Origin of the sequence: Gluconacetobacter azotocaptans (assembly GCF_014174355.1) — a bacterium.
Lineage (GTDB): Bacteria > Pseudomonadota > Alphaproteobacteria > Acetobacterales > Acetobacteraceae > Gluconacetobacter > Gluconacetobacter azotocaptans.
Window position 1 is genome coordinate 283,053 of the sequence record NZ_JABEQF010000006.1, and the last position, 53,383, is coordinate 336,435.

53 protein-coding genes, 1 tRNA gene and 1 pseudogene (1 of these 55 running past the window's edge) are annotated in these 53,383 nt (G+C 68.2%); 22 read left to right on the forward strand and 33 right to left on the reverse strand.

Features of this window, described 5'->3' with window-relative positions:
- A protein-coding gene (locus HLH34_RS10710) for a DUF47 family protein (RefSeq protein WP_183119555.1) crosses the window boundary here: on the reverse strand, positions 1-1,222 show its 5' portion. The gene continues 710 nt to the left of window position 1, outside the view; only the first 1,222 of its 1,932 coding nucleotides appear in the window; it begins with the start codon at positions 1,220-1,222; the stop codon falls past the left edge of the window.
- 270 nt (positions 1,223-1,492) lie between these two features.
- Between HLH34_RS10710 and HLH34_RS10715 the strand changes: the two genes are divergently transcribed.
- Genes HLH34_RS10715 through HLH34_RS10730 form a run of 4 tightly spaced genes read left to right on the forward strand, consistent with a single transcriptional unit; the run spans position 1,493 to position 6,671 of the window.
- Positions 1,493-2,200: a CBS domain-containing protein gene (locus tag HLH34_RS10715; protein WP_183119556.1), complete on the forward strand. Its 708-nt coding sequence runs from the start codon at positions 1,493-1,495 to the stop codon at positions 2,198-2,200.
- 42 nt (positions 2,201-2,242) lie between these two features.
- Positions 2,243-4,648, forward strand: coding sequence for a phosphoenolpyruvate synthase (gene ppsA / locus HLH34_RS10720; RefSeq protein WP_183119557.1), 2,406 nt, complete (start codon positions 2,243-2,245; stop codon positions 4,646-4,648).
- Positions 4,649-4,684: 36 nt separating this feature from the next.
- Positions 4,685-5,677 carry a 1-phosphofructokinase family hexose kinase gene (locus tag HLH34_RS10725; RefSeq protein ID WP_183119558.1) on the forward strand — a complete coding sequence of 331 codons (993 nt, stop codon included), beginning with the start codon at positions 4,685-4,687 and terminating at the stop codon, positions 5,675-5,677.
- Entirely contained in the window at positions 5,640-6,671 is a 1,032-nt protein-coding gene (locus HLH34_RS10730) for a ribose-phosphate diphosphokinase (RefSeq protein WP_264784314.1), read from the forward strand. The genes HLH34_RS10725 and HLH34_RS10730 overlap by 38 nt, the downstream gene beginning before the upstream one ends.
- Before the next feature lie 2 nt (positions 6,672-6,673).
- Here the strand turns inward: HLH34_RS10730 and HLH34_RS10735 are convergent, their stop codons facing one another.
- Positions 6,674-7,720 (reverse strand): hypothetical protein, encoded by a 1,047-nt coding sequence (locus HLH34_RS10735; protein WP_183119560.1) that lies wholly within the window; start codon positions 7,718-7,720, stop codon positions 6,674-6,676.
- Here HLH34_RS10735 and HLH34_RS10740 point away from each other — a divergent pair.
- Together HLH34_RS10740 and HLH34_RS10745 are read left to right on the forward strand one after the other, a co-directional pair.
- Positions 7,719-7,937 carry a hypothetical protein gene (locus HLH34_RS10740; protein WP_183119561.1) on the forward strand — a complete coding sequence of 73 codons (219 nt, stop codon included), beginning with the start codon at positions 7,719-7,721 and terminating at the stop codon, positions 7,935-7,937. The two genes, HLH34_RS10735 and HLH34_RS10740, sit on opposite strands and share 2 nt — an antisense overlap.
- Before the next feature lie 131 nt (positions 7,938-8,068).
- Positions 8,069-8,389 (forward strand): hypothetical protein, encoded by a 321-nt coding sequence (locus HLH34_RS10745; protein ID WP_264784315.1) that lies wholly within the window; start codon positions 8,069-8,071, stop codon positions 8,387-8,389.
- A 37-nt stretch (positions 8,390-8,426) separates the two neighbouring features.
- Here HLH34_RS10745 and HLH34_RS10750 read toward each other — a convergent pair whose 3' ends face one another.
- On the reverse strand, positions 8,427-9,167 hold the full coding sequence (locus HLH34_RS10750; protein ID WP_183119562.1) for an SDR family oxidoreductase: 741 nt from the start codon (positions 9,165-9,167) through the stop codon (positions 8,427-8,429).
- Positions 9,168-9,281: 114 nt separating this feature from the next.
- Between HLH34_RS10750 and HLH34_RS10755 the strand changes: the two genes are divergently transcribed.
- Positions 9,282-10,190: a LysR family transcriptional regulator gene (locus HLH34_RS10755; RefSeq protein ID WP_183119563.1), complete on the forward strand. Its 909-nt coding sequence runs from the start codon at positions 9,282-9,284 to the stop codon at positions 10,188-10,190.
- Positions 10,191-10,205: 15 nt separating this feature from the next.
- On the opposite strand, the gene HLH34_RS10760 is transcribed toward HLH34_RS10755, so the two are convergent.
- From HLH34_RS10760 to HLH34_RS10790, 7 genes are all read right to left on the reverse strand, one after another.
- Entirely contained in the window at positions 10,206-11,018 is an 813-nt protein-coding gene (locus tag HLH34_RS10760) for an aspartate dehydrogenase (protein WP_183119630.1), read from the reverse strand.
- A gap of 124 nt (positions 11,019-11,142) precedes the next feature.
- The gene (locus tag HLH34_RS10765; protein ID WP_183119564.1) at positions 11,143-11,565 is read right to left on the reverse strand and encodes a VOC family protein; all 423 of its coding nucleotides are present in this window, start codon (positions 11,563-11,565) and stop codon (positions 11,143-11,145) included.
- Between the two features lie 69 nt (positions 11,566-11,634).
- The gene (locus tag HLH34_RS10770) at positions 11,635-13,839 is read right to left on the reverse strand and encodes a xanthine dehydrogenase family protein molybdopterin-binding subunit (protein WP_183119565.1); all 2,205 of its coding nucleotides are present in this window, start codon (positions 13,837-13,839) and stop codon (positions 11,635-11,637) included.
- Positions 13,836-14,294, reverse strand: a complete 459-nt coding sequence (locus HLH34_RS10775) for a (2Fe-2S)-binding protein (protein ID WP_183119566.1) — start codon at positions 14,292-14,294, stop codon at positions 13,836-13,838. The genes HLH34_RS10770 and HLH34_RS10775 overlap by 4 nt, the downstream gene beginning before the upstream one ends.
- A 54-nt stretch (positions 14,295-14,348) precedes the next feature.
- Complete coding sequence (locus HLH34_RS10780) at positions 14,349-15,032, reverse strand: GntR family transcriptional regulator (RefSeq protein ID WP_183119567.1); 684 nt, start codon at positions 15,030-15,032, stop codon at positions 14,349-14,351.
- A 17-nt stretch (positions 15,033-15,049) separates the two neighbouring features.
- A complete protein-coding gene (locus HLH34_RS10785; RefSeq protein ID WP_183119568.1) occupies positions 15,050-16,027 on the reverse strand; it encodes an NAD(P)-dependent oxidoreductase in 978 nt (325 codons plus the stop codon).
- Entirely contained in the window at positions 16,024-16,446 is a 423-nt protein-coding gene (locus tag HLH34_RS10790; protein ID WP_183119569.1) for a VOC family protein, read from the reverse strand. Before HLH34_RS10790 ends, HLH34_RS10785 begins: the two co-directional genes overlap by 4 nt.
- Positions 16,447-16,654: 208 nt before the next feature.
- Here HLH34_RS10790 and HLH34_RS10795 point away from each other — a divergent pair, with 208 nt between their 5' ends.
- The 3 genes from HLH34_RS10795 to HLH34_RS10805 are packed head-to-tail and all read left to right on the forward strand — an operon-like array spanning position 16,655 to position 20,224.
- Positions 16,655-17,650 (forward strand): alpha/beta hydrolase, encoded by a 996-nt coding sequence (locus HLH34_RS10795; RefSeq protein WP_183119570.1) that lies wholly within the window; start codon positions 16,655-16,657, stop codon positions 17,648-17,650.
- Positions 17,651-17,656: 6 nt separating this feature from the next.
- Positions 17,657-18,868 carry an FAD-dependent oxidoreductase gene (locus HLH34_RS10800; RefSeq protein ID WP_183119571.1) on the forward strand — a complete coding sequence of 404 codons (1,212 nt, stop codon included), beginning with the start codon at positions 17,657-17,659 and terminating at the stop codon, positions 18,866-18,868.
- Positions 18,869-18,892: 24 nt separating this feature from the next.
- The gene (locus tag HLH34_RS10805) at positions 18,893-20,224 is read left to right on the forward strand and encodes an MFS transporter (protein ID WP_183119572.1); all 1,332 of its coding nucleotides are present in this window, start codon (positions 18,893-18,895) and stop codon (positions 20,222-20,224) included.
- A gap of 274 nt (positions 20,225-20,498) precedes the next feature.
- On the opposite strand, the gene HLH34_RS19185 is transcribed toward HLH34_RS10805, so the two are convergent.
- A complete protein-coding gene (locus tag HLH34_RS19185) occupies positions 20,499-20,804 on the reverse strand; it encodes a hypothetical protein (RefSeq protein WP_220792127.1) in 306 nt (101 codons plus the stop codon).
- Here HLH34_RS19185 and HLH34_RS10810 point away from each other — a divergent pair.
- Positions 20,797-22,899 (forward strand): TonB-dependent receptor, encoded by a 2,103-nt coding sequence (locus HLH34_RS10810; RefSeq protein ID WP_220792128.1) that lies wholly within the window; start codon positions 20,797-20,799, stop codon positions 22,897-22,899. The two genes, HLH34_RS19185 and HLH34_RS10810, sit on opposite strands and share 8 nt — an antisense overlap.
- A gap of 175 nt (positions 22,900-23,074) precedes the next feature.
- Here HLH34_RS10810 and HLH34_RS19425 read toward each other — a convergent pair whose 3' ends face one another.
- The 4 genes from HLH34_RS19425 to HLH34_RS10830 form a co-directional block, all read right to left on the reverse strand.
- A complete protein-coding gene (locus HLH34_RS19425) occupies positions 23,075-23,905 on the reverse strand; it encodes a GNAT family N-acetyltransferase (protein ID WP_244959841.1) in 831 nt (276 codons plus the stop codon).
- 258 nt (positions 23,906-24,163) lie between these two features.
- The gene (locus HLH34_RS10820; protein WP_183119574.1) at positions 24,164-24,718 is read right to left on the reverse strand and encodes a hypothetical protein; all 555 of its coding nucleotides are present in this window, start codon (positions 24,716-24,718) and stop codon (positions 24,164-24,166) included.
- Positions 24,719-24,808: 90 nt separating this feature from the next.
- Complete coding sequence (locus HLH34_RS10825; RefSeq protein ID WP_240161368.1) at positions 24,809-25,180, reverse strand: hypothetical protein; 372 nt, start codon at positions 25,178-25,180, stop codon at positions 24,809-24,811.
- Positions 25,177-25,545, reverse strand: coding sequence for a hypothetical protein (locus tag HLH34_RS10830; protein WP_183119575.1), 369 nt, complete (start codon positions 25,543-25,545; stop codon positions 25,177-25,179). The genes HLH34_RS10825 and HLH34_RS10830 overlap by 4 nt, the downstream gene beginning before the upstream one ends.
- 98 nt (positions 25,546-25,643) lie before the next feature.
- Here HLH34_RS10830 and HLH34_RS10835 point away from each other — a divergent pair, with 98 nt between their 5' ends.
- Positions 25,644-26,096: a MerR family transcriptional regulator gene (locus HLH34_RS10835; RefSeq protein ID WP_183119576.1), complete on the forward strand. Its 453-nt coding sequence runs from the start codon at positions 25,644-25,646 to the stop codon at positions 26,094-26,096.
- 103 nt (positions 26,097-26,199) lie between these two features.
- Positions 26,200-27,540: a PQQ-dependent sugar dehydrogenase gene (locus tag HLH34_RS10840; protein ID WP_183119577.1), complete on the forward strand. Its 1,341-nt coding sequence runs from the start codon at positions 26,200-26,202 to the stop codon at positions 27,538-27,540.
- 63 nt (positions 27,541-27,603) lie between these two features.
- Here HLH34_RS10840 and HLH34_RS10845 read toward each other — a convergent pair whose 3' ends face one another.
- The gene (locus tag HLH34_RS10845; protein WP_244959843.1) at positions 27,604-30,009 is read right to left on the reverse strand and encodes a TonB-dependent receptor; all 2,406 of its coding nucleotides are present in this window, start codon (positions 30,007-30,009) and stop codon (positions 27,604-27,606) included.
- Positions 30,010-30,212: 203 nt separating this feature from the next.
- Here HLH34_RS10845 and HLH34_RS10850 point away from each other — a divergent pair, with 203 nt between their 5' ends.
- Together HLH34_RS10850 and HLH34_RS10855 are read left to right on the forward strand one after the other, a co-directional pair.
- On the forward strand, positions 30,213-30,680 hold the full coding sequence (locus HLH34_RS10850) for an Lrp/AsnC family transcriptional regulator (RefSeq protein ID WP_183119578.1): 468 nt from the start codon (positions 30,213-30,215) through the stop codon (positions 30,678-30,680).
- 153 nt (positions 30,681-30,833) lie between these two features.
- Positions 30,834-31,895 carry an acyltransferase family protein gene (locus tag HLH34_RS10855; RefSeq protein ID WP_183119579.1) on the forward strand — a complete coding sequence of 354 codons (1,062 nt, stop codon included), beginning with the start codon at positions 30,834-30,836 and terminating at the stop codon, positions 31,893-31,895.
- Between the two features lie 16 nt (positions 31,896-31,911).
- On the opposite strand, the gene HLH34_RS10860 is transcribed toward HLH34_RS10855, so the two are convergent.
- Both HLH34_RS10860 and putA read right to left on the reverse strand, forming a co-directional pair.
- Complete coding sequence (locus tag HLH34_RS10860; protein WP_183119580.1) at positions 31,912-32,784, reverse strand: oxygenase MpaB family protein; 873 nt, start codon at positions 32,782-32,784, stop codon at positions 31,912-31,914.
- 80 nt (positions 32,785-32,864) lie between these two features.
- A complete protein-coding gene (gene putA, locus HLH34_RS10865) occupies positions 32,865-36,563 on the reverse strand; it encodes a bifunctional proline dehydrogenase/L-glutamate gamma-semialdehyde dehydrogenase PutA (RefSeq protein ID WP_183119581.1) in 3,699 nt (1,232 codons plus the stop codon).
- A gap of 159 nt (positions 36,564-36,722) precedes the next feature.
- On the opposite strand from putA, the gene HLH34_RS10870 reads away from it, so the two are divergent.
- The gene (locus tag HLH34_RS10870; RefSeq protein ID WP_183119582.1) at positions 36,723-37,424 is read left to right on the forward strand and encodes a GntR family transcriptional regulator; all 702 of its coding nucleotides are present in this window, start codon (positions 36,723-36,725) and stop codon (positions 37,422-37,424) included.
- Between the two features lie 56 nt (positions 37,425-37,480).
- Here HLH34_RS10870 and HLH34_RS10875 read toward each other — a convergent pair whose 3' ends face one another.
- Positions 37,481-38,938, reverse strand: coding sequence for an amidohydrolase family protein (locus HLH34_RS10875; RefSeq protein WP_183119583.1), 1,458 nt, complete (start codon positions 38,936-38,938; stop codon positions 37,481-37,483).
- Between the two features lie 206 nt (positions 38,939-39,144).
- On the opposite strand from HLH34_RS10875, the gene HLH34_RS10880 reads away from it, so the two are divergent.
- A complete protein-coding gene (locus tag HLH34_RS10880) occupies positions 39,145-39,696 on the forward strand; it encodes a cytochrome b (protein WP_306417745.1) in 552 nt (183 codons plus the stop codon).
- Positions 39,697-39,765: 69 nt separating this feature from the next.
- Here HLH34_RS10880 and HLH34_RS10885 read toward each other — a convergent pair whose 3' ends face one another.
- Positions 39,766-40,734, reverse strand: coding sequence for a hypothetical protein (locus tag HLH34_RS10885; protein WP_183119585.1), 969 nt, complete (start codon positions 40,732-40,734; stop codon positions 39,766-39,768).
- Positions 40,735-41,065: 331 nt separating this feature from the next.
- Between HLH34_RS10885 and HLH34_RS10890 the strand changes: the two genes are divergently transcribed.
- Positions 41,066-41,611, forward strand: coding sequence for a Dps family protein (locus HLH34_RS10890; RefSeq protein WP_220792129.1), 546 nt, complete (start codon positions 41,066-41,068; stop codon positions 41,609-41,611).
- 169 nt (positions 41,612-41,780) lie between these two features.
- On the opposite strand, the gene HLH34_RS10895 is transcribed toward HLH34_RS10890, so the two are convergent.
- Positions 41,781-43,082, reverse strand: coding sequence for an MFS transporter (locus tag HLH34_RS10895; RefSeq protein ID WP_183119586.1), 1,302 nt, complete (start codon positions 43,080-43,082; stop codon positions 41,781-41,783).
- Between the two features lie 385 nt (positions 43,083-43,467).
- On the opposite strand from HLH34_RS10895, the gene HLH34_RS10900 reads away from it, so the two are divergent.
- From HLH34_RS10900 to HLH34_RS10910, 3 genes are all read left to right on the forward strand, one after another.
- Positions 43,468-44,145, forward strand: coding sequence for a hypothetical protein (locus HLH34_RS10900; RefSeq protein ID WP_183119587.1), 678 nt, complete (start codon positions 43,468-43,470; stop codon positions 44,143-44,145).
- A gap of 42 nt (positions 44,146-44,187) precedes the next feature.
- A complete protein-coding gene (locus HLH34_RS10905) occupies positions 44,188-44,355 on the forward strand; it encodes a hypothetical protein (RefSeq protein ID WP_183119588.1) in 168 nt (55 codons plus the stop codon).
- Positions 44,356-44,469: 114 nt separating this feature from the next.
- A complete protein-coding gene (locus HLH34_RS10910) occupies positions 44,470-44,682 on the forward strand; it encodes a hypothetical protein (protein ID WP_183119635.1) in 213 nt (70 codons plus the stop codon).
- A gap of 158 nt (positions 44,683-44,840) precedes the next feature.
- On the opposite strand, the gene HLH34_RS10915 is transcribed toward HLH34_RS10910, so the two are convergent.
- The 12 genes from HLH34_RS10915 to HLH34_RS10970 form a co-directional block, all read right to left on the reverse strand.
- A tRNA-Phe gene (locus HLH34_RS10915) sits at positions 44,841-44,916 on the reverse strand.
- 59 nt (positions 44,917-44,975) lie between these two features.
- A complete protein-coding gene (locus tag HLH34_RS10920) occupies positions 44,976-45,200 on the reverse strand; it encodes a DNA gyrase inhibitor YacG (protein WP_183119589.1) in 225 nt (74 codons plus the stop codon).
- Entirely contained in the window at positions 45,197-46,354 is a 1,158-nt protein-coding gene (locus tag HLH34_RS10925; protein ID WP_183119590.1) for a ribonuclease E/G, read from the reverse strand. Before HLH34_RS10925 ends, HLH34_RS10920 begins: the two co-directional genes overlap by 4 nt.
- The gene (locus tag HLH34_RS10930; protein WP_183119591.1) at positions 46,351-46,995 is read right to left on the reverse strand and encodes a Maf family protein; all 645 of its coding nucleotides are present in this window, start codon (positions 46,993-46,995) and stop codon (positions 46,351-46,353) included. Before HLH34_RS10930 ends, HLH34_RS10925 begins: the two co-directional genes overlap by 4 nt.
- A gap of 13 nt (positions 46,996-47,008) precedes the next feature.
- A complete protein-coding gene (infA, locus tag HLH34_RS10935; RefSeq protein ID WP_003622234.1) occupies positions 47,009-47,227 on the reverse strand; it encodes a translation initiation factor IF-1 in 219 nt (72 codons plus the stop codon).
- A 143-nt stretch (positions 47,228-47,370) separates the two neighbouring features.
- Positions 47,371-48,684, reverse strand: a complete 1,314-nt coding sequence (gene hisD, locus HLH34_RS10940; RefSeq protein ID WP_183119592.1) for a histidinol dehydrogenase — start codon at positions 48,682-48,684, stop codon at positions 47,371-47,373.
- Positions 48,681-49,376 carry an ATP phosphoribosyltransferase gene (gene hisG / locus HLH34_RS10945; RefSeq protein WP_183119593.1) on the reverse strand — a complete coding sequence of 232 codons (696 nt, stop codon included), beginning with the start codon at positions 49,374-49,376 and terminating at the stop codon, positions 48,681-48,683. Before hisG ends, hisD begins: the two co-directional genes overlap by 4 nt.
- 107 nt (positions 49,377-49,483) lie before the next feature.
- A complete protein-coding gene (murA, locus tag HLH34_RS10950) occupies positions 49,484-50,746 on the reverse strand; it encodes a UDP-N-acetylglucosamine 1-carboxyvinyltransferase (RefSeq protein WP_183119594.1) in 1,263 nt (420 codons plus the stop codon).
- Positions 50,747-50,756: 10 nt separating this feature from the next.
- Positions 50,757-51,311, reverse strand: a complete 555-nt coding sequence (dcd, locus tag HLH34_RS10955; protein WP_183119595.1) for a dCTP deaminase — start codon at positions 51,309-51,311, stop codon at positions 50,757-50,759.
- Positions 51,312-51,396: 85 nt separating this feature from the next.
- Positions 51,397-51,597, reverse strand: a complete 201-nt coding sequence (locus HLH34_RS10960; RefSeq protein WP_183119596.1) for a hypothetical protein — start codon at positions 51,595-51,597, stop codon at positions 51,397-51,399.
- 68 nt (positions 51,598-51,665) lie between these two features.
- Complete coding sequence (locus HLH34_RS10965) at positions 51,666-51,893, reverse strand: hypothetical protein (protein ID WP_183119597.1); 228 nt, start codon at positions 51,891-51,893, stop codon at positions 51,666-51,668.
- On the reverse strand, positions 51,883-53,109 hold the full coding sequence (locus tag HLH34_RS10970; protein WP_183119598.1) for a glycosyltransferase family 4 protein: 1,227 nt from the start codon (positions 53,107-53,109) through the stop codon (positions 51,883-51,885). Before HLH34_RS10970 ends, HLH34_RS10965 begins: the two co-directional genes overlap by 11 nt.
- A gap of 89 nt (positions 53,110-53,198) precedes the next feature.
- Between HLH34_RS10970 and HLH34_RS10975 the strand changes: the two are divergent.
- A pseudogene (locus tag HLH34_RS10975) lies at positions 53,199-53,383 on the forward strand (hypothetical protein); the annotation flags it as partial.

Consider the following 53,383-nt stretch of genomic DNA (forward strand, 5'->3'; position numbering starts at 1 on the left):
TGGCGATGCGCAATGTCTCACGCAAAAACGTCGTCGTGTCGTCCTTGCCGAGGGCGCGCTGCAGAGAGGTATAGGAGACGCCGGTGATCCGCGACACGGTTTCCAGCAGATCGTCGATCATGACCTCGCCGCCGATTTCCAGATAGGCGCGATGGCCATATTCGTGATCGGCGGCCCAGTCCAGAATGGCGACAGCTTCCCGGCGTGGGACGAAGCGGCCGAGGCTTTTCCGCGCCTTGTTCCAGTCGATGAGAAATACGAGTGACGCGCCCAGCTCCTCCAGCGCGGCATCGAGCGTCGCCAGGTCGGGGGCGTCGAACGTTCCAACCGTGACAAGGAAAACATCGTCCTCCATGCCCTGCGCGTGCCGGTTGGAGACGGTCCACGAAAACCGGGGCAGGCGTCTTTGGAAAAAATCGAGACGTTGTTTATGAATATCGCTGTGGATGATGTTCAGGCGGAGGTTCTCGACCTGGGCGATCAGAACATGCGCGTCAGTCGTGCCCAGATCGTTCTGGATGATCATGCGGGCGCCGTCGCGCATTGCGTTGGTGGCCAGCCCCGGGTGGTTGAACTTCAGGGGCGCCGTTCGGTTCAGCCCATGCATGAATGCGACAAGGCGGTCCCTGTCCGCCTGGTCCAGGAGGTAGGCGCGGGCGCCCGCAACGTCCGTTTCCGCCAGGCCGGCGGCGATGTCGTTGATGGCTTTGTGCATCTCCATCACCAGGCCGTGGAACGACGCCTCGTCGCTGCCTGAAAGGCGCGACAGCCGCGACACCAGGCCAGGGGTCAGGACGTCGCCGTCGAGATGAAGGGATGCGCGAAGCGCCTGCTCACGTCCGCGGAACGTGGCTGCCGCCGCGCGGTCGAAGAGGCCTGCGGTCACGCCCGCCTCCACGGCCGCGCACATGTGCGACAGGTCGTCCAGCAGGCGCGACATCACCGCGCCGATCTGTGGCACCCGGACGCCGTCGCCGGTTCGCTCCAGCAGGGCGGGAGGATCGTAAAGCGGGTTATGGTCGAGCCCGGCCAGGGCCCGTTCGGCCCCCAGATCCGCAAAAGGCGTACGATCGTCCCGGCCGGACGATGCCTCGATGGCCTGCAGCCAGCTCAGGGCGAATTTTATGCGGGCATTCGCGGCCAGTCCGTCCGCAATCAGGTTGGGCAGAAGCAGCGCGCCCTGCGCGAGCTCGGCAACCACGGTCTCCTTCTGGATGGTCATTCTGTTTTCCCTCCCAGGGGGCCGGCCGGGCCATTGACCATGTCGGTCGCGGGATGACGGGGAACATGGTCCCTAAACGCCGTCGCGGTGTGCGGTTGCATCATCACGAATCCCGGAGTGCGATTGCAGGGGGGGCGGCGCGCGCGCATCTAGGGTCACCGGGTGTCCCGCAGGGTGGACGCTCGAAACATTCATTCGGTGGCCTGCCGATATCCGGCATTTACCCATCACGTCCGGGGGCGGGACGCTACGCATCGGAGACCGCGTGTCATGCAGGTCAAGGACGTCATGACCTCGCCGGCAATCTGTGTCGAGCCAACGCAATCGGTCGCGGACGCCATCCGGCTGATGGTGGCTCATAAAATCAGCGGGCTGCCGGTCATAACCGAGAAGGGGCATCTGGTCGGCATTCTGACCGAAGGCGACCTCATGCGCCGGAGCGAACTGGAAACCGCCGGGCATTCGTGGTTCGGGGACCTGTTCCGGTCGTCGGGGCGGCAGGCCGAGGACTATGTCCACAGTCATGGCCGCAAGGTTGCCGATATCATGTCGGAGCGGCTCGTGTCCGTCGGGCCCGAGACGCCGTTGCGCGACGCCGTCGCCACGCTGATGCTGCAGCATATCAGGCGATTGCCGGTCGTGAAGAACGGCCAGGTCGTGGGCATGCTGTCGCGCGCCGACGTGCTGCGCGCGTTGCTGCCGCTGATGTCGGGCGCGTCTGCGGTGTCCGACGACCAGAGCATCAGGCAGTCCATCCTGGAGGAATACCAGAGCGAATTGCACCTGGGCGCGCGGAGCGCCATCAGCGTGGATGTCAGGAACGGGGTGGTGGACCTTGGCGGTACCGTCACCGACGACCGGCTGCGCACCGCGGCCCGTGTGGCGGCGGAAAACGTGAAGGGGGTCGTTTCCGTCGTGGACCACATTACCTGCGTCGAACCGTTCGCGGGCGTCACCATCCCTCCGCCCCCGTTGTAAGGCGCCGCGGCGTTTCGCGGCCAGGAAGAGGGAGCGGGCGTGATGACGGACTCTTCGGAATCCCTGCGATGGTTCGAAGATGTCGGACTTGGGGATGTTCCCCTGGTGGGCGGCAAGAATGCCTCGCTGGGCGAGATGTACCGGGGGCTGGCGGCGCAGGGTATCCTGGTGCCCAACGGGTTCGTTCTGACGGCGCGCGCCTATCGCGACGCGCTGGACGCGGCAGACGCTTGGCCGGCCCTGCATGCCCTGCTGGACCCTCTGGACCCGACCGACATCGCCCTGCTGGCGCGGCAGGCGGCCCGGGCGCGCGACCTGGTTTATGCCGCCACCGGCACCGGGACGCTGCACCGGCTTGTCGGCGATGCCTATCGTCTTCTCGAAGCGCAATATGGTCCGGATGTCGCGGTCGCGGTCCGCAGTTCCGCGACGGCGGAGGATCTTCCCACGGCCAGCTTCGCGGGCCAGCACGAGTCCTACCTGAATGTCAGCGGGATCGAGGCGATCTTCGAGGCATGCCGCCACTGCTTTGCCTCGCTCTTCACAGACCGGGCCATCGTATATCGCGCCGATAACGGCTTCGACCATTTCAAGGTCAGCCTGTCCGTCGGGGTCATGAAGCTGGTTCATGCCGATCGCGCGTCCAGCGGCGTCATCTTTACCCTGGATACCGAATCCGGCTTCCGCGACGTCGTCCTGATTACCGGGGCCTACGGGCTGGGCGAAAACATCGTCCAGGGCACCATCGATCCGGACGAATTCTATGTCCACAAGCCGACCTTTCGCCAGGGACACCGTACCGTGCTGCGGCATGTCCTGGGACGGAAGCAGCTGACGATGGGCCTGGAGCCGGGTCCCGGCGGATCGCGCGTCCGCAACGCGCCGACCCCGCCGGACCGGCAGAAGCACTTCTGCATCAGCGATGCCGAAGCCCTGTGCCTGGCCGACCAGGCGCTGCTGATCGAGGATCATTATTCGCGACAGGCCGGCCACCCGGTGCCGATGGACATCGAGTGGGCCAAGGATGCCGATGACGGCCGGCTCTATATCGTTCAGGCGCGACCCGAGACCGTGGCCTCGCGCAGGGGCGCGGCCATGCTGGAAACCTATACCCTGACGGGGGACGGGGCCGTGCTGGCGCGCGGCCGGGCCGTGGGCGAGAAGATCGGGGGCGGTCCGGTCCGCGTGATTTCCACCCGGGACGAACTTGAATCCTTCCAGCCCGGCGACGTCCTGGTCGCGCCTTCGACCAATCCCGACTGGGAGGCGGTCATGAAGACCGCGGCCGCCATCGTGACCGATCACGGCGGCCGTACCTGCCATGCCGCCATCATCGCGCGCGAACTGGGGGTTCCGGCGGTCGTCGGGACCGGCGACGCGACGCGGGTCCTGCGGTCGGGACAGCGCGTCACAGTTTCGTGCGCGGGGGGCGAGAGCGGGGCGATTTACGAGGGCGAGATCCCCTTCACGCTCACCCGCACCGACGTCGGCAGCCTGCCGCGCCCGCGCACGCCCGTCATGGTCAATCTGGGCAATCCGGAACTGGCGTTCAGGACGGCGATGATGCCCTGCGCGGGAGTGGGGCTGGCGCGCATGGAGTTCATCATCAGCGAATCCATCGGCATCCATCCGATGGCGCTGGCGCACCCCGAACGCCTGGCGCCCGACGACCGGCGGCGGGTGGCCGAACGCACGGCGGAGAGCCCGTCGCCTGGAGACTATTTCATCCGCGCCCTGTCGGAGGGGATCGGCACGATTGCCGCCGCCTTCCATCCCAGGCCGGTCATCGTGCGGCTGTCGGATTTCAAGACCAACGAATATGCGGCCCTGATCGGCGGCGCGACGTTCGAGCCGCACGAGGAGAACCCCATGATCGGCTTTCGCGGCGCGTCGCGCTATGCCCACCCGGCCTATGCCGACGGCTTCGCGCTGGAATGCGCGGCGCTGTCGCGGGTGCGGGGGGAGATGGGGCTGACCAACCTGATCGTCATGGTGCCGTTCTGCCGCCGGGTGGTGGAAGCCGAACGCGTGCTGGCCGCGATGGGCCGGAACGGCCTGGCGCGCGGCAAGGACGGGCTGGAGATCTACATGATGTGCGAAATCCCCAACAACGTCATCCAGATCGATTCCTTTGCCGCGGAATTCGACGGATTTTCGATCGGATCGAATGATCTGACCCAGCTTACGCTGGGTGTGGACCGCGATTCCGAAATCGTCGCGTTCGATTTCGATGAAGGCGATCCGGGCATGCGCGAAATGCTGCGCCTGGCCGTGACCGGCGCCCGGCGCAACGAACGCAAGATCGGGATCTGTGGCGAGGCCCCGGCGAACGATCCGGATATCGCCCGCTTCCTGGTCGCGATCGGCATCGATTCGATCAGCGTCAATCCGTCCAGCCTGCTTCGCACCATGGATGTCGTCCGCCAGGCCGAGGACGCCATGGCCTGAAGGGCGCGCATCGCCCCCTGCGCGGGATCACCTGACATGTCCCAGATTATTGCGACATTGACGCTCAACCCCGCCGTGGACGTCGCCTGCGTCGCGGCGGAGGTGCGCCCGACGCAGAAGATCCGCACGGCGGACGAGCGGCTGGACCCCGGCGGCGGGGGGATCAACGTCGCCCGCGTCATCCATGAGCTGGGCGGCCAGACCCTGGCCGTGATCATGACCGGCGGCGTGACCGGGCGCCTGGTCGAGGAACTGCTCGACCAGGCCGGCGTGCCCTGGAAGAGCCTGCCGATCGGGGGGCGGACCCGCATCTGCCTGAACGTGCAGGAGCGCGCGAGCCATCTGGAATACCGTTTCGTGTCCGAGGGCCCCCTGATCGACGAGGCCGAATGGCGGAACAGCCTGGCGATCCTGGAGACCCTTGATGCCGGCTGGGTCGTTGCAAGCGGCAGCCTGCCGCGCGGGGTGCCCGACGATTTCTATGCGCGGGCGGCCGCCGTGGGGGCGCGGCGGGGCTGGCGCCTTGCCGTCGATACATCCGGCGCGGCCCTGCGCGCGGTCGTCGGCCAGGGGGTGGACCTGCTGAAACTCAGCCATGGGGAATTCGAGTCCCTGGTCGGCCATCCGGTCCAGGGACAGGATGCCCTGGCGACGGAGATCGGGCGGGTGCTGCGTGCCGGCGCGGCCCGGATGATCGCCGTCAGCCTCGGGCCGGACGGGGCATGGCTGGGATCCGCCGCCGGCCTGACGTACCTGGCCGCCCCGCCGGTGCAGGTGCGCGGCGCCGTCGGCGCGGGCGACAGTTTCATGGCGGGCCTGGTGCTGGGCCTGACACGCGGCATGCCCCCCGACGAGGCGCTGGCCCTGGCCGTCGCCGCCGGGTCCGCCAGCGTCGAATTCTATGGCACGGCCCAGGCCCGGCGCGATACGGTCGAGACCCTGTTCCGGCAGATCAGGGCGAGCGCTCCGCCCAATGCAAAGGGATCGAACGGTGGAACCACCGCAGGCACGACCCGGCCGGCAGGCTGACCCCCTGGCGGACGCCGCCATTCGCCTGTTCGCCCTAGCCGGCACCGACGCGCTGGGGCACGGGGTTGCCCGGCACCTGGGCCTGACGCTGAGCCGGCACGAGGAACGCGATTTCGAGGACGGCGAACACAAGACCCGCGCGCTGGACCCGGTGTGCGGCGCGGATGTCTATCTGCTGCACAGTCTGCATGGCGATGCGGCGGGCAGCGCCAATGACCGGCTGTGCCGGCTGCTGTTCTTTATCGGCGCCTGCAAGGATGCGGGGGCCGCGCGCGTGACCGCCATCGCGCCCTATCTGTGCTATGGGCGCAAGGACCGGCGGACGAAGCCGAACGACCCGGTGACGACGCGCTATGTCGCCACGTTGTTCGAAGCCGTCGGAACCGACCGTCTGGTCACGATGGACGTGCATGACGAGGCGGCGTTCGAAAACGCCTTCCGCCGGCGGACGGTGGCGCTGACGGCCGTCCCCCTGCTGGTGACGTCCATCCGCAGCCTGACCGCCGACGCCGGGCGTCTGTGCGTCGTTTCGCCGGACCTTGGCGGGGGCAAGCGGGCCGAACGCCTGCGCGGGGCGCTGGAGGAAGCGACCGGACGCCCTGTCGGCACGGCCTTCGCCGAGAAGCACCGCAGCGGCGGGCAGGTCTCCGGCGACCTGTTCGTGGGGGATGTGGCGGGCGCGACCTGCATCGTCATCGACGATATGGTCAGCACCGGCGGAACGCTTGCCCGCGCGGCCCGCGCCGCGCGCGGCGGCGGGGCGCGGCAGGTGGTGGCCTGCGTCACCCATGGTCTGTTCTCGGCCGGCGCGGAGACCGTCCTGGCCGAACCGGCCATCGACCGTATCCTGATGACAGACACGGTCCCGCCCGTCCGGTTGCCGGACGGGCCGGCCCGACGCAAGCTGGAGGTCGTGTCCGCCGCGCCGCTGTTTGCCGAAGCCATTCGCAGGCTGCACCGCGACCTGCCGCTGTCGGACCTGTTCGTATTCTGAGATCAGGGGGCGGGCAGGGCGGCATTTTCAAGCCGGTCTAGCTTCAGCGCGTCGAACAGGGCCAGACGCAGGTACGCGCGCGCCTGGCGCGGCCATTTTTCAGGCGTGCGCGGCCGGGTGTCGCACAGGTGCATGATCGCCAGCCGGGCCCGCAGCATGGCGCGATAGCTGCGATAGAACAGCGGCAACCCGCCGACATGTCGCCCATGCAGGGCGGACCGCAGATGCCGGCCGATCCTCTCGCCCGCCCAGGCCGCGCCCAGGCGCGTGCATTCGAGCTGCAGGAAGGCGATTTCGTCCAGCGGATCGAGCGCCCGCAGGGCCGGGTCGAATTCCAGGCGATCGATGATGCTCACGCGCCCGTCCAGCCAGATATGTTCCGGGCGCAGGTCCCCGTGCGCGTCGACGATGCGGCCGGCCCGCGCGCGCGCCAGGATCACCCCGAACCGCCGGTTCAGAAAGCGTGTCTGGATCCCATCCACACGCGCCACCATTCCGCGCGGCAGATGGAAGCGGAGGTCCTGCAACACACGCCGGTTGCGTGACAGCGCCTTCCGCCACGACATCCGCAAGGCGTCCGCGGATCCCCGGACCGAAAGCGGGGACGCATGCGCGTAGAAGGACGCCAGGACGGCGGCCAGCCGGTCGAGCTGCGACGGCTGCACCGCGTGCGCCGACAATGCCGACTGGAGAAAGCCGCCGTCGTCGAGGCGCCGCATGACGACCAGCCAGTCGACGACCCGCCCCGCCCCCCCGATGGCAAGGCCCGATGCCCCCTCGACCAGAGGGACGACGCCCAGATAGACATCCGGCGCCAGCCGGCGGTTCAGGCGGTCTTCGGCACGGCAGGCGTCGGCCCGACGATCGAGGGTGGAGAAATCCAGATAGGGAAAGCGCACCGGCTTCTTGAGCTTGTAGACGCGCGGCCCGGCCAGGAACACCCAGGACATATGCGTCTCGCGCGCGACGACCGTCTCCGAGGCGCCAGCATAGCTTTGCGGCCGGGACAGAAACCGGACCTTGCGCTCCAAGGAGACAGGCGCCCGCATGTCCAAGGCGTCGTGCGCCATGGCGGCCGAGCGTGCCGGGGTGTGCCGGCTATCGGCCGATGCCGCCTTGCCCGGGCGTCCGCGCGGACCCGGGCTGCTGTTCCGTCCCGTCCCCTTCAGCCGGTTGCTCGGCGCCGGCAGGCGGGCGATCGGGGCCGGCGGGGTGTTCCTGTCCCGCGGGGGCATGCCCGGCCCCGCGGTCGCGCGTCGCGCGTGATGTTCTGCTGCCACTTGGTGTCGGCGGAGTTTTAAACGACATTCCACCCTCCCTTTTCCTAGCACATGGGGCGGAAAGCCGGGTCCGAAAGAAGGGTGCGGAAAAGTTCATCGACGGCACGGATATATTTCGTGACTTTCTTGCTGTGGACTTGTTTTATGCAAAATCCGTCCCGCCATCACGTTCTCGCGCAGGCGATTGAAACGCCTGTCGGCATCCCCAGCTTCGACTGCCGTTCTGATGGGAGAGCGACGATGAAACCGTCTGTGAAACCGGTTCCGGAAGCGGCCATGGAATTGGTGGACCGTCATGGTGACGAGGCCGTGCACGTGGCCCGCATGCACCGGGACGAGGCGCAGGAGGCCGACGACGCGGCGGGGACGGCATATTGGAATGCCATATTGGAAACGCTGCAATATCTTCTTGAGGAAGATCCCAGGCGCGTATCGTGAGCCGCCTCCCGACACAGGGCAATCCCGTGATCGGGGCTCAGACGATGCCGCCGTTGGCGCGCAGCGTCTGGCCGTTGATCCATGCGCCGTCGGGGCCGGCCAGGAAGGCGACGGCGGCCGCGATGTCCTCGGGCTGGCCCAGGCGTTCCAGCGGGGCGAGTTTCGACAGGCGCTCGATGAGTTCGGGTGATTTTCCGTTCAGGAACAGGTCGGTCGCGGTCGGGCCGGGGGCGATGGCGTTGACGGTGATGGCGCGACCGCGCAGTTCCCTGGCCAGGATGGGGGTCATCGCCTCGACGGCGGCCTTGGTGGCGGCATAGACGCCGTACCCCGGTTGCAGCAGGCCGACGACGCTGGACGAGAAATTGATGATCCGTCCGCCGTCGCGCAGCCGCCCGGCGGCCTCGCGCAGCGTGTTGAACGTACCCTTCAGATTGACGGCGATCTGGCGGTCGAACGCGGCGTCGTCGGTGTCGGCGATGGGCGACAGCGTCATGATGCCGGCGTTGTTGACCAGCACGTCGACGCCGCCGAACGTGGCCTGCGCCGCATCGAACAGGCCGCGCACGGCCTGCGGGTCGCTGATATCGGCCCGGGCGGTGAGGGCGCGGCCGCCCTGGTCCTCGATGCCGCGCGTCAGGGCTTCCGCCGGGGCGGCATCGCCGGAATAGTTGATGACGACGGTCAAGCCGTCCCGCGCCAGACGCACGGCGATGGCCGCGCCGATGCCGCGCGACGCGCCGGTGACGAGGGCGACTTTCGGGGTGTGCTGGGTCATGGTCGGTCTCCTGTTTGGGGTCATCCGCCGGGGATGTAGGGACCATGAACCTTTTCCTGTTCCGGATAATCACTCATGATCCGGCATCACAATCCGGAAGATGCGAACAGACTGATGGACCGATTTGACGCCATGCGGGTGTTCACGCGGGTGGTGGAGCGCCGCAGCTTCACACAGGCAGCCGGCGACCTCGGCCTGCCGCGCTCGACGGTGACGGACGCGGTCAAGCAGCTCGAGGCCCGGCTGGGCGTCCGGCTGCTGCAACGCACGACGCGCCATGTCAGCCCGACGCTGGATGGCGAGGCGTATCACCGCCGCTGTCTCGCGCTCATTGCCGACCTGGAGGACGCCGAGGCGGCGTTCAGCGGTGCGAAGCCGCGCGGCATGCTGCGGGTCGATGTGCACGGCACGCTGGCGCGTCATTTCGTGCTGCCGCGCCTGCCGGACTTCCTGGCCGCCTATCCCGAGATCGAACTGACCATGAGCGAGGGCGACCGGCTGGTGGATCTGATCCGCGAGGGGATCGATTGCGTGCTGCGCGTGGGCGACCTTCAGAACAGCGACATGGTGGCGCGGCGGGTGGCGATGCTGGAGGAAGTGACCTGCGCGGCGCCATCCTATGTCGCGCGGTTCGGCATGCCGGGGGATATCGCGGCGCTGGACAGGCATTGCATGGTGGGGTTCCGGTCGTCGGCGACCGGCGGCCTGTTGCCGCTGGAATTCATGGTCGGGGGCATCCTGCGCCATGTCACCTTGCCCAGCCCCGTGACGGTGAACGGGGCCGAGAGTTTCGTCGCGTCGGCCAGACTGGGACTGGGGCTGATCCAGGTGCCGCGCTATCACGTCGCGCAGGATCTGGAGCAGGGGACGCTGGTGGTCGTCCTGCCCGATTGTCCGCCGTCGCCGACGCCGGTTTCGCTGCTTTACCCGCGCAACCGGCAGCTATCGCCCCGTGTGCGGGTATTTATCGACTGGCTTGCAAGGGTATTCGCGGCACAGTCCGGCGGACCTTGTTCTTTCTGAGAACGGGGATCGGCGTTACGTGCCGATCCGCACCGGCGAGACCATGTCGCGCAGGCAGGCGATGATGGATCGGGAGGTTAGCTGGCCGCTGCGGGGGTTTTCCGGATTGGGGACGATGTCGATATGACAGGTGAAGCGCGCGACGGCGGATTCGACCGTGATGGTATGGATGTTGCGGTCCACCGCCGGGTCGGCGATCACCCGGATTTCGGTCTTGCGCGGCCCCAGCCCCGCCAGGGCCAGCGCCGCCGCGACGTTGGTGTTGGCAGGGAAGGCCAGGGCGGCTTCCTCGGCGGTGCCGCTGAAGATGGTCGTGGGCGCGCGCAGGGCGTGCACGTCGATGCCCTGCTGCGCCAGGTACGGTGCGCCGGCCAGGCTGGCGGGGGATTTGCGGGTTTCGATGGTGATCGACGCCACCGGGGCCTCGCACGCCGCGCGGACGGCATCCAGCCCCAGGATCGCGCCGCTGGGGACGATGATCCGCCCGCCCGTGCGGCGCGCGACATCGACCAGATCCATATGCGACAGCAGCGCGCCCGCCGACGCCACCACCAGGGTTGCGCCACGTTCCAGCGTCGGCCGGGCGATGTCGGCGAAGGCGCGGGCCGGCAGCATCTCGACCACCACGTCGGTGTCCGACAAATCGGCCAGAGTGCCGATGCGCGGCAGGGCGCGGAAACCCGCCAGGTTCTGACGGGCCTTTTCCCGGTCCGAGGCCGCCACCGCGACCAGTTCCAGCCCGTCGATCCCGGCATCGAGCTGCCGTGCGACCTGCTGGCCGATCGATCCCAGGCCCGCCAGCCCGATCCGAAGGGGCCTTTGTCGCATCGTTGCCCCGAAATGCATCCGATCGTCCTTCCTGTGTCAGGCTTCTCGGGCTCCGCCCGAGTCCGGCAAGGGCCGAGGCCCTTGCATCCCGTTCGTTTTATAAAGCCCTTGTCTTCGCCCCGGCCTACTGCTTGGCGAACAACAGCCCCATGTCACGGAGCGCCTTGAATTCCAGCGCGTTGCCTGCGGGGTCGAGGAAGAACATCGTCGCCTGTTCGCCCGGCAGGCCCTTGAAGCGGATCTGCGGTTCCATCACGAACGCCACCCCATGGCTGCGCAGGCGGTCCGCCAGGCTGGTCCAGCTTTCCATGTCCAGCACGACGCCGAAATGCGGGATCGGCACGGCATGCCCGTCGACCGTGCCGGCGCAGTTCGAAGGGGGCTGGGGCGCGTGGGTCAGATGGGTGACGATCTGGTGGCCGAACAGGTCGAAATCGATCCAGCTTTCGGAACTGCGGCCTTCGGGGCACCCCATGACGGTGCCGTAGAACGTGCGGGCGGCATCGAGATCGTCGACCGGAAAGGCAAGATGGAAGGGCGAGGGCACGTCACGTCTCCTTTATATACAAATTTAGTTACAAATATACAATGACAGGATCTGGAAGTCCACTGCCCGTCACGCCGTCACCTTGAAGACATCGGGCCGGAAGGGCATGCGGTCGGGCCGCCGGCCGGTGGCCTGCAGCAGCGCCTGCGAAATGGCCGGCGCCAGCGGGGCGACCATGATTTCGCCCACGCCCTGCGGCGGCCGGTCGCTTTCGACGATGATCGGCACCACGTCGGGCATTTCCCCGATCGACAACAGCGGATAGTCGGTGAAATTCGATTGCTCGGCCCCGCCGCGATTGAAGGTGATCTCGCTTTTCAGGGCTGAAGTCAGGGAAAATCCGATCCCGCCCTGAATCTGCGCGACGAAAGTGTTGTGGTTGACGACCAGCCCGGCGTCGATCGCGCAGAACACCCGCGCCACCCGCCAGCTGTCACCCTTGCGGACCAGTTCGACGATTTCCGCGACGTGGGTGACGAACGACCCGCCGCGCCCGTGATAGGTGTCGAAGGAAATGCCGCGTGCCCTGCCGGGGGGCGGCGGCGTGTCCCACGACGCGGCGGCGGCCACGGCGTCCAGCACCTTCAGCGCGGCGGGGTTGTTGCGCAGCAGGTGGCGGCGGTAGTGGTACTGGTCGATCCCGGCCTTGTGCGCCAGGTCGGTGATGAAGCTCTCCCAGAACAGCACCCCGGCGCTGGAGCCGACCGACCGCATGAAATAGACCGGAATCGGCAGCGGCGTCTGGATCACGTCGACATGGAAATTCGGAATCTTGTAGCTCTGGTTATAGATTCCATCGACCATGCTCTCGTCGTAATCGCCCAGCGGTGTCCTGGTCAGCCAGTTCGGCCGCGTGGTGGCGAACAATGACTGCCCGCAGACGCGCGCGTGCACCGCGATGGGGTAGCCGTCCTTATCCACCACCGCGCGCAGCCGCCCCTTGTTGTTGGGGCGGAAATGATCGTGCTGGATGTCCATCTCGCGCGTGCGGATCAGCTTGACCGGGCGGCCGACCGCCATCGCCGCGCGGACGGCCTGGGCGACGAAATCGGGCGCGATCTTGCCGCCGAAGCTGCCGCCCAGAAAGCCGATATGCAGATGCACCTTGTCCTCGGGCACGCCCGAGATCTTGGAGATGACGGCGACCGAGGCGTCGGTGCTCTGGATCGACCCCCACACGTCCACCCGGTCGGGCTGGACATGCACCGTGGCGTTCATCGGCTCCATCGCCGCGTGGGCCAGGTGCGGGACGCTGAAGCGGCTTTCGATCACCTGGTCCGGGTTCTGGCCCAGGATGCGCGGCGCGTCGCCGCGCGCCAGCGCCGTCACGCCGATTTCCGCATCCAGCCCCGAGTCCGCCAACCGGTCGATCAGTTCGGTCGACAGCGCACCGTTCTCGCCGGGCGAGAAGGTGGCGTCGAGCATCTGCACCGCCCGCAGCGCCTGCCAGAAGCGGTCGGCCACCACGATGACCCCGTCGTCCAGCCGGACGATGGCCCGTACCCCCGGCTGCTGGCGGATTTCGGCCTCGTTGTTGATGCGCACCAGCCAGCCGCCGATGGTCGGCGACAGGGCGATGGCGGCGTTGAGCATGCCCGGCACCTCGGCATCCAGCCCGTATTTCGCCGACCCGTCGGTCTTGGCCGCCGTGTCGCGGCGCGGCAGCGCCTTGCCGATCAGGCGGAATTCGGCGGGCGTCTTCAGCCGGGGCGTGGGCGACAGCGGCAGGCGCGCGGCTTCGGCCGCCAGCGCGCCATAGGGCAGGGCGGCGCCGGTGCGGATGTTGCGCACCATGCCCGATTCCGTGGCGCAGTCGCTCACCGGCACCTGCCAGCGCGCGGCTGCGGCGCGCACCAGCACATCGCGCGCCGCGGCGCCTGCGACGCGCAGCCGGGCATAGAATTTGGTGGTCGAGGTCGAGGCCCCTTCCTTCTGCGACGGCTTTTCGTTGCGGAACTGGAGCTTGTAGGCGTCGCGGCCCATGACCCAGCGCACTTTCACCGCCGGCCAGTCGGCATCCAGCTCGTCCGCCAGGATCGCCGGCAGGGCGGTGTACGACCCCTGGCCGACCTCGGGCTGGCACAGGCCCAGGGTGACGCCGCCCTGCGCGTCGATGAAGATCCAGTCCGTCAGTTCGATGTCGGCGTCCGTGCCGCCTTCTGCCGCCACCGTCGGGTCCAGCGGTACGGCCAGCAGCGCACCGAACGCGGCCGCGACCTCGAGGAAACGGCGGCGCCCGATGGACGGCGCCCCGGACCGGGTCAGGCCCTTCATGATTTGAGCGACCGGGCGGCGGCGTGGATGGCCTGACGGATGCGCACATAGGTCGCGCAACGGCACAGGTTGGTCATCCAGCGGTCGATGTCCTGGTCGGTGGGGGCGGGGGTGTCGGCCAGCATCGCCGTCGCCGTCATGATCATCCCCGACTGGCAATAGCCGCATTGCGGCACGTCCAGATCGTTCCACGCCTTGCGCACGGCGTTGTCGGCGTCGGCGGCCACGCCCTCGATGGTGCGGATGGCGCGGCCGCGCACATTGCCCACCGCCAGCACGCAGGTGCGGCTGGCCGCGCCGTCGACATGCATGGTGCAGGCGCCGCACATGCCGATGCCGCAGCCGAACTTGCTGCCGGTCAGGCCGAAATGTTCGCGCACCACCCATAGCAGGGGGGTGTCCTCGGGCCCGTCGAAACTGACGGGCCGGCCGTTGAGCTGGAACGGAATCGACATGGGTCCGGACTCTCCTTTCGCGACGGACCGGCCCCTGCCGGGGGCCGGCGGTGGTCAGGGGGTGGGCATGAATTCGGGCTGCCGGGCCTGGCTGTCGTGGTGCGAGCGCAGCAGTTGCAGCACGCCGGCGGCCAGGCGCGCGTTATGGTCGCGCATGACGGTGTAGGCGGCCTCGGGGTCGCCGGCGACGATGGCGCGCACCACCGCGCCATGGTCGTCGCGCGACCGGTTCAGCCGTTCGCCGTGCGCCAGCGGCTGCGCCTGGCGGAACGGGGCCAGACGGGTGCGCAGGTCCTGCATCAGCCCGGCCAGCGTCTCGTTATGCGCGCCGCGGCCGATCAGTTCGTGGAAGCTGCGGTTGATCGCCCAGTACGCGGTCTGGTCGCCGCGCTGCGCCGCGTCCTTGCCCTGTTCGTACAGGCCCTGGAGCATGCTTTTTTCCAGCGCGTTCATCTTCTGCGACGCCAGGCGGGCGCACAGGGCCTCGATCTCGCATTCGGCGTCCAGCATGTCGGCCAACTGGTCCAGGCTGATCTGCGTGACGATCGCCCCACGCCGCGGCACGAAATCGATCAGCCCGCGCGTTGCCAGTTCCTTCAGCGCCTCGCGCACCGGGGTGCGGGACACGTTGAAGGTCGCGGCCAGGCTCTGCTCGTCCAGGCGTTGGCCGGGGCGCAGCTTGCCGTGCAGGATCTGTTCGGCGAGATTATTATATATATCTTCGGCGTAGGTCGACACGCATGGTCTCCTTGCATTCAGGTGGCCGCTTTTTGTTCCGCCAGATCCGGCAGAACGCCCCCCTGAATATACGTAGCGACATAATTTTCGAGCAACGCTTTCTGGGCCAGGCGCGCCTGTGGCGACCGCCCGGCCAGATGCGGGGTCAGGATCACGCGCCCCGTTTCCAGCAGCGCCGGGGGAACCGCGGGTTCACCTTCCACCACGTCCAGCGCCGCGCCCGCGATGTCGCCGCGCAGCAGGGCGGCGGCCAGGGCGTCGGTATCGACGACGCTGCCCCGCCCGACATTGACCAGGAACCCGCCCGGCCCCAGCGCGCACAGCACGGTCGCATTCACCAGGTGCCGCGTCCGCGGCCCGCCGGGGCAGGCGACGACCAGATAGTCGGCCTGGCGCGCCATATCGGCCAGGTCGGGCACATGCCGCGCGTCGGGGTCGGGGTAAGGCGTGCGGGTGTGATAGAGAATGGTCATGTCGAACGCCCTGGCCCGGGCCGCGATGGCTTGGCCGATCCGGCCATAGCCCAGCAGGCCCAGGGTCGCGCCGCTGGGCGTCGGGCGCGCCTGGCGCACCGAATCCCACATTCCGTCGCGCACCGCGCGGTCCAGGAACACAAGGTCCCGCGCGATGGCCAGCATCAGCGCCAGCGCATGGTCGGCCACCGTGCGGTCGTTGGTGCCGGGGGCGTTGGCGACGACAATGCCCCGGGCGCGGGCGGCGGCCAGATCCACCCCTTCGTACCCGGCCCCGGTGCACAGGATCAGGCCCAGCGCCGGCAGGGCCGCCATCGCCGCCGCATCCAGGCCGATCGACCCGTTGGTGACGACGATGCAAATGGCGCGGCAGGCGGCGGCATCCTGCGGGATCGCCCCGTTTCCCGGACCGGACAGGTCGTGCACGCGCGCCAGGCGCGCCAGCGCCGCCACGCTGTCGGCGGGCAGCGGCGCACGCAGCAGGATGCCGCCTGCCCGGCCGGGGACGGGGACGGGCGTCATGCGGGGGCGCCGTCGCCTGCCGGGGTGACGTTCTTGACCGCGCCGCGCCAGCCGCTTTCGGTCATGTCGAAGACGATGCCCTCGGGCGTGCTGTACTTCACTTCGTAGAAGACGTTGGGATCGGTCTCCTTGCGGCCCGTGACATAGGCCCCGCCGGCCTCGATCACCCGGGCGCCGGACTTCTCCAGGTCGTCCACCCAGACGCCGAAATGGATGATGCCGTAATAGTTCTTCTTGTCCTCGAAGCCCGGAACCGGCTCGTCGCCGAAATTCAGCAGGGCGACGTTCACCGTCCCGTCGGACATGTACACGCCGCGCATGGCGCGGCCGGCGCGCGTCATGCCGAACGCCTGTTCGAAGAAGGTCGCGGCCGCCTCGGGGTCCGGCACGGACAGGGCAATGTGTCGCAGTTTGCTCATGTGATGGCTCTCCGTTTGCACCGCGTGCGCTCCTGCCGCACGGCGTGCACACACTATGCACATGCATACAGAAGGATGCTACAAAATACTTTGACTTTGGATTGTATTTATGATGAGTTTCTGTGCACGGCAGGCGTAACCCCCATCGTCCCCGTCATGGATGACCGCATATGCATCATTGTGACTGCAAAATAGGCACGATTCGCCGATGACCGCGCGCCATCCGGCTGTCGTCGCCGCCGTGTCCTCCGCCGCCGATCCCTTGGGGGACGAGGTGCCGTTCAGCGGCCTGCCGCCGGCCGACCGCGCCCGGCTGCTGGCGCTGGGGCCGGTCTGGAACGACGATATCGTCGGCCACCGGGCCGAGACCGTGCGCTGCTACACCGATGTACTGGCGGGCAGGGACCAGGCCCCCGGCGGCGTGGTGCGTGACCTGCCTTATGGCGCCGCGCCGCGCCAGGTGCTGGACATCTTCACGCCCGCGCCCACTGCCTCGCCTGCCCCGGTGGTGGTGTTCGTCCATGGCGGGGCCTTCACCCGCGGCGGCAAGAGCGCCAACGGGCATGTGTATGACAATGTGCTGCACTGGTTCGCCCGGCACGGCTATGTCGGGGTGAATGTCGAATATCGCTTGGCGCCGGATATCCTCTATCCCGACGGCGCGCGCGACGTCGCCCTGGCGCTGGAATGGGTGGCGGCGCAAATCGCCGACTGGGGCGGGGATGCGGCGCGCGTGCACGTCATCGGCCATTCGGCCGGCGGCACCCATGTCGCGTCGCTGGCGGTCGATCCGGCGGTCGGGCGGGCGATGCCGCCGGGGGTGCGGACGCTGGCGCTGATCAGCGGCCGGTTGCGGATCGACGCCCTGCCCGACAACCCCAATGCCCGCCATGTCGCGGCCTATTGCGGGGACGATGCCGGGCTGTATGCCGAACGCTCGCCCGTTACCCATGCCGCGCGCTGCCCCCTGCCGGTGCTGGTGGCGGTGGCGGAATATGAAAACCGGCATCTGGACGCCTATGGCGCGGAATTCGCCGAAGGGGTGCGGGCGGCGGGGCAGGTGCCCGTCCGCTTCCTGCGTCTGGCGGGCCACAACCACACCTCGATCGTCGCCCACATCAATTCAGGCGAGGACCGTCTGGCGCGCGCGCTGGACGTCTTCTTTCGCGACCATGACGGGTCGCCCCAAGCAGGAGCAGAGTAGAATCCGATGTCACAGCACGTCATGATCGTCGGCGCGGGGCCCGTAGGCATGGTCTGCGCCCTGGCGCTGGGCCGGCAGGGCATTTCTGTCACGGTGGTCGAACGCGAACCCGGCCCGGTGATGGACCAGCGCGCGGCTTCGCTGCATCCGCCCACCATCGCCATGCTGGCCGACCTGGGCATCGCCGACACCATTATCTCCAAGGGGCTGATCGCGCCGAATTTCCAGTACCACGACCGGGTGGCGGGCGAGATCGTGGCCGAATTCGACCTGGGGCTGATGAAGGACGAATTCCGCTATCCCTTCGTGCTGCAATACGAACAGTACAAGCTGACCGACGATGTCAGCACCCGCTACGCGGACGAGATCGGCTTCGCCGTCCGGTTTTCGACCGAGGCCACGGACATCGTCCAGAAGGACGACCATGTGCTGGTGACCCTGCGCCATGGCGACGAGGTCGAGACGATGCGCGTCGATTACCTGATCGGCGCCGATGGCGGGCGCAGCACGGTGCGCAAATCGCAGGACATCGCCTTCGAGGGTTTCACCTACGACGAATGCTTCGTGAAGATCGCAACCCCGTTTGATTTCGGAGCCGAAAAGACCGACTATGCGTTCCGGAACTATTTCTCGGACCCCACGGAGTGGTGCAACCTGTTCAAGGTCCGCGGTGCGGACGGCAAGGGGTTATGGCGCGCCATCTTCCCGACCCGCCTGGGCGAGACCGAGGACGAGGCCCTGAGCCATGCCGGCCTGCAGGCCAGGCTGCAGAAATTCTTCCCGAAGGAAGGGGAGTACGACATCGCCTATTCCAACATGTACGCCGTCAACCAGCGCGTCGCCGCAACCTTCCGGCGTGGCCGCGTGCTGCTGGCCGGTGATTCGGCGCATGTGAACAACCCGATCGGCGGCATGGGCATGAACGGCGGCATCCACGATGCGGTCAATCTGTGCGGCAAGCTGGGCGCCGTCCTGCGCGGCGAGCAGTCCGACGACGTGCTGGACCTGTACAGCCGCCAGCGCCGCCACGCCGCGACCACCTTCGTCCAGGCCCAGAGCATCCAGAACAAGCGCCTGCTGGAAGAACGCGACCCCGCCGTGCGTGCGGCCCATCTGAGCCAGTTGCGCGCCACCGCCGCCGACCCCGAACGCGCCCGCGCCTTCATGCGCCGCGCCTCGTTGCAGGACAGCCTGACCGACGCGCAAAGCGTCACGTAAAACCCCCGCCAGAAGGACCGCGCGATGCCCCCCGCCGCAGATGTCGATTCCTCCCGCGCCGATCTGGCCGCCAACAGGGCCGCCGATGGGCCGGCCCGCGCCCCGCTGCGCGCGCCGGCCACGCCGTTCGCCTGGTTCCGCGCCCTGTCGCGGGTCGAGAAGATCACGTTCTGGAGCTGCTACGGCGGGGTCGCGCTGGACGCGATGGACCTGCGGATCTTCAGCTTCCTGATGCCGGCGCTGATGAAGGCGTGGCACGTTTCGCCCGCCCAGGTGGGCTTCCTGGGCAGTGCCGCGCTGTATGCCGCCGCCGCCGGGGGCTGGATCACCGGCCTGCTGGGCGACTGGTTCGGGCGGGTCAAGGCGATGCAGTTCACCATCGTCATCTATTCGCTGTTCACCTTCCTCAGCGGTTTCGCCACCTCGTACGACCAGTTGTTCGTCTGCCGGACCATCCAGGGGTTCGGTTTCGGCGGCGAGATCACCGCGGGGGTGGTGCTGATGGCGGAAATTGTCGGCGACCGCAGCCGGGGCAAGGCGGTCGGCTGCCTGCAAAGCGGCGTCGCCGCCGGCTGGGCGCTGGCCGCGATCATCGCCAGCCTGGCGCTGGCCTGCCTGCCGGAATGGGTCGCCTGGCGTGCGGTATTCTGGTCGGGGATCGCGCCCGGCCTGTTGCTGATCGCCATCCGCCGCTATGTCGACGAACCGGAAATCTACAAGGAACAGCGCGAACAGGCGATCACCCATGCCGCGCGGATGAAGATCCACGACATCTTCCGCCCGGGCGTTGCGCGGACCACCTTCCTGACCACCCTGCTTGCACTTGGGGTGCAAAGCAGCGGCCTGGGCATTTCCACCTGGCTGCCGGCGTACCTGACCATGTCGCGGCACCTGTCCCACGGGGCGGTAGGGCTGTATGTGATCGTGCTGACCGCCGGGGCCTTCGCGGGCTATATCGCCAGCGCGTACCTGGCCGACGCGCGCGGGCGGCGTCCGAACTTCCTGTTCTATGTGACCGGCAGCCTGCTGACCTTGCTGGCCTATCTGTGCCTGCCGATGCCGCCCTGGCTGCTGCTGGTCGCCGGCGTGCCGCTGGGGTTCTTCTCGCAGGGGTTGTACGGCGGGATGGGCACGTTCTTTTCCGAACTGTTCCCCACGGCGGTGCGCGCCAGCGGCACCAGCTTCGCCTACAGCGCCGGCCGGCTGGGTGCGGCGTCGGGCGTCGCCTTCGTGGGCGTGCTGGCCCATGGCTACGGCATCGGACCGGCCCTGCTGGCGGTCTGCCTGCTCAGCTACGTGCTGGTGCTGGTGGCGACCCTGCTGCTGCCGGAGACCCGTGGGCGCGGGCTGCGCTAGCGGCCCGGCCGGCCGGGTGAGGGGCGCGGTTCAGCGCCCATTCCAGTCCTGTATTTGGCGAACATCGTGATCCGATCGGTCGATTTCATCTGATCGGATGATGCGGCCCGTGGCGCACCACAGCGGCCTTACCCGGCTGCTGCCGGGCGCATTCGTATGCCAAATTCAATCTCTGTGCACAGAGAAAACCATATTCATACATTTTCGTTAAAAAAAACTCGTGACATAATCAAAATAATATCGGCAAACTGATTCAAGATTCGATGCCCCCCCATCACACTCGAAAGAGGATTTCAGGTATGCCTACCATCGGGAATGGCTCACGTGTTTTCGGATTGCGCATTGCCTTGTTGCTGACGGTGTCTCCGGTGTTCCTGATGTCCCCGGCGCTGGCGGCCGGGGCGGCGTCCCCCGCGGCGGACGCGTCCCCGGCCGCCGACGCCGGAACGGCCGGCACGAAGGCCGCCACAGACGTCGCTTCCAAAAAAACATCTGCCAAACAGGAAAGTGACGGGATCGAGCAGGTCACGGTGTCCGCCACGCGGCGCAGCACGGACGTCCAGCACACGCCGATGGCCATCAGCGCCATCAGCGCCAAGACGTTGCAGCAGACCCACGCCCAGACGATTGCCGATTACTTCATCCAGGTGCCGGGCCTGAGCATGCAGGACCAGGGGCCGGGGCAGAAACGCTATGCCATCCGCAATCTGACGGCGGCGGGCGAACCGCAGGTGGGGCTGTATCTGGACGAAATCCCGATCGCGGGCTTCACCGGAGAAAATACCGATTCCGGATCCGCGCAGCCCGACGTGAAATTGTGGGACATGCAGCGGGTCGAGGTCCTGAAGGGGCCGCAGGGCACGCTGTACGGATCGGGGTCGGAAGGGGGCACCATCCGCATCATCTCGGAACGGCCGGACATGACCAGGCTGGGCGGCACCGTGAACAGTTCGATATCGACCTATGCCACCGGCGGCTTCAACAATTCGCAGAGCGGCACCGTCAATGTGCCGATCGTCAAGGACAAGCTGTCGATCCGCCTCAGCGCCTATCGCGACAGCAATGCCGGATGGATCAAGCAATACTACCTGCAGCAGAACGGCACCAACAGCACCGACGATTACGGCGGCCGCCTGAACATCCGTTATCGCCCGATGGACAACTGGACGATCGATTTCATCGGCTATTACCAGAACGCGAACACCGACGATCTGTCGAACCTCAACCCCATCTTCGACAGCGTGGCGCACAGCAAATGGGCGGCGGCCAGCTTCGTGCGCCAGCCGATGCGCGACGAATTCCAGGCCTACAACCTGATTTCGGCCTACCACATGTCCTGGGCGACGCTGACGGCCATCGCGTCGTGGCAGCAGCGCAAGATGCATTATACCCATGACACGTCGTTCAATTACGGCGTCGATTGTACCAGTGGCGATTTCGCAAGCTGCTATCCGCTGGACGTGTTTCAGCAGCGCCTGGCCGCCGGCCAGATCAACGCGGTCGACGACCGCCAGCGGGTAAGCGCCTGGACGGCCGAGGTGCGCCTGTCCTCGCCGGCGCAGAGCAAAATCCAGTGGACGGTCGGCAGCTTCTATCAGATCCGGAAAAACACGTTCCAGCTCTATTACGGTGGGGTGGATTCGGCCGGGTTCTTCGACTTCGATTCAAACGGCAACGCGCCGACCACGATGTTCGCGCGCGCCAACTGGGACCGGACGGAACAGATCGCGGGCTTCGGCGAAGCCACGTACCCGATCCTGAAGAACCTGAAACTGACTGGCGGCGTGCGGGTGTTCACCGCCGACCGCAGCCTGACCTCTCTGGCGATCATGCCGTTCGGCGAGACGAACGCCATCCCGACCTTCTATCCGGGCTCGTCCTCGAACGAGACGTCGGCCACCGGCAAGGCGCTGCTGTCGTATGACATCACGCCGCATGCCATGGTCTATGTCCAGGCGGCGGAAGGCTACCGGATCGGCGGGCCGAACCTGCCCGTGGGCTTCACCGTCACCACCCCGGCGCCCTACGCCCCCGACACGGTGTGGGATTACGAATTCGGCTGGAAGACCGGGTGGCTGCATAACCGCCTGACCTTCAACGGCGCGGTCTACCGCATGAACTGGTCGAACATCCAGCAGCAGGGCACCGACCCCTCCGGCGCGTTCGATTTCATCACCAATGCGGGTTCGGCGACCGCCACCGGGGTCGAGGCCGAAGTGGCGGTACGGCCGATCCGCCCGCTGCAACTGGGAATGGGCGCCAATTACACCGACGCCCATCTGGTGGGCCGGCAGCCCTACCAGCCCCTGCCGGTCAACCAGACGCAATCCGGGGATGATCTGCCCTACGTGCCGCGCTGGACGCTGAACGCGAACGCGACCTACAGCTTCGACGTGCTGGGCCTGCCGAGCTGGGTGCGCGGCGACGTCGCCTATCAAAGCGGCCGCACCACGGCCTTCAACCGCGCCAGCCCGAACTATGCCTATATCGGCGGCTGGTTCCTGGCCAACATCAATGTCGGGACCAAGATCGGGCGTTACAGCGCGCAGATCTACGCCAACAACGTCCTGAACCGGCAGACCCGCGTTTCGGGCCGCCTGAACTCGGTCCAGCCGCTGGTCATCAACTCGGCCCCGCCGGCGACGATCGGCCTGAGCCTGACGGCGGAGTTCTGAGGGGAAAAGGAAAGGCCGGGCTTTGCCCGAACGCACCCGTTATCCATGATCGGGGCCTGAGGCTCTGGACCCCGATCATGAATGAAACGACCGGGTTTCCAAAGGGCGATGCCCTTTGGCGGGTTTCAGGGCAGCGCCCTGAGACTTGCTCGCGCGAAGCCCTGGCATTTGGCATTTACGGCGCCTCATGGAGGGGCTTGCTCATGTAGACGGTAAAGCCGTCCATGAATGGTTCCTCGCGGTCCACGCGATAGCCCAGCCGGGTATAGAGCGCGATGTTCTCGGCAAAAAGCCTGTTGGTGTAGAGGCGCACCTCGCCCAGGCCGCGCGTGGCGGCAACCGTTTCGGCGTGCGCCAGCAGCCGGCGTCCATATCCGCGCCCCTGGAACGCCGGCAGGACGGCCACATTCTCGATCAAGAGATGGTCGGTGTGGGGAACCATCTCGATCAATGCGGCCAGGCGGCCTTCGGTATGCAGCAGGTCGATGACATGGTCCCGCGCCCTGTCGTGATAGTCCACCGTCATCGGCGTCGGCGCGCGGCCGAGGACGGGAAGCCATTTGGCATAGGCCGCGTGCGTCAGGTCGCGGATGGCGGCGGCGTCGGAGGGAAGGGCGCGCCGCAGGATCACGTCCGCAAACAGCCGTGGCGGCCCGATCTTGAACCAGGCCCTGGCGATCACGCCGTTTTCCACCTCGTAGATGGCCACGACGTCGATTTCGCCGGCGCCGTCGGGGAAGGTGCGCGTGACCGTCTCGTGATCGACCACCATGTTGACGACCACCATGCGGTTGACCAGCCGCCCGTGCAGGTTGGGCTCCTGGAAGCGGACCAGGTGGCGTTCGCGGATTTCGGCCGCGCCCCGGGCCAGAAGGCGGTCGGGAAATTCGTAATACCGACAGTCCTCGGCCCAGTATTGCATGAAGGCGTCGATATCGCGCGCGTTGTACGCGTCGAGCTGTTTCTGCACCGGACGTGCGATGTCGGGGACGCTGCTGCTGGCCATGATATGTCTCTCCAAATGCAAAAAACCCCCGCGACGGGTGTCGCGGGGGGTGGAAGCGTGTCTCGAACGAGCCGTGGCTCAGATGACGGTTTTATCCTTCACCCGCCGGGCCGGAGTCCGGCAGACACGACGAACCCGCCGCGATTGCTGCGGCGTCGGCGTCGGTCAGCGCTGTTCCGGGTCTGGCACATTGCCCGATCAGACTGCCCTTTTCTGGTTCGTTGCGTCAAGCGTTCCAGGTCGGCGCGGGCTCGGCCCTCAATGCCCATGGGGCGCCAGGCCCCGGCCGACGATGCTGGAATCCATGTAGGCCTCGCCGAAGCGCGATACGTCGGCGCCGGTATTGGGGTCCACGCCATCGCGCGCCATCCCGCCGAGGCAGGCCCGCATACCGATCTTTCGCCCCAGGACGGAAAACCGGATATCCTTGCAGTTCGGCCCGTCCGCGTCCGCCACCGGGGCGACGGGGGCTGCGGTGTACCGGGTGCGCCTGCCCTGAACCGTGATGTCCTCGGGCCGGGGGGCCGGCCGGTCGAGCGACGACAGAGGAATCAGGGTGGAAATGGTGCCCCGGTGCGGCGGCAGGCGTTTCACCTCGCGGGGGCTGGGGGGCCGGTCGGGCCCGGCCGACAGGTCGTAGGTGCCCACCTGCGCGAACGCCGGGGCAGGGGCCGCGTGTTGTCCGGCTATGTCGCGCGGGGCCGCACCGGTCCCGCGGGCTCCGGCCAGCCCCAGCATCACGGCGCATGCGGCCGGCAGGACGATTGGCCGGGACCGGTGCCGGCGGGCGAGTAAACACGCGAACAGGGGCATCTCCCGGGTCCTAGTGCCGACGGGCTTATTCTCCTCCCATACTCTCCACCGGCATGACCGGATGTCAAAGACCCCGGCTCTTGCCTCCGCTCACGATCGGGGTGCACCGCGCAGCAGGCCGATCACGCGCGGCTCGATATGCGGCCACATCAGCGCGAGCACCATCATGAGTGTCGCGAACCCCATGAGCGCGAGCGTCAGACGGGCCGGAATACGTCGGGTGGCGTAGCTTTGGCGGGCGATCCACAGCCAGCCCGCCGTCACGGCCAGCACGGAGAGGGGCGTCAGCCACCTGTAGGCCTGGGCGAACCACGAGAGCATGCCCCCGACCGCGCCGAGCATCACGGCCGGCAGTGCGAACGGCAGCACGCAACACACGCCGCAGGCCAGCGCCGCGGTCGAAGCGGTAACGGCGACTGTGCCGGCGGCACGATTGCCGGAGGCATGCATCCCGGCCGTCATGCCCCGCATCCCGCCCGGCAACCGCACGCCGCGACCGCGGCATCGGCGCTCCGTCGCGCGAACGGTTCGAACAGGGCCTCGGCCGCCGCGCGCGCGTCCTCGGGCGCTGTAATCGTCACGGTCACGGCGTCGGTCCGCTCGGTCACGTCGAACAGCAGGAACGCGCAGCAGCTCTGCTCGCCCGCCACCATCCGGCGCACGTCATCGCCCGTGGACGGATCGTAGGTGAGAGTCAGCCGGAGGTCGTCCCGATGCGACGCCAGCAGCGCGCGGCGATTGAGATCGGCAATCCACGCCAGCCTTTCCTTGAGGCTTCCGGCATCCAGCGTGCAGGCGATGGGGGTGATATCGTCGGTATCGGGCATGCGTGTCTCCTGCCTCGCCGATCGCGATTGCCGGCGGCGGAGCGCATCCTTACAAGTTGAAGCCACTTGAGGTTCAAGCCCTTTTTCGCGAGGCCTGCATGTCCGGATACAAGATCGGGGAGCTTGCCGAGCGCACCCGCACGACTGCGTCGACCATTCGCTACTATGAGCAGATCGGACTGCTGCGGCGTCCCGATCGCCAGGAAGGCAACCAGAGGCGCTACGGCGAGGACGATGTCGCACGGCTGACCTTTATCCGCCGCGGTCGGGCGTTCGGGTTCTCGATCGAGCAGGTCCGCACGCTTGCCTCCCTGGTCCAGGACCGGTCGCGGTCCTGCATGGAAGCCCGCGACATTGCGCAGGCCCACCTTGCGGACGTGCGCGCCAAACTGCGTGAACTCAAGGCGCTGGAAAAAAGCATCGCCGTGTTCGTGGCCGCCTGCGATTCGGAGTGCGCGGGCGGCCCCGGCCCCGACTGCGTGATCCTTGACGACCTGTCCGTGAGCGGTCCCGCGGACAGGAGTGGCTGCTGCAAGGCCCCATCCGCGTGATGCCGCGCCCTGGCTTGCGCCTGGGGGGGAATTGGGGTGTGATCGGCGTCCTTTCTTCGGGGGCGCGCGGACCGGCGCGCCTCAACCGGCCAGGGATCACTGCATGAAATATTCTCGTCTCTGGCTGGTGGGCGGGGCGGCGGCCATCGTGGCGTTGACCGCCGGGTGCTATGGGCTGGTGCTGCAGCCGGAGAAGGCGACGCTGCCGGTCGCGGCCGGGACGGGGGCGCATCCCGTGCTGCCGCCGCCCAACAAGACGTTCATGCCGACGGTCAATATCGCGACCCCCATCGGCTGGAAGGGGGCCGAGGCCCCGCATGCCGCCGCCGGCCTGGCGGTCAGGGCGTATGCCACCGGCCTGGACCATCCGCGCTGGCTTTATAAACTGCCCAATGGCGACATCCTGGTCGCGGAATCGAATTCGCCGGGCACCGATATCCAGACCTTCAAGAACTGGGTGGCCGGACTGGTCATGGGGGCCGTGGGCGCGGGCGAGAAGAGCCCGAACCGCATCACCCTGCTGCGCGACACCGACGGCGACGGCGTCGCCGACCAGCGCACGGTCTTTCTCGATCATCTGTATTCGCCGTTCGGCATGGCGCTGATCGGCGATGCGCTGTATGTCGCGAACGCCAACGCGCTGATGCGCTTCCCCTACCATGAGGGGCAGACCCGCATCGACGATCCGGGAACCAGGCTGATCGACCTGCCGGCGGGCTACAACCATCACTGGACCAAGAACATCCTGGCCAGCCCCGACGGCGCCGCGCTGTACGTCACCATCGGGTCGAACAGCAACGTGGCTGACCTGGGCATGGCGGTCGAGGAAGGGCGCGCGCGGATCGACCGCTACGACATCGCCAGCGGGACGCTGCGCCCCTTCGCCACCGGCCTGCGCAACCCCAACGGCCTGGCATGGGAACCGCAGACCGGCGCGCTGTGGGCGGTGGTGAACGAACGCGACGAAATCGGCAGCGACCTGGTGCCCGACTACATCACGGCTGTGCGCGAGGGGGCGTTCTATGGCTGGCCCTACAGCTATTACGGGCAGCATGTCGATGTCCGCGTGCAACCGCCCCGCCCCGACCTGGTCGCGCAGGCGATCGCGCCCGATTACGCGCTGGGGCCGCACACGGCGTCGCTGGGCATTGCCTTTTCCCAGGCCAGCAGCCTGCCCGACGCCTGGCGGCACGGCCTGTTCGTCGCGCAGCACGGATCATGGAACCGCCGGCCCAAGAGCGGTTACCGCGTGATCTACGTGCCCTTCGCCGACGGCCGTCCCTCGGGTGTGCCGCAGGACGTGCTGACGGGCTTCCTGGCCGACGACCAGAACCATGTCCACGGCCGCCCCGTGGGGCTGGCCCTGGACGGCAAAGGCGCGCTGCTGGTCGCCGACGATGTGGGCGACGTCGTCTGGCGGGTGACCGGGGCGGCCGCGCCGTAGGCGGCCCCGGCGCCGCGCGCCGCGATAGCGGGAACGGATTTCTCCGTTCCCACCCCGGCGGTCTCAGAAGCGTGCGCGCAGCGTTCCGAAGAACTGGCGCGGCGCGCCCGCGAACATGGATTGACGGTCGCCTGCAATCGGGTTGGCGCCGATCGAGCTGATATATTCCTGATTGAACAGATTGTAGATGCCAAGCGAGAAATTCAGGTCCGCGACGTGCGGGACGTGCTTGAAATCGTACGATGCCGTCAGGTTCGCGTTCCAGTACGGATCGACCGACGTGTCGTTCATGTAGGACAGGTACCGCCGTCCCATGTAATATACGTTGAAGTTCAGCGTCGCGTTTCCATAGGTATAGGCCACGTTCGACTTGTACATGACAGATGGGTAATTGACCTCCATCTTGCCCTTCAGGTCGTAATAGGTGCCGGCGTTGTAGATTCCCTGGCCGTAGGTCGAATGGTTGTAGCTGATGCTGTTGAAGATCTCGAGGTGCGGCAGCGGCCGGACGGTGACCCCGGCATCGACGCCCCACATCGCCATCGACCCGACGTTGAGGAAGGTCTGGTTGGCATTGACCAGCGTGCCGCTGGTGATCGGCGCCAGGCGGTTCGAATAGTCCGAATGGTACAGGTTCAGCACGCCATCGACATATTTCGAGTTGTAGCGGTAGCCGATCAGGTAGTTCCAGGTGCTTTCGGGCTTCAGCGTCTTGCGCAGGTCCGAGAATATGGCCTGGTTGTCGACGCCCCAGGCGACGGGCGAATTCCATCCGCCATAGGAATAGGCGCGCATGTCGCGCGACACGTCGAAGAACAGTTCGTGATGCCGCAGGAACGTCCAGTTCAGGCTGACATGCGGCAGGAAGGCGCCGGCCGTCGTCAGGCTGCCGCTGGGCAGCGCGCTCTGGCCGGTATAGGTCTCGTTATTCTCGAATGCGCCGCCCGCCGTCGTGACCAGCAGCGACTTGAAGCCGGCATGCAGGCGCAGGTTGGGCAGGATGTGCCAGGCATCCTGCAGGTAATACTGGAAGGCGTTGGTGTTTATCTGCACGCCATAGCGCGTGGCGAACGAATTTTCGTAGGGGCCGGTGCCCTTGCGCGGCGTACCCTCGCCCAGCAGGGGCTGGCTGTACAGCCGTTGCGAATAGGTGAAGTCGTTGTTTTCGTACCAGACGCCGGATTCCAAGTCGTGATGGCCTAGCGTGTATTGCAGCGCCAGCGTGCCGCCGACGCGGCGGAACCACTGGTGATCGGCCTGCTGGATCATCGGCGCGCCGTTGGGTGACGACACGTACGGATTGGTGAATTCGTAATCTCCGCCCGAGACCTGCGCATACAGGACGCTTTTGACCCGCAGCCGCGACGTCAGCTCGTAATTGCCGTTCAGCCCCGTCAGGTAGTTCCTCTGGTCCTGCGCGGCGTCGTAGTACGCGATGTCCGTGGGGCTGGACACCTGGTCCCAGCCGGCGGGGAAAATCCCCTGCGCGGCCAGGTAGGCCCCCTTGTAGTCGGGGTAGAAATAGTCCGTCCTGGACCCCAGCTTCTGTTTGATCTCCAGGCTGATATTTCCATAATTATACTGATTGAATTCTGAATAATCGAAAAAACCGGTCAGCCGCCCGCGTTCGCCCAGGGGCTGGACGAACTTGAAATTGGCCTGCTGTTCGTACTGGTTGCCATGGCCCTTCCATTTCTGCGCATCGGTACGCGCGTAGGACGCCATGAATTTCGTGCCGGTCCGGTTCAGCACACCGCTGTGGAACCGCCCGAACGTGCGATAGGTGCTGTTGCTGCCGAAGGTCTGCGAGATATCGGCGCCCAGCGTGTCCCGTGGGTCCAGGGTGTAATATTGCAGGGCGCCGCCCAGGTTCGCGGTCGATGCGACATCCAGCGCGCCGCCGCCCTGCGACATGTCGATGCGCGCGATATTGTCGGGGGTGACGGCCTCGTTGATATCCAGGCCGTTGGTGTTGATGAACCCCTGGTCGCCCAGGGGAATACCGTCCAGCGTGACGCCCAGCTGGCTCTGATTATAGCCGCGGATATACAAGGAATTGGCATAGGTATCGAGGCCCAGCGCATCCGCCGTGGCGAAGCTGACACCCGGCGTCGTCGCCCCCAGCACCTGAAGCGGGCTGGTCCCGGCCACGAAGCGGTTGAGGGTCTTGCGTGTGATGGTCTGTTCCATGCCATGGGACGTCTCGTGCGATCCCACGACCGAAAACGCCTCGGCCGTGCGGGACTCGACGGCCGGCGCGCGATGGGCGGCGGGTTTGGCCGTGCGCCGCGCAGGCCCGTGGGTGCCATGGGCCGCTGACGGCTGGGCCTTGGGCGTGCCGCCGGCCTGAGCGGCCTGGGCCGCCTGCGCGCGGGCATCGTGGCTTGCCAGCGGCGCCAGCACGGTTGCCCCCAACGCGCCCAGGGCCGTTGCCAGCGTCAGCCGGCGACGGCGACCGACGGGACGCATATCCCCCCATGTCCGGACGGCCGGGGCGGTATTCGAACGACATTCATCACATTTTTGCATATCTGACCCTCAAAATCTGAGGGCGAAACATACCGAATGCGTTATGACCGGTGCGTTCGTTCTTCACCAAAAATGAAGGGGAACGGCATCAGCACGGAGACAGAAATGAACGATCCTTTCATTTTTCCCTGTATCACCGAAAAGTGACACAGTTTGACATAGATGCGGTCGACCGGCGAATCCTGCGGGTTCTCAGCGTCGACGGGCGCATATCGATCACCGACCTGGCGCGTCAGGCGGCCACCAGCACCGCCACCTGTTTCCGGCGCGTGCAGCGCCTGACCGAGGACGGCGTCATTACCGGATTCCGGGCCGATATCGCCCCGGCATCGGTCGGGCGCAGCGCGGTCATCGTCATGGGTGTCTGTCTGGACCGGCTGAACAAGCAGGCCTTCGCGGAATTCGAGGCCGCGATCCGCGACCATCCGCTGGTCGTGTCGTGCTATCTCGTCTCCGGCGAGTTCGATTACCTGGTCATGATCAGGGCGGCGTCGATCGACGAATTCAATGCGATCTATGGCGACTGGCTGGTGTCGCTGCCGGGAATTCGCCTGACCAGGACGTTCTTCTCGATGAAGGAGGTCGTCCAGCGGACGTATCTGCATTTCTGACAGGTTCGGCGTCCTGCCTTGCGGGCGCCGGCATAAGCGGCCCCGGGACGAGACCAGCGGGGGCATGGGAAACTTCGCCGTTACAAAGCCGTTACATGCCGCGCGTAACGGTGCGTGGTCGTTTCGTTCCATGGCCGAGGCAAGGATGCGACCATGGCGAAGCGCGTGTTTCATACCCTGGACGGATTGCGCGGCCTGGCCGCGGCGGGGGTCGTTCTGGGCCATATCAACATGATATTTCCCACGGCCTGGTACGTGACGGGCGGCTATCTGGCGGTCGACCTGTTCTTCGCCCTCAGCGGCTTCGTCCTGGCCGAGGCCTATTCGGCCCGGCTGGATGCCGGGTTGCCGTTTGCCGCGTTCATGCGCAAACGCATCGTGCGCCTGTGGCCGCTCTACGCGCTGGGGCTGTCGATCGGCACGGTGGCGACGGCGTTGCAGGTCGCCCTGCATCTGAAGCCGCTGTCCGTGCTGGCGTCGCTGCCCGCGGCGGTGTTCTACATTCCGTGGGTCGGCCCGCACGGCGAACTCTATGCCCTCAACTTCCCGGCCTGGTCGCTCTTCTATGAACTGGTGGCCAATATGGTCATGGCCGCCGCGTGGCCATGGCTGACGACCCGCAGGCTGATGGCGGTGGTGGGCCTCTTCGTGCCGGGCCTCATCGTTTCGGCCTTTAGCTGGGGGACGCTGAATGTCGGCATGTTCTGGTCCGGGGCGCCGGTCGCGGTGTGCCGGGTCGGTTTCTCGTTCTTTCTGGGGATCCTGTTGTGGCGCGTCCGGCGCGAAAGCCCGGTGCTCAACGCCTGGGTTCCGATGGGCCTGCTGGCGTTCGTCATGGTGTTCGACACCCCCGCGATCCCGCGCCCGGTGATCGACCTGGTGGCGGTGTTCGCGATCTTCCCGGTCATCGTCTGGCTGGGGGCATCGTCGCAGCCGAAGGGCCGCAGCCTGGTCGTCTTCCAGGCCGCGGGGGGTGCATCCTATGCGCTGTATGCCACCCACGCCCCGTTGGTCTGGTGCATCGGCGGGGTGCTGGGCAAGGGGTTGCACATTCCCCTCGCCACCGTTCCGGCCTGGATCGCGCCGGTGATGCTGGTCGGGCTGTACGCGCTCGCCTGGTTACTGGACGGTCTGGACATGGCCGCCCGCGCCCGCTTCGATCGCGCCATCGACTGGATGAGCCGGCGCGCGGTCAGGACGGCGCCGCTGGCCTGACCGCGCGCCGGGCCCCTCACGAGCGGAACGCCCAGCGGACGGTTTCGGCGAGCCCGAAGGTGGTGGCGTGCACAAGCGGCGTGGCGGGGCCGGGTGCCGCAAACCCATGCATTCGTCGCGCCCAGGGCGGAAGCAGGTCGATGCCGGCCTGCATCACCAGGCGATGGGCGTGCCTGCCGCCGGGGAACGCCGCCGGGCGCGTCAGCAGGATGTCGCATATCTCGCGGGTGCGTTCGCTGACGGCCAGCGCACCGCGCATCGTTTCCATCTGGCGGTATGCCGCATATTCGGTGTGTGGCACCGGCGCGGCCCCCAGCGCCTCCCCGATCCGCGCCATTTCGTCGAAATACTGGTTGCGCCGGTGTTCCGGCATCAGCGGTTCGGCGAAGCGTCTCCAGCCGGCAAGGAAGCTGGTCGTCTCGGTCAGATGAACCCAGGCCAGCAGCGACGGATCGTTCGCATGGTAGGGCGTGCCGTCGGGCAGCAGGCCGTTGACCCCGTCGTGGATCCGGCGGACCCGTGCGATGGCGGCCATGGCGTCGTCGCGGTGACCGTAGGTGGTCTGCGCGATGAAGCGCGCCGTGCGCCGTAGCCGCCCGTGCATGTCGTCGCGGAAGCGGGAATGGTCCCAGACGCCGGCCAGGACCGAAGGATGCAGCATCTGCAGCAGCAGGGCCGCGATCCCGCCGGCCAGCATGGCGACGACGTCGCCGTGCACCTGGCGGACCACGCTGTCCGGCGCGAACAGCCCGTCGGCCTGGCGGACGACCGGCGCCTCGCCCCGCGCCCGATCGTTGAAGACGTCTGTCACGCGCGCGGCGAGCCGGCGCTTCAGCCAGGCGCTGCCCGGCGGTGCCGGCAGGCGGGGAAAGAGATGGGGCAGAGCCATGGCGCCTCCCGTCAGCGGTCACGGATGGACCGGGACGAGCATAACACGGCCGAGGCGCGCGGGATCCCTCCGTTCGGCGATCAGCCGATCGCCATCAGCGATGCATTGCCCCCCGCGGCGGTGGTGTTGGTGCTGACCAGCCGTTCTTCCAGCAGCCATTCCGGCAGGGGGCCGGTCGCGGTCAGGACATGCACCGGCACCACCGGCCCGTCGCCTTCGCCCAGCGCCGCCAGCACGGCGTCCAGGTCGGGGGCGTCGCCTTCGGCCAGCAGCACTGCCGGGCGGGCCGCCGCGGCCTGGGCCAGGTCGGCCACGCGGCAGACCCGCGCGCGCAGGGCGGGGGGCAGGTCGGCGACCCAGCCCGCCGTCGCATCGTCGGCCAGCAACGCCACCTCGTTGCCCGCCGCCAGCGCCATGCCGGTGGCCCGCCGCGCCCCGGCCTCGGTTCGTGCCACGCACAGCACCGTGCCGCGCGGGGCCAGCGACCAGATATTGGTCTCGCCCACCGGCCCCGGCATTGCGACGGACAGCCCGTGCAGGGCCGGGCCGGTCACGCCGTCGGGCAGGCCGCTGCCCGCCGACCAGGCCTGCCATTCCCGCGCGGCATCGGGCAGCGCGGCACGCGCGCGCGCGCCGTCGGCCGGGGTAGGCGGCACGAAGGCGGGGCAGGCCGCCAGCAGCCGCCGCAGGGTCAGCGGACCGCCGGCCTTCGGCCCGGTGCCCGACAGGCCGCGCCCGCCAAAGGGCTGCACGCCCACCACCGCGCCGATGGTGTTGCGGTTGACGTACAGATTGCCCGCGTCGATCCGGCCGGTCACATGGTCCACCGTTTCGGCGATGCGGGTGTGCAGGCCGAAGGTCAGGCCGTATCCGGTGGCGTCGATCGCGTCGATCAGCGCGTCCAGATCCGGCCGCCGCCAGCGCAGCACATGCAGCACGGGGCCGAACACCTCGCGCCCGATTTCGGCGATGCTGTCGATCTCGATCAGGGTGGGCGGCAGGAAATGGCCGCCGGGCACCGCGTGCGGCGTGGCCGGCGCCCACATCCGGGCGCCGTTCGCGCGCATCCGCGCGATGTGGGCGGCGATGCCGTCGCGGGCTTCGGCGGTGATGACCGGGCCGATGTCGGTGCGGAGTTGCGCCGGGTCGCCGACCCGCAGTTCGGCCATCGCGCCGCGCAGCATCGCCAGCACATGGTCGGCGCAATCGTCCTGCACGCACAGGATGCGCAGCGCCGAACAGCGCTGCCCCGCGCTGTCGAAGGCCGAGGCGATGACATCGGCCACCACCTGTTCCGCCAGCGCCGAGGAATCGACGATCATCGCGTTCTGCCCGCCGGTTTCCGCAACCAGCGGCACCGGCTGCCCGCCCGCGCCGATGCGCCCGGCAAGCTGCCGCGCGATCAGGCGCGCTACCTCGGTCGATCCGGTGAACATGACCGCGCCGATGCGCCGGTCGGCCACCAGGGCCGCCCCCACATCGCCCGCGCCGGGCAGGAATTGCAGCGCGCCCAGCGGCACCCCGGCCTCGTGCAAAATGCGCACCGCGCAGGTGGCGATCAGCGGCGTTTCCTCGGCGGGCTTGGCCAGCACCACATTGCCGGCGGCCAGGGCCGCCGACACCTGGCCCAGGAAGATCGCCAGCGGGAAGTTCCAGGGGCTGATGCACACCACCGGCCCCAGGGGAACGTGCGTGGCATTGTCGAAATCGCGGCGGATGGTGGCGGCGTAATAGCGCAGGAAATCGACCGCCTCGCGGATTTCGGCCACCGCGTTGGGGTAGGATTTTCCGGCCTCGCGCACGATCAGCCCGATCAGTTCCGCCTGCCGCGCCTCCAGCAGCGCGGCCGCGCGGTCCAGGCAGGCGGCGCGGTCGGCGGGCGGGCGGGCGGACCAGGCGGGCAGGGCATCGGCCGCCAGGCCCACGGCGCGCGCGGCGTCGTCCGGGGTGGCGAAGCGCGCGATGCCGGGCCGGTCGTCGGGGCGCGCGGGGTTGGGCACGTCGCGCATCGGGGCGTCCGACGGCGTGCCGTCGGCCAGCATCGGCGCGGCCTGCCAGGTGCCGGGGCCGTCGTCCATGCCCTGGGCCAGGGCGTGCAGGCTGGGCTCGTCGGCCAGGTCCAGACCGGCGGAATTGCGCCGTTCGCTTCCGAACAGCGCGCCGGGCAGGGCGATGGCGGGATGCGGCGCGCCCAGCGTCACATCCTCGGCGGCGGCAAGGGCCCGCGCCGTCTGCACCGGGTCGGCGACTAGTGTCCCGACGGGCACGGACTCGTCGCCGATCTGGTTGACGAAGGATGAATTGGCGCCGTTTTCCAGCAGGCGCCGCACCAGATAGGCCAGCAGCGTCTCGTGCGAGCCCACGGGGGCATAGATCCGGCAGGGCCGGTCCATGTTGCGCGGGCCGACCACCGCGTCGTACAGCCCCTCGCCCATGCCGTGCAGGCACTGGAATTCATATTGCCCGTGGGTGAAGTCCGGGCCGGCCAGCGCGTGGATGCTGGCCAGGGTGCGGGCATTGTGGGTGGCGAACTGCGGGAACACCGCATCGGGCGCACCCAGCAGCAGGCGCGCGCAGGCGACGTAGCTGATGTCGGTGTGGCATTTGCGGGTGAAGACGGGGAAGTCTTCCATGCCGTCGACCTGCGCCTTCTTGATCTCGCTGTCCCAGTAGGCCCCCTTGACCAGCCGCACCATGATGCGATGGCCGCTGCGCCGGCCCAGGTCGATGATCCAGTCCAGCACGGCGGGCGCGCGTTTTCCGTACGCCTGCACGACGAAGCCGATGCCGTTCCACCCGGCCAGGTCGGGGCGCAGGCACAGCCCTTCCAGCAGGTCCAGCGACAGGTCCAGCCGCTCGCTTTCCTCGGCGTCGATGTTCAGGCCGATGTCGTACCGCCGCGCCAGCCGTGCCAGGCGCACCAGCAGCGGCAGCAGTTCCTCGATCACCCGTTCGCGCTGGGCGCGGGCGTAGCGCGGATGCAGGGCCGACAGCTTGATCGACAGGCCGTTGCGGTCATAGACGTCGCGCCCGTCCCGCGCGGCCTGGCCGATGGCGTGCAGCGCGGTCTCGTAATCGCGGAAATAGCGCACGGCGTCGGCCTCGGTCAGCGCGGCCTCGCCCAGCATGTCGAAGGAATAGCGGAAGCCCCTGTCGTGGCGGGCGCGGCTGGCCTGCAGCGCAGTTTCGATGGTCTCGCCGCAGACGAACTGCTCGCCCATCATGCGCATGGCGACGTCCACCGCCCGCCGGATCAGCGGTTCGCCCCCGCGCGCCACCAGCCGCAGCAGCGCCCCGCCCAGCCCGTGCTGGCGTTCCGGCCCGACCAGCCGGCCGGTGACGACCAGCCCCCAGGCGGCGGCGTTGACGAACAGGGGCCGCCCCCGGCCGACATGCGCCAGCCAGTCGCCGGTGCCGATGCGGTCGCGGATCAGCGCGTCGCGCGTCGCCATGTCGGGGATGCGCAGCAGCGCCTCGGCCAGGCACATCAGCGCCACGCCCTCGCGCGACGACAGGGAAAATTCCTGCACCAGCGCCTCGACCCCGCCCGGGCGCCGCCCGGTGCGCAGCGTCCGGGTCAGCCGGCGGGCGGTGGCGTCGGCCTGGGCCTCCTGCGCCGGCGACAGGGTGGCGTCGTCGATCAGGGCCGCGACGCAGGCGGGCTCGGCCCGGCGCAGGGCGGCGGCGATGCGCGCGCGCCAGCCGTCGCGCGCGGGCAGGGCGACGGCCAGGGCGGATGTGGGAATGGCGGCGGTCGGCGGGGTCGGGGAGGGGGTCATGGTCTTGGGTCCGCTGGCCATGGGTGGGACGGGGTCGCTTGGGGCGGGGCGCGGCCCCTTGCGGAGGGCGACGGCCTCTGGACCGATCCCCTATCATATCATATACGATTAACAAGAGCGTATATGATCCGGACCAACAGCGGATCGAGGGGGACAGCCATGCTGCCGGCGAGCATCTACACACACGCGGGCGCCGAACCGCGCGGCATCGCGTCCGAGGCCGTGGGCAACGCGCTGCGCGAGGCGATTCTGGACGGGCTGCTGGCCGAGGGGCAGGCGCTGCCGCAATCCGAACTGGCCAGCGGGTTCGGTGTCAGCACCATTCCGGTGCGCGAGGCGCTGAAGCAACTGGAGGCCGAGGGGCTGGTCGCGTTCCAGGCGAATCGCGGCGCGATGGTGACCGGCCTGTCCGAGGCCGACATCATCGAATTTTCCGAGATCCGCGCGATGCTGGAAGAACGTGCCGCCGCCCAGGCGGTCGCGCGCATGACGCGCCTGGATCTGGCCCGCATCGAGGACGCCTACGACGCCTTCGTCGCCGGCACCAGCGACGCCCCGGACGGCATGGCGCGCTCCGGTCCGCTGAACTGGGCCTTCCATGGCGCGATCTATGCGGCGGCGGGCCGCCCCCGCCTGCTGGAGATGATCGAGGCCCTGCATCGCCGCGTCGATCGCTATATTCGCGGCCATCTGGAAATCGCCGGCCGCAAGCATGTGACGGACGCCGAACATCTGGCCCTGCTGGACGCCTGCCGCCGCCGTGACGCCGACGCCGTCGCCCGCCTGACCCGCCAGCACATCCTGGATGCCGCCACGATTTCGGTGGACGTGCTGCACCGCCATCGCGCGGCGGTGGGCTAACACCTCCCGACCCTTTCGGAACGCGGGGCCGGGCCCCCCGCGCCCCTGTCCGGGGGCTACGGACGTGCCTGGGCCGCCGTGTCTTCCAGCGTGTCGCAGGGCGGTTCGTCCGGCGGCGTGCCGTCCGTGACCAGCGGGTAGATCCGCTTGCGGGCCATGTCCGCGCGCAGCATGGCGAAGGCGAAGGGCTGGTCGGTGCGGATGCACAGGGCCTTGCGTTCCCCGGTCACGTCCAGCGCCTCGCAGCCCGGCAGGTCCAGCCCCGCGACCAGCGCCGCGTCGCCATACAGGATCCGCCCGCCACGCATCACCAGGTCGACCGTCGCCGGACGGCTGCGCACCACGGCGTCGAACGGGTCGTTCCCCGCCGGCCCCGCCGGACGGAACAGCACCAGATCCGCGACACGTCCCGGTGCGATCGCGCCCAGCATCGTTTCGGCATGAACCGCCCGCGCGCCGTCGGTGGTGGCCATGCGCCACAGGTCGCGCGCGCTCAGCGCCCCGTCCAGGTGCTTTCGGTCGTACCGTGTGGCGCAGGCGAATTCGCGGCTCATGTTCATCGATCCGGACGGCAGCCAGTCGGTGCCCAGCGCCACCGGGATGCCCAGCCGCCGCGCCGTCACGACATCCAGGGTCCGGCCGTAGAGTGCGAGGTTGCTGCGCGGCGACCAGACGATGGCCCCGGCCTGCCGGCGTAACGTCTCCAGGTCCGCCGTCGTCAGCCCGACGCCGTGCAGGATCGTCATGTGCGGCTGCATCAGGTCCTGGCTGATCCCGCCGCCGCCGGGCTGCGGCACGCGGTCATAGGTCGTGGAACTCAGGCACCGGAACTCGTTGCGCGCGGCGTCGCCGGTTCCCTCGGCGACATGGGCCAGGAAGGCCGCGCCCGATGCCACCTCCGCCGGGTCGGCGGGGTGGGGGCCGTAATTGCAATCCCGGGTGCGCATGATCCCGGATGCGTCGTCCAGCGGGAAGATGCGGTAGGTCACCGGCCGCATCGACAGCCCGTCCAGGCCGGTACCGAAATCCATGTTGCGCACCAGCCCGGGCGCCATGTCGCCGCCGACCATGGCGGTGATTCCGCTGATCAGGAAACGCAGTTCCCCCCAGGCGATGACCTCCGGGTCGTGATCGGGCGGGGCGTCGCGCATCGCGTGTCCGTCCAGCCCCATGCGCCATTCGTGGCGGTGGACGAAGCGTTCCCCATTGTCCGGCCGGGGGGCGTCGCCGGTATAGGCGATATGGTCATGCGGGTTGATCAGCCCCGGCGACAGGCTGTCCGCCGGGCAGCGGATCACGCGCGGATGGGCCATCACAGGGCAGGTCGCGCCCACGCATGCGATCATGCCCCGTGCATCCACGACCACCCGCCCTGGGCGCGGATCGGCAGTGTCGGTCAGGATGACGGCCTCGATCACGGTTTCCGGGCCACCGGCCGTCACCATGCAGCCTGCCGCACGGGCGCCCCCACCCGAGACCGCCATCAGGGCCAGAAGCCCCAGCAGACCGCTCATCCGTCCGATCCCGTTCACCCTGTCCGCTTCCTCTGACTGCCCGCGCCATGCGCCCGCGTCCTTCCTAGCCGCCCCGGATGCGTTCCAGAAGCCCCGCCCCCGGCGGCGGCGCGGCGGGTTTCGCGCGCCGGCGCTTGCATTCGTTTGGTCCGCTGCGTATCGGCGTAGGCGGGACAGCGAAGGGGCGGCACATGGACAGCGCGGGCGTGATCGACATCGATGGGGGGCAGGTCGCGCCCCCCGTCCGCTACAGCCGTGAGACACGCTGGCTGCATTGGGCCACGGCGTTGCTGATCGTGGCGCAATTCGCGCTGGGCGAGGTCTGGATCCGCCTGCCGCGTGCCGATCGCGCGCCGCTGGTGTCGGCGCATCTGTCGCTGGGCGTGCTGCTGGGAGCGGTGTTCGTGGCGCGGGTGGCGTGGCGGGTGACGGGCGGGCGGGCCATCCGCTTCGCCTCGGCGGGCGCGGTGGCCGACCGGGTGACGCACGCGGTGCACGGGCTGCTTTATGTCATGATCGGGGTGGAACTGGCGCTGGGGTATCTGGCGCGCTGGTCAGGCGGTCGGCCGGTGGTGGCGTTCGGCGTCCCCATCAACTCGCCTTTCGGTCCGTTCGATCACGCGACGCACCATCTGCTGGGTCAGGCGCATAGCTGGCTGGCCTGGGGCATCATCGTGCTGGCCACCGGCCACGGGCTGGCGGCGTTCTATCACGCGCGGGTGCTGCGGGACGGCGTTTTCCGCCGCATGTGGGCCTGAGCGCCACGCATTGCGGGCGGCCCTCTACCCACGGATCGGGGTCAGGGCCTCGGCCCCCCCGACGTATCGTCATGAACAGCGTCGCGGCCGATAGGCGACCGTCCGGTCCAGCAGGGTATCGAGTTCCGGCCGCCGGCAGGGATCGACGCAGGTGGCGACGAAGGTGCGGGCGCGCTGCCTGATGGTGTCGACGACGCGCAGGTTCATGTCGCCCGTTCCGCCCTCCGCGATCATGTCGGCGATGGTCAGGGCGCGCGTGAAGGCGGTTCTTGCGATCTTGAAGGCCAGATCGTTCACGATGGTCTCGAATTCCGTCCGGCCGAACGACGACTGGCAGACCGAACGCTGCGCACAGGCTTCGGCATAGAGCTGCACCACGGGCCGGGTGCCGGCACGATGAAAATATCGCTGATGCCAGGTGCGGGCCCAGGCGTGCTCCCGCTCGGCGGCGAGGTGCTCGGGCAGGGTATCGCAGGCGGCGGCGCCGGGGGTGCCGACGGTCCGGGCCGCCAGCCAGGCGCTGGTAAAATCCGAATAGCTGTGGCGGTACCATGCGATGTCCGCGCCGTTCGTCTGAAAGGCGAAGCGAAACCCCCTCTGCCCGTCCAGCCCGTAGAGCAGGGCGGGCACGGCGCCATCCCGGCCCAGGACCAGGATATGGCCCGCGTCGTTGGCGTGCATGTGACGCTGCATGGTGAACAGGTCGAAGAACGATTCGTCCTCGGCCACGCGGGCGGCGTGCGCCTTCACGTAACTCAGAAACAGCGGATTGCGCACATCCGTCAGGCCGCGGGGGCAGAAATCGAACCCCCACCAGCGGGACATTTTCACCAGATGAAAGGCCAGGGCATTGCGCAGGTGCGTCAGGGGCGCGTCGCTCTCTCCGCCGTCGCACAGGGCCTGCACATCGCGAAACCGGCTGACAAGGGGATTGATCTGCCCGGCGAATCCCCGGGTGGGGTCGAAATAATCAAGCAGATCGGCAGGCCGCGAATGGGCAAGGTGCCAGGTGGAATCGCAGCCGATTGTCTCTGTCATCGTTGGACAGCCTCCCGGGTGGATCGAAAGAAAGGCGGCGGCATCGAAGGGCCGGAATGCCCCTGATGCCGCCTGAAGGCTCCACGGGTCGGGTTGGGAAATCGACACTCGGCTATCTGTCGTGGCCCGTGGGTTTTTCCCCTATATTGCGATCGACTCTCAATTGCAACATCGGAAAAGGGGAGAGGTGCCGGCCCTGTCGTCCCTTGCGGGAGGGCGTTATGCGGGGTGATGTTGAGATGGATCATGGCCGGGCCGCAGGGCATGGGGCCCAGTCTTGATCCGTCAATAGATCGTCCGGGGATTCCGGACGGTATTCAGGAGGATCATCATGACCACGAAAGCGAATGCGAGTGCGGCGGGCGAGGCAGAGGTGCGGTCGCATCTCGGGACGCCGACGGACCTGAAGCAGGCCGCGGTGCATGAGATTTCGGCCGGGCTTCGCGCCGTTCTGGCGGATGTCTTCGCGCTGTACATCAAGACGAAGAACTTCCATTGGCACATGAGCGGCCGGCATTTCCGCGACTACCACCTGCTGCTGGACGAGCATGGTGACCAGATCTTCGCGATGACCGATCCGCTGGCCGAGCGGGCGCGCAAGATCGGCGGCACCACGCTGCATTCGGTGGGCGAAATCGCCCGGCTGACGAAGGTGGCCGACAATGACACGCTGTATGTGACGCCGGAGGACATGCTGTCCGAACTGCGCGAGGACAATCTGGCGCTGACCGCGCGGCTGCGCCAGGTGCATGGCGTGTGCGACGAGGGCGGCGACGTCGCCACCGCCAGCCTGCTGGAAAACTGGATCGACGAGACCGAACGCCGCACGTGGTTTCTGTTCGAAGCCACCCGACCGGCTTTCGGCAGCAACAGCTAAGCGGCTTCGACCGAAAGCGCTATCTGTCGAGGTTTTTTCTGATGCGGCGGGGGAAGGGCGCGCCTCAGGGCGCTGCCCTGAAACCCGCCAAGGGGATTGCCCCCCTGCGTCGCCCATGCGTACGGCGAGATGGCATGCGCATGCTCCGAGGACCAGAGGGCCCGGGCGGTCAATCTGCATGGCGTCTTCCTGCTGAACAGGATGTTTTTTCATATCTGGTGAGGAAGAGAGAAAACAGGCCCGCTACCGCAAGCAGTCCGGCCGCGTAGAGAATGACGGAGGGCCATCCTCCCCGGGTCCAGAACAGGCCGCCGAGCGAGCCGAAGACGCTTGATCCCAGATAATAGCAGAGAAGATAAAGCGACGAGGCGTGCCCCTTGTTTTCCAGCGCCAGGCGGCCGACCCATCCGCTGGCAACGGAATGGATGGTGAAAAACCCGGTCGTGAATACGACGATACCGAAAATGATCGCGGGCAGCAGGGCACTTGAGGTCAGCCCCATGCCAAGCGCCGTCATCGCTATGCCTGCAATCATGACAGGCCCACGGCCGATTTTATCCGCGACCGAGCCCGCGACCGGCGATGCGATCATGCCGCATACATAGGAGAGGAAGATAAAACTGATTTCCGGCGGCGAGAGGGAAAACAGTGGTGTGGAAAGGCGAAAATCGATGTAATTGAAAAGCGTGACGAATACGCCCATTGCGAGGCTGCCCATGCCGAACAGCAAGGCAAGACGGACATGAGAGACATGCGTGATCCAGGCGCTGGCATGATATCTGATGTCGAAACTGTCCTTCCTGATGAAATTTCGGGAAGATGGAAGAAAAATTCCAAACGCCACGGCCGCCAGAAGATCGACGCAGCCTAATAGCGCAAGGGCGGTCGGCCATGTCGCCAGACCGGTCAGAATACCGACGGCCACACGTCCGAACATGCCGCCAAACGCCGTGCCTCCGACATACAGGCCCATCGCGTAGCCCAGGTCCTCCGGGTGGATTTCTTCGGACAGATAGGCCATGGCCACGGCGGGCACACCGCCCAGCACGACGCCTTCCAGGGCCCGGGCCGCCAGAAACAGCGGCCAGGAGGGCATCAGGGCGGCCAGAATATTCAGGATGGCGGCGGACATCATGGAGAAAAACATGATGCCCTTGCGCCCCAGACTTTCGGCGGCGGCGCCCGAGCAGAAGATTGATACGGCAAGACAGCCCGTCGTCAGGGACAGCGCCAGGGAACTTCCGGTCACGCCGACATGAAAGCTTCTGGCCAGTTCGGGAAGAATCGGTTGCACGCAGTACAGAAGGGAAAACGTGACAAAGCCGACAAGAAAGAGCGAAAAGCTGGTGGACCGATAGGTCCGGGACCTGCGTGTCGTCCAGATTTTGGCCTCTTCATGTGCGGGTATGATCTTCTGGCCTGTGATCGCAGGCGTGGCCCCGTCGCGCGCACGGCTTCTTGCACCGTCCATGACTGCCTCCGGAATTCGGAGGACTATGGAGCGGTGCCTGCCATCTGTCCAAGAGCCTGACCGGAAATGCGCGCTGACGGCGATCCGACGCGCATTTTCTGTGCTCCGCTTCGGTATTCGGCGTTATGAGGAATTTTTGTCTATATTGTGATGCATTGGTCTTTGTTTGGGTAATACTTTATTCATTCTTATCGACACTTCCTGCTGATCTGTTCAATATCTTCATGGGGTGATTGCGCGGGGTGCGTGTCCAGTGCTTCGCAGCCCGGCAGGGGCGTCCGGCGATAACGGTGCGGTGATCATTTTAATATTGAAAATGCGAGTCGATCGCAATTAGGGTAAGGCGACAGCAACAGAGCGGTGGAAGTGCCGGTCAGGAGTGCCCATGACCCACGCAGTGCTTTTCCTCAACGATTTTTCCTGCAGCGAGAAAATGGCGGTCTGGACGATCCGTCGCCTTGTCGGGCGACAGGCACCGGCCTGTCCGCAGGGCCCGGCCGAGGCGCGCGGCCTGTATGTGCCGGGCTTGCGGCGGGAATTCGAAGGCGTCGCGCGCGCCTTTCGCGAAGGGGTCGCCCGCATGGCCGACATGGGCATCGCCGGTCCGGATGTCGGCATGACGGGGCAGCAGGCCGTCAGCCGGACCGAAGGGCAGTTCCTCGAGGCCATCGCCGCCGCCCAGAACGGGGACGAGGCCGGCGTGCGCGGTGCTTTGCGGTCCGTGTTTCCCCATCGCTACGTCCAGTCGCGCTTTGCCGCCGCCGTCACGTTGCTGGGCGCCTACCTGGCCGTCGCCGGGCACTGGCTGCCCCGGCGGCGCGAAGCCCCCCGTCGTCCGCGCCGGGATGTGACGCGGCTGCGCCGTGTGTGGGAACCCGATCGTGACGACCGGCGCAGGCCGGACGCCGACCCGGATATGCCGGCGGAAGGCCACGCGCCACGCCCGCACATCGTCGGTGCGGGATGCCTGGGCGCCATGGCGCGCTGGCATGAACTGGACATGGGGATGACCCATGTGCTGTGGCCCCATCCGGAAGGTCTGGATGCCCCTCAGAGGCACTGATTTCAGACGATTGGGATCAAACCCGCGGGCGAGGAGGTTCTCATGCTCTTCTCCGTTTTCAACGATTTCCGGCGTCGGGCCGCACGGCCGGTCGTCGACGCCGTCACCCGATGCGTCGAGCGCCTGTTCAGCGAACTGGAGATCACGTCGCAGGACCTGCTGGACGTCCTGGCCTGCCAGGACGGCATCGAGACGCTGAACAGGCGTTAGCCCAGCTTGTCCGGCCCGGGATGTGGGATTCGTAATCCAGACGGCCACGCGCCGGTCTTGCAGCCTGCCCGGCCTGGGAGTACCCCCGATTCCGGACGATCGGGGGGCGTGGTGATGGGCACGGATACGGATAGGGCCACGGGAGCGCCGGCGTCGGCACGCGGCCCCTGGCGGGTGCTGATGCTGCTGCCGCTGGCCGGGGTGTTGCTGCTGGCGGCCTGCGGGCCGGATTACGGTGATCGCGGGACGCGCGAATTCCGGGGCGACGGCTACGGCAATCTCGGATATGCCCGCGGCAGCTACGGCTTCGAAGGCCATGGCTATTAGGGACCGGCCTGAACCCCACCCTGCTGGCGATCCGACGCATTTTCCCTGTTTTGCCGCAGCCGGCAGGCAAGCCCTTCGATGCGCGGAAACACGCGCGCGGCGTCTTCGGCCGTTCGGGAGTGACCTGGAAATCAGTTTATTGAATTTTAAATAAAAAATGGTGCCCAAGGGCGGATTCGAACCACCGACACTGCGATTTTCAGTCGCATGCTCTACCAACTGAGCTACTTGGGCACCGGGCCGTTTCCGGCGCGGGCGGTCTGCCTGAGGCAACCCGCCGTTGGGGGTGTGATCTATCCCACCTCATCGTCGGGATCAACCCGTCTCGGGTCGTTTTCCTCGAAGATTTGTGCGTCTTCGTCCCGGACCGGGACGCGGTACTGTTCCGAAAACCAGCGGCCCAGATCGACGTCGGCGCAGCGTTTCGAGCAGAACGGTCGAAACGCCGCCACGGCCGGGCGGCCGCAGGTGGGGCACGGGGGGAGGGGCGTGGACGGCGGCGTGGTGGGGTCGGTCATGGTCGGTTCTCCGGCCCCGACAGGCTCCAGCCCAGGGGCGGCAGGGAGGGGTCGAGCTGCCGGGCCGGCACATGGCCCGACAGCTGTGTCGCGTCCGCCTCGGCGCCGGGATCGCGGTCCAGCGCGCGGGCGATGTCGGTGCCGACCCGCAGCGGGGCGGCGGTGCCCGGCGTGCCGCGTGTGGCGCGGACCCAGTGGCGCAGGGCGCGCAGTGCCTGGCCGTGCGGGCCCGACACCAACTCGTGCAGCGGCGGGCGGATGCGTGGCCGCAGGATTTCGGCCAAGCCCAGCGCCGTGAAGCCCAGGAAGCGCGGGCGCAGCGGGTCGCGCGCCAGCGATTCCTCGAAAACCGGGCGCAGGGCCTGGCGCTTGCGGATGGCCAGGCCGGCGACGTCCAGCACGATGGCGCCCGACAGATTGCGCAGGCGGATCTGATGCAGCAACGCCGGCAGCGCGTCGCGGTTGGTGGCGAATTGCGCGGTCTGTTTGGCGCGGCGGTCCGCGCTGGCCGCGCCGCCATCCATGTCGATCGCCACCAGCGCGGGGGTGGGGGTGATGGTCGCGCGCACCCCGCCGGGCAGCTCCACGGCCGGATCATCCAGGGCGTCGGAGGCGGCCTCGGTCGCCGAATCGAAGGCGGCGGCCACCCGCTGCACGCGGTTGCGCAGCGCGGGCGGCAGTCGCGCGCCGACCGATGAATCGTCGATCAGGATCGGGGCGTCGGGCCAGGCGGCGGCCAGCACCTCCAGCGGTGACGGCCCGCGCGCCAGAAGGGCCGGGGGGCCGGTACGGTCGGATACGGGCACGGCATCGGCAGGGCAGGCGGCCAGGCGCGCGCCCTTGCCGCCCTGGGCGCTGCGGGTGATGCGGACCAGGGCGGCATCGCCTTCCGTCAGGCCGGCAGCCCCGGCGGAATCGGGCAGGAAGCCGCTGGTGCCGTCGGCCAGATCGACGAATGCGCCGCCCATGGCGGGCATGCGGGCGGCCACGCGGCCGCGATGCACATCGCCGATGCCGTCCGGCGCCCCGGGCCGCCACAGCGCGTACTCGATCAGGCCCGCGCCTTCGGTATCGTCCGCGTCCACGCGGGCGTCATCGGTGACGGCGATGCGGATTTCGCCCGGGGCGCTGGCGGCCCGGATCCGGACGGTCACCGGATCCAGTCCCCTTTCTGGCCGCGCAGCATCTGTGCGACCTCGAACAGCGGCAGGCCGACCACGTTGGAATGGCTGCCGGACAGGAAGCGGATGAAGGCGGCGGCGTGGCCCTGGATGGCATAGCCGCCGGCCTTGCCGTCCCAGTCGCCGGCATCCAGCAGCGCGTCGATCTGCCGCGCCGTCAGGCGCGAGAAGGTCACCGTGCTTTCGACCAGCCGTTCGGCCGGGCGGCCGTCGGTCCAGGCGGCGGTGGGGCGCAGGGCGATGGCGGTCAGCACCGTATGACGTCGCCCCGACAGCAGGGTCAGGCAACGCCGTGCGGTGTCGCGATCGCAGGCCTTGGGAAGGATGCGCCGGCCGACTGCGACGACGGTGTCGGCGCCCAGCACCAGGGCGGGTTCCGTCAGGCCGCCGGCGACGGCCGCCGCCTTGTCGCGCGCCAGCCGCATGGCATACAGGCGCGGCAGTTCGGCCGGGCCCGGCCGTTCGTCGATGTCGGCGGCGATCACATGCCGGGGCACGAGCCCGATCTGCGCCAGCAGGTCGCGCCGGCGGGGCGAGGCGGAGGCAAGGACGAGTCCCGGCCCCGGACTCTCGGCATCCGGGCGGGTGGCCGACCCGGGGGGCTGTCCGGTCACGGGGCGCGCGGCCTTACTTGAAGCGGAAGGTGATGCGACCCTTGCTCAGATCGTAGGGCGTCATTTCGACATTCACCCGGTCGCCGGCCAGCACGCGGATGCGGTTCTTGCGCATCTTGCCGCTGGTATGCGCCAGGATCATGTGTTCGTTGTCCAGCTTGACGCGGAACATGGCGTTGGGAAGCAGCTCGGTCACCGTGCCGCTGAATTCGATCATGTCTTCCTTAGACATCGTGTCCTTCGATCATCTTGTTGGCCGTCGTCCGTTCGGCGGTCATGGGCGGGCGAAACCGCCGGAGCATTCCCTCTGGGGGGATGCCCGGTGGCCCTGGAAATGGATTGCAGGCGGATATGTGCGGATTGTGGGCGCCGCGGTCAAGTTCTGTCCGCATCCGGGCCCAGCGCGTCCAGCCGCGCCGACACGCTGAGCGCATGCGCGTCCAGCCCTTCGGCGCGCGCCAGGGCGACGGCGGCCGGCCCGATCCGGCGCAGCGCGTCCGGCCCCGCACCGATGAAGGTCGTGCGCTTGAGGAAGTCGAACACCGACAGGCCGGAGGCGAATCGCGCCGTGCGGCTGGTGGGCAGGACATGGTTCGGGCCGCCGACATAATCGCCGATGGCCTCGGCGCAGTAGCGGCCCAGGAACACCGCCCCGGCATGCCGCACCTTGGCGAACAGGGGTTCGGGGTCGGCCAGCAGCAGTTCCAGATGTTCCGGCGCGATCTCGTCGATCAGGGCGGCGGCCTCGTCCTGGTCACGGACGGTGATGAGGGCGCCGTGGCCCGACCAGCTTGCCCCGGCGATGGCGGCGCGGGGCAGGGTGCGCAGCTCGGCCGCCACCGCAGCCGCCACACGCTCGGCCAGGTCGGGGTCGGTGGTGATCAGGATGGATTGCGCCAGGGCGTCATGTTCGGCCTGCGCCAGCAGGTCCAGGGCGACGATGCGCGGGTCGTTGCCGCCATCGGCCACGACGACGACTTCGGACGGGCCGGCGATGCTGTCGATGCCCACCCGGCCGAACACCTGGCGCTTGGCCTCGGCGACATAGGCGTTGCCGGGGCCGACCACGCGGTCGACCGAGCGGATGGTCGCGGTGCCGTAGGCCATGGCGCCGACGGCCTGCGCGCCGCCGATGCGGTAGATTTCGCTGACGCCGGCGCGGCGGGCCGCCGCCAGCACCAGCGGGTTCAGCACGCCGTCGGGCGTGGGCACGCACATCGCCAGCCGCCCGACGCCGGCGACCCGGGCGGGCAGCGCGTTCATCAGCACCGATGACGGATAGGCCGCCGTGCCGCCGGGCACATACAGCCCCACGGCATCCAGCGCCGTCCAGCGCATGCCCAGGCTGACGCCGTCCGCATCGACATAGCGCAGGTCGGAGGGCATCTGGGCGCGGTGGAAGGCCTCGATCCGCGCGGCGGCTACATCCAGCGCCGCCAGCAGGGGAGCGGGGACCGCGGCGCAGGCCGCTTCGATCTCGGCTTCGGTGATGCGCAGGCCGTCGGGCGTGACCGTCATCCGGTCGAACCGCGCGGTATAGGCGCACAGGGCCTCGTCGCCCCGGGCGCGCACGTCGGCCAGGATCTCGGTCACGGGGGCGTCGACGCGGGCGGTGTCGCCCTCGCGGTCGGCCAGAAGGCGGGTGAACGCGGCCCGGAAATCGGGCTGGGTGGTGTCCAGGCGCTTCATGCCGTCGCGGCCTCGTGCTCGGTGGTGGCGGACAGCGCATGGCGGAAGCGGGCGATCAGCGCGCCGATCCGTTCCGGCTGGGTCTTCAGCGCCGTGCGGTTGACGATCAGCCGGCTGGTGACGCTGGCGATCGTCTCGGTCTCCTCAAGCCCGTTGGCGCGCAGGGTCGATCCGGTATCCACCAGGTCGACGATCAGCTGCGACAGGTCCAGCACCGGGGCCAGTTCCATCGCGCCATGCAGATGCACGATGTCGGCGTTGATGCCGCGTGCGGCGAAATGGCGGCGGGTCAGCGCGGGATATTTCGTGGCGACCCGCACCCGCGACCAGTGGGCGGGAATATCGGTCGTTCCATGGCCCACCGGGCGGGCGACCGAGACGCGGCAGGCGCCGATCCGCAGGTCCAGCGGGGCGTAGATCTCGGGGTAGTCGAATTCCATCAGCACGTCCGCGCCGCAGATGCCCAGCTGCGCGCCGCCGAACGCGACGAAGGTCGCGACATCGAACGAGCGGACGCGCACGACGTCCAGCATCGGGTCGTCGGTGGGAAAGCGCAGGCGGCGGCTGCCTTCGTCCAGGCAGTCGGCGGCGGGGGTGATGCCGGCCCCGGCCAGCAGGGGGGCCGCGGCCTTCAGGATACGCCCCTTGGGCAGGGCGAGAACCAGCGGCGTGTCCGAGGTCGGGGCGGTCATGCGTTCTCCAGGTACAAAGCGCGCTGCGCCTTATCACATTCCGGCCCGTTGCAGGAAGGGTATGTGACGCGGGGCAGGGTCGGCCGGGCGTTGCCCCTTGGGCCGTCTCAGTCCCGCACGCGCTCGATCTGCGCCCCGCAGCGGGCCAGTTTCTGCTCCACCGCCTCGTACCCCCGGTCCAGATGGTAGACGCGGCTGAGGATGGTTTCGCCATGCGCCGCCAGGCCCGCCAGGATCAGCGAGAACGATGCCCGCAGGTCGGTCGCCATGACCGGCGCGCCCGACAGGGCGTGGACGCCCCGGATGATGGCCGACGACCCGTGGACGTTGATGCGTGCGCCCATCCGGTTCAGTTCCGGGACGTGCATGAAGCGGTTTTCGAAGATCGTCTCGGTGACCATCGAGGCCCCTTCGGCGACCGACAGCAGGGCCATGAACTGCGCCTGCATGTCGGTGGGGAAGCCCGGATAGGGTTCGGTCATGATGTCCACGCCGCGCAGCGCGCCGGTGCGGCGGACGCGCAGGGCGTCGTCTTCCTGCAGGACTTCGACGCCCGCTTCCTCCAGCGTGCGGACCACCGCGCCCAGATGCTCCAGCCTGCCGCCGACCAGGCGCAGTTCGCCGCCGGTGATGCCGGCGGCGCAGGCATAGGTGCCGCATTCGATGCGGTCGGGCATGACATGGTGCGTCGCGCCGTGCAGGGCCTCGACGCCCTCGATCGTCAGCGTGCCGCCGCCCGTGCCGGTGATGCGCGCGCCCATGCTGTTGAGGCAGGCGACCAGGTCGCCGATCTCGGGCTCGCGCGCCGCGTTGATGATCTCGGTCCGGCCGCGCGCCAGGCAGGAGGCCATCAGCAGGTTTTCGGTGGCCCCCACCGACGCGAACGGCAGGACGATGCGATCGCCCACCAGGCCGCGCGGGGCGCGGGCGTTGATATAGCCGTTTTCCAGCGTGATCTCGGCGCCCAGCGCCTCCAGCCCCTTGAGGTGCATGTCCACCGGGCGGGTGCCGATGGCGCAGCCGCCGGGCAGCGACACCCGGGCCTCGCCGCAGCGGGCCAGCAGCGGGCCCAGCACCAGGATCGAGGCGCGCATCCGCGACACGATGTCGTACGGGGCCTCGGTGTTGGTAATGGCGCCGCCGACCGCGAGCGTGCCGCCTGTGCCGTCCACATCCTCGACCGTCAGGCCGTGCTGTTCCAGCAGGCGGCGCATCGTGGCGATGTCGGCGATGCGCGGCACGTTGTGCAGCACGAGGCGTTCCGACGTCAGCAGGCCCGCGACCAGCAGCTTGAGCGCCGCGTTCTTCGCGCCGCCGATGACGATGTCGCCCCGCAGCCGCTGGCCGCCGCGAATGATGAAACGGTCCATGCGCCGGCTCCTACATCCGGGGCGTGGCGACGCCGCGCTGCCCCATGTATTTTCCCGCCCGGTCGGCATAGCTGACCTCGCAGGGGGACGCCCCCTGGAAGAACAGGAACTGGCAGATGCCTTCGTTGGCGTAGATCCGCGCCGGCAGGGGCGTGGTGTTGCTGATCTCGATCGTCACCTGGCCCTCCCATTCCGGCTCCAGCGGGGTGACGTTCACGATGATGCCGCAGCGCGCATAGGTCGATTTGCCCAGGCAGACCACCAGCGTGTCGCGCGGGATGCGGAAATATTCCACCGTGTGCGCCAGCGCGAAGCTGTTGGGCGGAATGATGCAGATCGGCCCTTCGCGCGTGACGAAGCTGTTGGCGGCGAAATTCTTGGGGTCGACGATGGCGTTGTCGACGTCGGTGAAGATCTTGAATTCCGACGCCACGCGCGCGTCGTAGCCGTAGGAGGACAGGCCGTAGGAAATCACGCCCTCGCGCGTCTGATGCTCCACGAAGGGTTCGATCATCCCGGCCTCGCGGGCCATGGTGCGAATCCAGGTGTCGGGCATAATGGGCATGTATCTTCGGCCTCCGTCGCGTGGAGGGAAACGATCCTCCCCCTGTGCCAGCCCGACCACTAGCGAAGGGCGAGGCGAACCGCAATCACGCGTTTGCGTCGCCGCCCGGCTTGCCGTTCCCATCGTCTTTCCCGGCCGCATCCGTATCGGCGCGGGCGCGCGACTGCTGCTTGCGCCGGCGCAGATTCTCGCGCAGGGCCGCCGCCGCGCGGGCATGGCGGTCCTGCCGCGCGGCCTCGGCCCGTTCGGCGGCGGTCGCGGAGGGCGGTGTGGGAGGGCGGGTCATGATGCGTGACAGTCTAGCAGCAGGCTGTGCCGGGCGAGAAGGGGTTCAGGAGGAGCCCGACCTTCGTTCTATCGGCGGCGGGCCGCCCAGAACAGGCCCAGCGACGTCGCCATCAGCACGGCCCCCACGACGTCCAGCCCCAGGATGGGCCAGCCCCGCCCGATAACCGGCCAGTGCCACTGGGCCTGGCCGATTTCCAGCAGGATGCTGCCGCCGAAGCAGAACAGCGCGATGCTTTGTGTCCACGACACCGCCCGGGGGGCGGGGCGGCGGGAGCGGAAGGGATCATTCTGCATGGTTGGAACCTGTCGTATCGGGGAGGTCGGCGCCGGCGGCGAAGTGCCGGGCCAGGGCGGAGCCCAGCACCTCGTCATAGACCGCCAGCGTGGCGTGCTGCATGGCGGCGGTGGTGTAATGCGCCAGGACGTTGGCGCGCGCCGCCTGGCCCAGGGCCGCGCTGTCCTGCGGGGACATGGACAGGAGGTGGTGGATCGCCACCGCCAGCGCGTGGGCGTCGCCCGGGGGGACGGTCAGGCCGGTTTCGCCGTCCGTCACGGTTTCCATCGCCGCGCCGTGGGCGGCGACGATCACCGGGCGGGCCATGGCCTGGGCCTCGACTACCACGCGGCCAAACGGTTCGGGGTGCAGCGATGGCACGACGACGATGTCGGCCAGCGCGAAGGCCGCCGGCATGTCCGCGCAATGGCCGGCGAAATGCACCCGCCCGTGCAGCGCCGGGTGCGCCGCGACGGCGCGCAGCAGCGCCTGGCCGTGGCGGTCGCGTGCGCGGGCCGGCCCGACGAAGACGCAGGCCCACGCGCGGCCGCATCCGCCCGCGGCCTCCATGCGCGCCAGGGCGTCCAGCAGCAGGGCCTGGCCCTTCCACGGGGTGATCCGTCCGGGCAGCATGATGATGGCCGCGTCGTCGGGCAGGCCCCATTGCTCGGCCAGGGCCTGCATACGCGGGCCACGGACCGAATCGGGATCGAACCACGCGGTGTCGGCGCCGCGCGGGATCAGCCGCAGGCGGTCGGGGCCCACCCCGTAATCGTGCGCCAGTCGCCGGGCGATGAAGGCGCTGATGGCGATGACCCGGCGGCCCGACGCCATGACGGCGTTGTACCGGTGCTTGCCGGGCACGTTCTCGCGATACACGCCGTGCCAGGTGGTCACCAGCGGGACGCCGGAGCGCCGGCAGGCCAGCGCCGCCGACCAGCCGGGCGCGCGCGAGCGGGCATGGACCAGCGTGACGCCGTGATCGGCGATCAGGCGCGCCAGCCGCCGCGCGTTGGCCAGGATCGTCAGCGGGTTCTTCGAGCGCAGGTCGAGCGGCAGGTGCCGCGCGCCCACATGGTGCAGGCGCGGCACCAGCCGGCCCGGGGCGCTGGCCACCAGGGCGGTGCCGCCGGCCCGGACGATGGCGTCCGCCATTTCGATGGTGCCCTGTTCGATGCCGCCGGCATCCAGCGCGGGCAGGACCTGAAGAATGACGGGACGATGCGGCGACTCCATGCGGCCGGCTTAGCATGAACGGACCGGAAACGCATCGTCCCGCCGGGGCGGCCTTGACCGCCTTTCCGTCAGGGGCCCCAATGCGTGTCATGACATCATCCTTTCTCCAGGCCGTGCGGCAGGGGTCGGCCCCGGCCCTGCTGGCCGGCTGGTTTGTCGCGGCGGCGCCCGGGGACGGCCAGGCCCGCGCGCCCGACCTGGCCGCGTGTCTGGCGCGGCTGCCCGACGACCCCGACGGCGCGCGCGACTACGCCGCCGCATGGCAGGCGCGGGG

Coding starts and splice junctions, on each gene's coding strand:
- HLH34_RS10715 (WP_183119556.1), top strand. CDS start 1,493: ATGCAGGTCAAGGACGTCATGACCTCGCCGGCAATCTGTGTCGAGCCA.
- ppsA (WP_183119557.1), top strand. CDS start 2,243: ATGACGGACTCTTCGGAATCCCTGCGATGGTTCGAAGATGTCGGACTT.
- HLH34_RS10725 (WP_183119558.1), top strand. CDS start 4,685: ATGTCCCAGATTATTGCGACATTGACGCTCAACCCCGCCGTGGACGTC.
- HLH34_RS10740 (WP_183119561.1), top strand. CDS start 7,719: ATGTCCAAGGCGTCGTGCGCCATGGCGGCCGAGCGTGCCGGGGTGTGC.
- HLH34_RS10735 (WP_183119560.1), bottom strand. CDS start 7,720: ATGCGGGCGCCTGTCTCCTTGGAGCGCAAGGTCCGGTTTCTGTCCCGG.
- HLH34_RS10750 (WP_183119562.1), bottom strand. CDS start 9,167: ATGACCCAGCACACCCCGAAAGTCGCCCTCGTCACCGGCGCGTCGCGC.
- HLH34_RS10755 (WP_183119563.1), top strand. CDS start 9,282: ATGGACCGATTTGACGCCATGCGGGTGTTCACGCGGGTGGTGGAGCGC.
- HLH34_RS10760 (WP_183119630.1), bottom strand. CDS start 11,018: ATGCGACAAAGGCCCCTTCGGATCGGGCTGGCGGGCCTGGGATCGATC.
- HLH34_RS10770 (WP_183119565.1), bottom strand. CDS start 13,839: ATGAAGGGCCTGACCCGGTCCGGGGCGCCGTCCATCGGGCGCCGCCGT.
- HLH34_RS10775 (WP_183119566.1), bottom strand. CDS start 14,294: ATGTCGATTCCGTTCCAGCTCAACGGCCGGCCCGTCAGTTTCGACGGG.
- HLH34_RS10785 (WP_183119568.1), bottom strand. CDS start 16,027: ATGACGCCCGTCCCCGTCCCCGGCCGGGCAGGCGGCATCCTGCTGCGT.
- HLH34_RS10790 (WP_183119569.1), bottom strand. CDS start 16,446: ATGAGCAAACTGCGACACATTGCCCTGTCCGTGCCGGACCCCGAGGCG.
- HLH34_RS10795 (WP_183119570.1), top strand. CDS start 16,655: ATGACCGCGCGCCATCCGGCTGTCGTCGCCGCCGTGTCCTCCGCCGCC.
- HLH34_RS10800 (WP_183119571.1), top strand. CDS start 17,657: ATGTCACAGCACGTCATGATCGTCGGCGCGGGGCCCGTAGGCATGGTC.
- HLH34_RS10805 (WP_183119572.1), top strand. CDS start 18,893: ATGCCCCCCGCCGCAGATGTCGATTCCTCCCGCGCCGATCTGGCCGCC.
- HLH34_RS10810 (WP_220792128.1), top strand. CDS start 20,797: ATGGCCATCAGCGCCATCAGCGCCAAGACGTTGCAGCAGACCCACGCC.
- HLH34_RS19185 (WP_220792127.1), bottom strand. CDS start 20,804: ATGGCCATCGGCGTGTGCTGGACGTCCGTGCTGCGCCGCGTGGCGGAC.
- HLH34_RS19425 (WP_244959841.1), bottom strand. CDS start 23,905: ATGGCCAGCAGCAGCGTCCCCGACATCGCACGTCCGGTGCAGAAACAG.
- HLH34_RS10820 (WP_183119574.1), bottom strand. CDS start 24,718: ATGCCCCTGTTCGCGTGTTTACTCGCCCGCCGGCACCGGTCCCGGCCA.
- HLH34_RS10825 (WP_240161368.1), bottom strand. CDS start 25,180: ATGACGGCCGGGATGCATGCCTCCGGCAATCGTGCCGCCGGCACAGTC.
- HLH34_RS10830 (WP_183119575.1), bottom strand. CDS start 25,545: ATGCCCGATACCGACGATATCACCCCCATCGCCTGCACGCTGGATGCC.
- HLH34_RS10835 (WP_183119576.1), top strand. CDS start 25,644: ATGTCCGGATACAAGATCGGGGAGCTTGCCGAGCGCACCCGCACGACT.
- HLH34_RS10840 (WP_183119577.1), top strand. CDS start 26,200: ATGAAATATTCTCGTCTCTGGCTGGTGGGCGGGGCGGCGGCCATCGTG.
- HLH34_RS10845 (WP_244959843.1), bottom strand. CDS start 30,009: ATGCGTCCCGTCGGTCGCCGTCGCCGGCTGACGCTGGCAACGGCCCTG.
- HLH34_RS10855 (WP_183119579.1), top strand. CDS start 30,834: ATGGCGAAGCGCGTGTTTCATACCCTGGACGGATTGCGCGGCCTGGCC.
- HLH34_RS10860 (WP_183119580.1), bottom strand. CDS start 32,784: ATGGCTCTGCCCCATCTCTTTCCCCGCCTGCCGGCACCGCCGGGCAGC.
- putA (WP_183119581.1), bottom strand. CDS start 36,563: ATGACCCCCTCCCCGACCCCGCCGACCGCCGCCATTCCCACATCCGCC.
- HLH34_RS10870 (WP_183119582.1), top strand. CDS start 36,723: ATGCTGCCGGCGAGCATCTACACACACGCGGGCGCCGAACCGCGCGGC.
- HLH34_RS10875 (WP_183119583.1), bottom strand. CDS start 38,938: ATGAGCGGTCTGCTGGGGCTTCTGGCCCTGATGGCGGTCTCGGGTGGG.
- HLH34_RS10885 (WP_183119585.1), bottom strand. CDS start 40,734: ATGACAGAGACAATCGGCTGCGATTCCACCTGGCACCTTGCCCATTCG.
- HLH34_RS10890 (WP_220792129.1), top strand. CDS start 41,066: ATGACCACGAAAGCGAATGCGAGTGCGGCGGGCGAGGCAGAGGTGCGG.
- HLH34_RS10895 (WP_183119586.1), bottom strand. CDS start 43,082: ATGGACGGTGCAAGAAGCCGTGCGCGCGACGGGGCCACGCCTGCGATC.
- HLH34_RS10900 (WP_183119587.1), top strand. CDS start 43,468: ATGACCCACGCAGTGCTTTTCCTCAACGATTTTTCCTGCAGCGAGAAA.
- HLH34_RS10905 (WP_183119588.1), top strand. CDS start 44,188: ATGCTCTTCTCCGTTTTCAACGATTTCCGGCGTCGGGCCGCACGGCCG.
- HLH34_RS10910 (WP_183119635.1), top strand. CDS start 44,470: ATGGGCACGGATACGGATAGGGCCACGGGAGCGCCGGCGTCGGCACGC.
- HLH34_RS10920 (WP_183119589.1), bottom strand. CDS start 45,200: ATGACCGACCCCACCACGCCGCCGTCCACGCCCCTCCCCCCGTGCCCC.
- infA (WP_003622234.1), bottom strand. CDS start 47,227: ATGTCTAAGGAAGACATGATCGAATTCAGCGGCACGGTGACCGAGCTG.
- hisD (WP_183119592.1), bottom strand. CDS start 48,684: ATGAAGCGCCTGGACACCACCCAGCCCGATTTCCGGGCCGCGTTCACC.
- hisG (WP_183119593.1), bottom strand. CDS start 49,376: ATGACCGCCCCGACCTCGGACACGCCGCTGGTTCTCGCCCTGCCCAAG.
- murA (WP_183119594.1), bottom strand. CDS start 50,746: ATGGACCGTTTCATCATTCGCGGCGGCCAGCGGCTGCGGGGCGACATC.
- dcd (WP_183119595.1), bottom strand. CDS start 51,311: ATGCCCATTATGCCCGACACCTGGATTCGCACCATGGCCCGCGAGGCC.
- HLH34_RS10960 (WP_183119596.1), bottom strand. CDS start 51,597: ATGACCCGCCCTCCCACACCGCCCTCCGCGACCGCCGCCGAACGGGCC.
- HLH34_RS10965 (WP_183119597.1), bottom strand. CDS start 51,893: ATGCAGAATGATCCCTTCCGCTCCCGCCGCCCCGCCCCCCGGGCGGTG.
- HLH34_RS10970 (WP_183119598.1), bottom strand. CDS start 53,109: ATGGAGTCGCCGCATCGTCCCGTCATTCTTCAGGTCCTGCCCGCGCTG.